At 62.9% G+C, this 57,671-nt stretch carries 49 protein-coding genes, 2 pseudogenes and 1 riboswitch; of the genes and pseudogenes, 33 read left to right on the top strand and 18 right to left on the bottom strand.

Annotated features, from left to right (window positions below):
- The first annotated feature begins 271 nt into the window (after positions 1-271).
- Positions 272-1,729 (top strand): DUF3300 domain-containing protein, encoded by a 1,458-nt coding sequence (locus tag MJ643_RS00255; protein ID WP_247726577.1) that lies wholly within the window; start codon positions 272-274, stop codon positions 1,727-1,729.
- Positions 1,726-2,619: a DUF2950 domain-containing protein gene (locus MJ643_RS00250; RefSeq protein ID WP_023660937.1), complete on the top strand. Its 894-nt coding sequence runs from the start codon at positions 1,726-1,728 to the stop codon at positions 2,617-2,619. Before MJ643_RS00255 ends, MJ643_RS00250 begins: the two co-directional genes overlap by 4 nt.
- A gap of 24 nt (positions 2,620-2,643) precedes the next feature.
- Here MJ643_RS00250 and MJ643_RS00245 read toward each other — a convergent pair whose 3' ends face one another.
- From MJ643_RS00245 to MJ643_RS00235, 3 genes are all read right to left on the bottom strand, one after another.
- The gene (locus MJ643_RS00245) at positions 2,644-3,414 is read right to left on the bottom strand and encodes a DUF6708 domain-containing protein (RefSeq protein ID WP_230397110.1); all 771 of its coding nucleotides are present in this window, start codon (positions 3,412-3,414) and stop codon (positions 2,644-2,646) included.
- Positions 3,411-6,596 (bottom strand): T6SS effector BTH_I2691 family protein, encoded by a 3,186-nt coding sequence (locus MJ643_RS00240; RefSeq protein WP_247726576.1) that lies wholly within the window; start codon positions 6,594-6,596, stop codon positions 3,411-3,413. Before MJ643_RS00240 ends, MJ643_RS00245 begins: the two co-directional genes overlap by 4 nt.
- Before the next feature lie 179 nt (positions 6,597-6,775).
- Entirely contained in the window at positions 6,776-7,630 is an 855-nt protein-coding gene (locus tag MJ643_RS00235; protein ID WP_013972498.1) for a LysR family transcriptional regulator, read from the bottom strand.
- Between the two features lie 92 nt (positions 7,631-7,722).
- Here MJ643_RS00235 and MJ643_RS00230 point away from each other — a divergent pair, with 92 nt between their 5' ends.
- Positions 7,723-8,151, top strand: a complete 429-nt coding sequence (locus tag MJ643_RS00230) for a multidrug/biocide efflux PACE transporter (protein WP_024087038.1) — start codon at positions 7,723-7,725, stop codon at positions 8,149-8,151.
- Positions 8,152-8,405: 254 nt separating this feature from the next.
- On the opposite strand, the gene MJ643_RS00225 is transcribed toward MJ643_RS00230, so the two are convergent.
- The 3 genes from MJ643_RS00225 to MJ643_RS00215 all read right to left on the bottom strand — a co-directional run bounded on the left by MJ643_RS00225 (position 8,406) and on the right by MJ643_RS00215 (position 11,824).
- Positions 8,406-9,425, bottom strand: a complete 1,020-nt coding sequence (locus tag MJ643_RS00225; protein WP_013972500.1) for a branched-chain amino acid aminotransferase — start codon at positions 9,423-9,425, stop codon at positions 8,406-8,408.
- A gap of 136 nt (positions 9,426-9,561) precedes the next feature.
- A complete protein-coding gene (locus tag MJ643_RS00220) occupies positions 9,562-11,139 on the bottom strand; it encodes an ATP-binding cassette domain-containing protein (RefSeq protein WP_038409609.1) in 1,578 nt (525 codons plus the stop codon).
- Positions 11,140-11,464: 325 nt separating this feature from the next.
- Positions 11,465-11,824, bottom strand: a complete 360-nt coding sequence (locus tag MJ643_RS00215) for a hypothetical protein (RefSeq protein WP_038410433.1) — start codon at positions 11,822-11,824, stop codon at positions 11,465-11,467.
- 98 nt (positions 11,825-11,922) lie between these two features.
- Positions 11,923-12,135, top strand: a riboswitch (cobalamin riboswitch).
- A gap of 99 nt (positions 12,136-12,234) precedes the next feature.
- On the opposite strand from MJ643_RS00215, the gene cobW reads away from it, so the two are divergent.
- The 4 genes from cobW (at position 12,235) to MJ643_RS00195 (ending at position 18,759) form a co-directional block, all read left to right on the top strand.
- Positions 12,235-13,302 (top strand): cobalamin biosynthesis protein CobW, encoded by a 1,068-nt coding sequence (cobW, locus tag MJ643_RS00210; RefSeq protein ID WP_013972502.1) that lies wholly within the window; start codon positions 12,235-12,237, stop codon positions 13,300-13,302.
- Between the two features lie 3 nt (positions 13,303-13,305).
- On the top strand, positions 13,306-17,067 hold the full coding sequence (gene cobN, locus MJ643_RS00205; protein WP_013972503.1) for a cobaltochelatase subunit CobN: 3,762 nt from the start codon (positions 13,306-13,308) through the stop codon (positions 17,065-17,067).
- Between the two features lies 1 nt (position 17,068).
- Positions 17,069-18,091 (top strand): AAA family ATPase, encoded by a 1,023-nt coding sequence (locus tag MJ643_RS00200; protein WP_015270206.1) that lies wholly within the window; start codon positions 17,069-17,071, stop codon positions 18,089-18,091.
- A 101-nt stretch (positions 18,092-18,192) separates the two neighbouring features.
- Positions 18,193-18,759: a VWA domain-containing protein gene (locus MJ643_RS00195; RefSeq protein ID WP_013972505.1), complete on the top strand. Its 567-nt coding sequence runs from the start codon at positions 18,193-18,195 to the stop codon at positions 18,757-18,759.
- Between the two features lie 108 nt (positions 18,760-18,867).
- Here MJ643_RS00195 and MJ643_RS00190 read toward each other — a convergent pair whose 3' ends face one another.
- Positions 18,868-19,134 (bottom strand): hypothetical protein, encoded by a 267-nt coding sequence (locus MJ643_RS00190; protein ID WP_013972506.1) that lies wholly within the window; start codon positions 19,132-19,134, stop codon positions 18,868-18,870.
- Between the two features lie 342 nt (positions 19,135-19,476).
- Between MJ643_RS00190 and MJ643_RS00185 the strand changes: the two genes are divergently transcribed.
- Complete coding sequence (locus MJ643_RS00185) at positions 19,477-20,802, top strand: sigma-54 dependent transcriptional regulator (protein ID WP_013972507.1); 1,326 nt, start codon at positions 19,477-19,479, stop codon at positions 20,800-20,802.
- Between the two features lie 123 nt (positions 20,803-20,925).
- Here MJ643_RS00185 and yghU read toward each other — a convergent pair whose 3' ends face one another.
- Positions 20,926-21,768, bottom strand: coding sequence for a glutathione-dependent disulfide-bond oxidoreductase (gene yghU / locus MJ643_RS00180; protein ID WP_013972508.1), 843 nt, complete (start codon positions 21,766-21,768; stop codon positions 20,926-20,928).
- 200 nt (positions 21,769-21,968) lie between these two features.
- Here yghU and MJ643_RS00175 point away from each other — a divergent pair, with 200 nt between their 5' ends.
- Positions 21,969-23,015 carry a dienelactone hydrolase gene (locus tag MJ643_RS00175; RefSeq protein ID WP_024087042.1) on the top strand — a complete coding sequence of 349 codons (1,047 nt, stop codon included), beginning with the start codon at positions 21,969-21,971 and terminating at the stop codon, positions 23,013-23,015.
- Here the strand turns inward: MJ643_RS00175 and MJ643_RS00170 are convergent.
- The 5 genes and pseudogenes from MJ643_RS00170 to MJ643_RS00150 form a co-directional block, all read right to left on the bottom strand.
- Positions 22,977-24,170, bottom strand: a complete 1,194-nt coding sequence (locus MJ643_RS00170; RefSeq protein ID WP_038409611.1) for an MFS transporter — start codon at positions 24,168-24,170, stop codon at positions 22,977-22,979. The genes MJ643_RS00175 and MJ643_RS00170 overlap by 39 nt on opposite strands.
- Positions 24,171-24,579: 409 nt before the next feature.
- A complete protein-coding gene (locus tag MJ643_RS00165; RefSeq protein ID WP_013972511.1) occupies positions 24,580-26,166 on the bottom strand; it encodes an ABC-F family ATPase in 1,587 nt (528 codons plus the stop codon).
- A gap of 20 nt (positions 26,167-26,186) precedes the next feature.
- Positions 26,187-26,493, bottom strand: a pseudogene (locus tag MJ643_RS00160) (site-specific integrase); the annotation flags it as partial.
- Between the two features lie 60 nt (positions 26,494-26,553).
- Positions 26,554-27,219 (bottom strand): SOS response-associated peptidase family protein, encoded by a 666-nt coding sequence (locus tag MJ643_RS00155; protein WP_013972513.1) that lies wholly within the window; start codon positions 27,217-27,219, stop codon positions 26,554-26,556.
- 130 nt (positions 27,220-27,349) lie between these two features.
- Positions 27,350-28,717 carry an HD domain-containing phosphohydrolase gene (locus MJ643_RS00150; RefSeq protein WP_013972514.1) on the bottom strand — a complete coding sequence of 456 codons (1,368 nt, stop codon included), beginning with the start codon at positions 28,715-28,717 and terminating at the stop codon, positions 27,350-27,352.
- A 171-nt stretch (positions 28,718-28,888) separates the two neighbouring features.
- Between MJ643_RS00150 and MJ643_RS00145 the strand changes: the two genes are divergently transcribed.
- The 6 genes and pseudogenes from MJ643_RS00145 to MJ643_RS00120 form a co-directional block, all read left to right on the top strand.
- Positions 28,889-29,815: a cytochrome c peroxidase gene (locus MJ643_RS00145; protein WP_044039983.1), complete on the top strand. Its 927-nt coding sequence runs from the start codon at positions 28,889-28,891 to the stop codon at positions 29,813-29,815.
- On the top strand, positions 29,812-31,623 hold the full coding sequence (locus MJ643_RS00140; protein WP_013972516.1) for a DAHL domain-containing protein: 1,812 nt from the start codon (positions 29,812-29,814) through the stop codon (positions 31,621-31,623). The genes MJ643_RS00145 and MJ643_RS00140 overlap by 4 nt, the downstream gene beginning before the upstream one ends.
- A 29-nt stretch (positions 31,624-31,652) precedes the next feature.
- Positions 31,653-31,802, top strand: coding sequence for a hypothetical protein (locus tag MJ643_RS00135; protein ID WP_023660898.1), 150 nt, complete (start codon positions 31,653-31,655; stop codon positions 31,800-31,802).
- Positions 31,803-32,103: 301 nt separating this feature from the next.
- Complete coding sequence (locus tag MJ643_RS00130) at positions 32,104-32,436, top strand: hypothetical protein (RefSeq protein ID WP_044039752.1); 333 nt, start codon at positions 32,104-32,106, stop codon at positions 32,434-32,436.
- Between the two features lie 128 nt (positions 32,437-32,564).
- Positions 32,565-32,876, top strand: coding sequence for a hypothetical protein (locus MJ643_RS00125; RefSeq protein WP_024087046.1), 312 nt, complete (start codon positions 32,565-32,567; stop codon positions 32,874-32,876).
- 121 nt (positions 32,877-32,997) lie between these two features.
- Positions 32,998-33,141 (top strand): annotated as a pseudogene (locus MJ643_RS00120) (hemolysin D); the annotation flags it as partial.
- 9 nt (positions 33,142-33,150) lie between these two features.
- Here MJ643_RS00120 and MJ643_RS00115 read toward each other — a convergent pair.
- Positions 33,151-34,008, bottom strand: coding sequence for a LysR family transcriptional regulator (locus tag MJ643_RS00115; protein WP_038409612.1), 858 nt, complete (start codon positions 34,006-34,008; stop codon positions 33,151-33,153).
- A gap of 90 nt (positions 34,009-34,098) precedes the next feature.
- Between MJ643_RS00115 and MJ643_RS00110 the strand changes: the two genes are divergently transcribed.
- The 3 genes from MJ643_RS00110 to MJ643_RS00100 all read left to right on the top strand — a co-directional run bounded on the left by MJ643_RS00110 (position 34,099) and on the right by MJ643_RS00100 (position 36,489).
- A complete protein-coding gene (locus tag MJ643_RS00110; protein ID WP_023660900.1) occupies positions 34,099-34,512 on the top strand; it encodes a VOC family protein in 414 nt (137 codons plus the stop codon).
- 27 nt (positions 34,513-34,539) lie between these two features.
- On the top strand, positions 34,540-35,808 hold the full coding sequence (locus MJ643_RS00105) for a cation:dicarboxylase symporter family transporter (RefSeq protein WP_023660901.1): 1,269 nt from the start codon (positions 34,540-34,542) through the stop codon (positions 35,806-35,808).
- Positions 35,809-36,066: 258 nt separating this feature from the next.
- Entirely contained in the window at positions 36,067-36,489 is a 423-nt protein-coding gene (locus MJ643_RS00100; RefSeq protein ID WP_013972524.1) for an anti-virulence regulator CigR family protein, read from the top strand.
- Positions 36,490-36,867: 378 nt separating this feature from the next.
- Here the strand turns inward: MJ643_RS00100 and MJ643_RS00095 are convergent, their stop codons facing one another.
- The gene (locus MJ643_RS00095; RefSeq protein ID WP_023660903.1) at positions 36,868-37,068 is read right to left on the bottom strand and encodes a hypothetical protein; all 201 of its coding nucleotides are present in this window, start codon (positions 37,066-37,068) and stop codon (positions 36,868-36,870) included.
- A gap of 163 nt (positions 37,069-37,231) precedes the next feature.
- Here MJ643_RS00095 and MJ643_RS00090 point away from each other — a divergent pair, with 163 nt between their 5' ends.
- The gene (locus MJ643_RS00090; RefSeq protein ID WP_038409613.1) at positions 37,232-37,561 is read left to right on the top strand and encodes a hypothetical protein; all 330 of its coding nucleotides are present in this window, start codon (positions 37,232-37,234) and stop codon (positions 37,559-37,561) included.
- Between the two features lies 1 nt (position 37,562).
- On the opposite strand, the gene osmE is transcribed toward MJ643_RS00090, so the two are convergent.
- Together osmE and MJ643_RS00080 are read right to left on the bottom strand one after the other, a co-directional pair.
- Positions 37,563-37,919 (bottom strand): osmotically-inducible lipoprotein OsmE, encoded by a 357-nt coding sequence (gene osmE / locus MJ643_RS00085; RefSeq protein ID WP_038409614.1) that lies wholly within the window; start codon positions 37,917-37,919, stop codon positions 37,563-37,565.
- A gap of 283 nt (positions 37,920-38,202) precedes the next feature.
- Positions 38,203-38,409: a hypothetical protein gene (locus MJ643_RS00080; protein WP_003258802.1), complete on the bottom strand. Its 207-nt coding sequence runs from the start codon at positions 38,407-38,409 to the stop codon at positions 38,203-38,205.
- A gap of 229 nt (positions 38,410-38,638) precedes the next feature.
- Between MJ643_RS00080 and MJ643_RS00075 the strand changes: the two genes are divergently transcribed.
- The 7 genes from MJ643_RS00075 to MJ643_RS00045 all read left to right on the top strand — a co-directional run bounded on the left by MJ643_RS00075 (position 38,639) and on the right by MJ643_RS00045 (position 45,102).
- Positions 38,639-39,619, top strand: a complete 981-nt coding sequence (locus tag MJ643_RS00075; protein ID WP_013972529.1) for a quinone oxidoreductase — start codon at positions 38,639-38,641, stop codon at positions 39,617-39,619.
- 13 nt (positions 39,620-39,632) lie between these two features.
- Positions 39,633-40,481, top strand: coding sequence for a TauD/TfdA family dioxygenase (locus MJ643_RS00070; protein WP_013972530.1), 849 nt, complete (start codon positions 39,633-39,635; stop codon positions 40,479-40,481).
- Positions 40,482-40,535: 54 nt separating this feature from the next.
- A complete protein-coding gene (locus tag MJ643_RS00065) occupies positions 40,536-41,588 on the top strand; it encodes a 3-keto-5-aminohexanoate cleavage protein (protein ID WP_024087049.1) in 1,053 nt (350 codons plus the stop codon).
- A gap of 220 nt (positions 41,589-41,808) precedes the next feature.
- On the top strand, positions 41,809-43,122 hold the full coding sequence (locus MJ643_RS00060; protein WP_024087050.1) for an MFS transporter: 1,314 nt from the start codon (positions 41,809-41,811) through the stop codon (positions 43,120-43,122).
- Complete coding sequence (locus MJ643_RS00055) at positions 43,119-43,772, top strand: DsbA family oxidoreductase (RefSeq protein WP_038409615.1); 654 nt, start codon at positions 43,119-43,121, stop codon at positions 43,770-43,772. Before MJ643_RS00060 ends, MJ643_RS00055 begins: the two co-directional genes overlap by 4 nt.
- On the top strand, positions 43,769-44,095 hold the full coding sequence (locus MJ643_RS00050) for a Rieske 2Fe-2S domain-containing protein (protein WP_023660907.1): 327 nt from the start codon (positions 43,769-43,771) through the stop codon (positions 44,093-44,095). Before MJ643_RS00055 ends, MJ643_RS00050 begins: the two co-directional genes overlap by 4 nt.
- Positions 44,092-45,102 (top strand): putative sulfate exporter family transporter, encoded by a 1,011-nt coding sequence (locus MJ643_RS00045; RefSeq protein WP_038409616.1) that lies wholly within the window; start codon positions 44,092-44,094, stop codon positions 45,100-45,102. Before MJ643_RS00050 ends, MJ643_RS00045 begins: the two co-directional genes overlap by 4 nt.
- A gap of 82 nt (positions 45,103-45,184) precedes the next feature.
- Here MJ643_RS00045 and MJ643_RS00040 read toward each other — a convergent pair whose 3' ends face one another.
- The gene (locus tag MJ643_RS00040; RefSeq protein ID WP_038409617.1) at positions 45,185-46,243 is read right to left on the bottom strand and encodes an AraC family transcriptional regulator; all 1,059 of its coding nucleotides are present in this window, start codon (positions 46,241-46,243) and stop codon (positions 45,185-45,187) included.
- 207 nt (positions 46,244-46,450) lie between these two features.
- On the opposite strand from MJ643_RS00040, the gene MJ643_RS00035 reads away from it, so the two are divergent.
- The 7 genes from MJ643_RS00035 to MJ643_RS00005 all read left to right on the top strand — a co-directional run bounded on the left by MJ643_RS00035 (position 46,451) and on the right by MJ643_RS00005 (position 57,377).
- Positions 46,451-47,029 carry an alpha/beta hydrolase gene (locus tag MJ643_RS00035; protein ID WP_013972537.1) on the top strand — a complete coding sequence of 193 codons (579 nt, stop codon included), beginning with the start codon at positions 46,451-46,453 and terminating at the stop codon, positions 47,027-47,029.
- A 74-nt stretch (positions 47,030-47,103) separates the two neighbouring features.
- A complete protein-coding gene (locus tag MJ643_RS00030) occupies positions 47,104-49,059 on the top strand; it encodes a DUF1302 domain-containing protein (protein ID WP_023663091.1) in 1,956 nt (651 codons plus the stop codon).
- Positions 49,060-49,097: 38 nt separating this feature from the next.
- On the top strand, positions 49,098-50,456 hold the full coding sequence (locus MJ643_RS00025) for a DUF1329 domain-containing protein (RefSeq protein ID WP_208209547.1): 1,359 nt from the start codon (positions 49,098-49,100) through the stop codon (positions 50,454-50,456).
- Positions 50,457-50,477: 21 nt separating this feature from the next.
- Complete coding sequence (locus tag MJ643_RS00020) at positions 50,478-51,473, top strand: YCF48-related protein (RefSeq protein WP_024087052.1); 996 nt, start codon at positions 50,478-50,480, stop codon at positions 51,471-51,473.
- A 15-nt stretch (positions 51,474-51,488) separates the two neighbouring features.
- On the top strand, positions 51,489-53,954 hold the full coding sequence (locus MJ643_RS00015; protein WP_023663321.1) for an MMPL family transporter: 2,466 nt from the start codon (positions 51,489-51,491) through the stop codon (positions 53,952-53,954).
- A complete protein-coding gene (locus MJ643_RS00010; protein WP_247726575.1) occupies positions 53,947-55,725 on the top strand; it encodes an acyl-CoA dehydrogenase C-terminal domain-containing protein in 1,779 nt (592 codons plus the stop codon). The genes MJ643_RS00015 and MJ643_RS00010 overlap by 8 nt, the downstream gene beginning before the upstream one ends.
- Positions 55,726-55,736: 11 nt before the next feature.
- On the top strand, positions 55,737-57,377 hold the full coding sequence (locus tag MJ643_RS00005; RefSeq protein ID WP_024087054.1) for a fatty acid--CoA ligase: 1,641 nt from the start codon (positions 55,737-55,739) through the stop codon (positions 57,375-57,377).
- Positions 57,378-57,671 lie beyond the last annotated feature (294 nt).

Genomic DNA, 57,671 nt, shown 5'->3' with positions numbered 1-57,671 from the left:
ACGGCCTTGTGCATGCGCCGGCCTCTTCGCGGGCACGCCCGCTCCCACAGGATCACCACAGGTTTGAACATTGTGGAGTACCTGTGGGAGCGGGCGTGCCCGCGAAAGGGCCGGTACAGTCAATTACAGATCTCAACCCAGCCCTGACATAGATTCAAAAGCAGCAACCACCCCACCCTTAGAGCGCGAAAAGTTTGCGCCCCCGTATCTGGCCAAAAGCAGCGCCATTGCTACCCTTAACCCACGCGGCCTGATCTCACGGAGAGATGCGATGCGCATGCCATTGTCAGCGGTCCTGTCGGTGATCCTGTATCTGAGTGCCACGCCCGGCCTGGTGCTGGCAGAGGATGTACCGGCCCCCGACCCGGCACCACAAACCGACACGGTCGCGGCCAAGGACCCGGTGTTCACCCAGGAGCAACTGGATCAGATGCTGGCACCCATCGCGCTGTACCCCGATGCGCTGCTGGCACAGGTATTGATGGCCTCCACTTACCCGGGGCAGGTGAGCGAAGCTGTGACCTGGTCCAAGGCCAACCCCAAGGCCACCGGCGACGATGCCGTCAAGAAGGTGGCGAACCCGCCCTGGGACCCGAGTGTACAGGCGCTGGTGGCCTTCCCGCAGGTACTGGCGACCCTGGGGCAAGACCCGGTCTGGGTGCAGCGCCTGGGTGACGCCTTCCTTGCGCAGCCCGACGATGTCATGGGCGGCGTGCAGCGCCTGCGCCACCAGGCCCAGGCCGCCGGCAACCTGCAGAGCAACCAGTACCAGAACGTGACCGTGCAGACCGCCCCGGCACCGGCCTCCAGCGGTAGCAGTACCCAGGTGGTTACGGCCAGTAGCCCGCCCACCACCATCATCATCGAGCCAGCCGACCCGCAAGTGGTGTACGTGCCCAGCTACAACCCGACCACCAGCTACGGCACCTGGGCCTACCCGGCCTCGCCGCCGGTGTATTACCCGCCACCGCCCATGTATTACCCTGGTTCTGCACTGGTGGCGGGCCTGGCCTTCGGTACCGGCGTGGCGATCGTAGCCTCGCTGTGGGGCGACTGTGACTGGGGCAACAACGACATCGACATCGACGTCAACCGCTACAACAACATCAACGCCAACAACCGCATCACCAACAACCAGAACAAATGGCAGCACAACGCCGCCAACCGCGACGGCGTGCCCTACCGCGACTCTCGCAGCCGCCAGCAGTACGGTCGCCAGCTGGACGGTGCCACCCAGCGTACTGCCTTCCGCGGTGACGACACCCAACGCGCCCAGGCGCGGGACAAGGCCCGGGCGTCGATGGACCGGGCCGGCATCGAACGTCCGGCCACCAGCAACCGCCAGGCACGCCAGCAGATGCGCGAGGCGCAGGCAGGCAATTCGGTCGGCAACCGCATGCAGCCTCGTAGCGACAACCCCAGGGCAACCGACCGTCGACAGGAAACCCGCAACACCCAGGCTCGCCAGCAGAACAGCCAGGTGAACCAGCGCAGGCAGGGCGAAGGCCAGGGGCGGCAGCTGGCACAAAATCGGCCTTCCAATACCGCTGGCCGCGCGCGTAACAATGCCTTCGACGGCGTCCGTTCACCCTCGCGCACCAGCGTGCAGGCCAGCCGTGGCCGCACCAGCCAGTCGTTCGCCCAGCGACCGAGCGCATCACGTGCCGCCGGGCACCAGATTTCCCGGCCCAGTGCGCCCGCACGCCGCGGGGGAGGTGGCCGTCGATGAACCGTCAAATGATAGCGGCACTGGTAATCGCAGCCGGTATGACATGGTCATCCCTGGCCGCTGCGCAGGAAGCCTTCCCGACACCGGAGAAGGCCGTGGAATCCTTTGTTGCGGCGCTGGGCGAGGAGAAACCTGATGAAGCCCGCCTGGCCCGGTTGCTGGGTGATGACTGGCGTGCCTACATACCGCGCGGTGGTGTGCAACGCAGTGATGTGGACACGTTCCTTGCGCAGTATCGCGCGCAGCACAGCATCAACCTGTCGGGTACAAACAAGGCCATCCTTGCGGTGGGCAGTGATCACTGGACGTTGCCTATTCCGTTGACCAAAGGCGACCAGGGTTGGCGTTTCGACCTCAAGGCCGGCAGCGCCGAAATCCGCGCCCGGCGCATTGGCCGCAACGAGCTGGGTGCCATGCAGTCGATGCTGGCCTATCACGATGCGCAAATGGAGTACGCCACCCAGGACCACAACGGCAACGGTGCGCTGGAATACGCGCAGAAGATATTCAGCGAGCCCGGCAAGCATGACGGGCTGTACTGGGACGACGATGGCGATGGCCAGGTCAGCCCGCTGGGCCCGTTGTTCGGCCAGGACCGGGTTGGCGACGACTGGTATGGCTACCACTTTCGTATCCTCGATGCACAGGGCCCATCCGCCCCTGGCGGTGCCTACAGTTACCTGATCGGCAACCAGATGAGCCGTGGCTTCGCCATGGTTGCCTGGCCGGCCAGGTACGATGACACCGGGGTGATGAGCTTCATGATCAGCCATGACGGCGAGGTGTTCGAGAAAGACCTCGGGCCGCACGGTGACAAGCTGGCCAAGGAGATGAAACGCTTCGATCCGGATGACAGTTGGAAGGTGGTGGATGTACCGACGGGGGATTGAGCCGCTCGTATCACCCACCCCCTTTCAGGGGGCTGTTCTCGATTCCAGATCCATCTCTGACGGCCAGTTTACCTTCGGTGCCAAACGCAGGGCGAACTCACACCAGAGCACATCGTTGTGGTCTTTGGGTTCGCCTGGTGGTGGCAGGGCTGAGGGGCCTTCCTGCATGTAGGTGCAGATGTAGGCCCAGGCATGTTCATTGGCGCCCATCGTGACCAGAGGAAAACGGTCGATGACATTGTTTGTGCCTGGTGCAACGATGGAGAGTGTGACACCCCATTTGAAAATTAACCCACCGTTTGGCAGTGCGCCGGTTTGGGACCAGCGCTCGGCGCGGACTTGGGACCAGTCGTAACTGACCGGCACGACCTTGCCTTTGTCGAAGGGGTTCCACCATTGATGCTTGAAGTTGTAGGCGTAGATTTTATTACGGGCCCGGTTGAATCGAATGGGCAGGTCTCGGGGCGCTGAGAGGTCTGCCCGGAACAGGACAACGGTGCACCATGCTGACAATGAGAGCATGATAATTTCCTGAAGAACACTTTCTATGTCCGTTGGGTCCGTATGCCTGATCACCCAAGGAAGGTCAACCAGGATCGAAATCAGAAAGATAAGTGCCAATATCGAAACGATCCCACGATACGCCATTGCTGAGCGACAAATCTCGAGGTAAATATCATCTTGAAAGTTCGGCGTGTGGGGAGCCAAACCAGGTTCTAGAATCGGTGCATCGAAGGGCGATGGCAAGTCTTCTTGCCAGCCAGTGCAGGGTGGGATCAGTCTTGGGCGGCTCATTGATTTTTGCTCTTGTTGGTGCGTATCTCATTCTCTATTAATACAATCTGAGCGAGTGTTGTTTTGTCGTCTTTGTCAGGCCAGAAGTTTAGGGTGAATTCTATTGCCTGGATGGTGTGGTGGTCGGACAATGGCAGCGCTCCTTGAATGGTGAGGGCTTTAGTCATTGGGTCGACCTTTGCGAGTGGCTGCATATCGGGTGGTCTGGAGAAGAGCTTATTGGTCGCTCTGTCTTGAGCTTGCAGTTTCAACGGCGAGGAACTGTCTGCGGACAGTACAGCTAATTCACTACCTCTAGGTCCGTGGTACAGGCTTAAGCTCCACTCGTAATGCGACAGGTGCTGATTGAAATTTGGAATGCGAATAAAGAAAATCAGGCCGACGCTTGCCGGGACCGCATTACCATCACTGGTAAATATCGTTGACGCATTTTCTTTGTGGATGGAGTGATTGATTTCGAATTGGATTTGAATCGAGACCTCCGCCTCCAAACCGAGGAGGGACGCATTGAGGGCGGCAATGGCCGCGTCCATATCGGCGTTGGTCATCCATTGGCGATGTGATTCCGGTAACCCCCACTTGGCATTTCTGGCCCAAATCTGCGTTGCTGATGATTCTTTGTGCTTGGCTGAAGTTGCAAGCAGATAGGCTGCTATGCCCAAGGTGATGCTTATGCCTATCGGGCCAAGTAAAGCGCTGGAGCCAAATGCGGCCCAGACGCCAAATGCTGCGGCCCCGAATGAAGTGGCACTTGCGAACCGGTAGAGGCGAGCTGCAGAGCCATCTCCCACTCTCTCGGATCTAAGGTTTGCATACCTGTACTGAACCGCATCCATGACACCAGCAAGCGCAGAAATCCCCGAGCCGAATCTGGCAATACCGGTTCCCAATGAGATTGTTGTCACCGTCCCCGGCCACGGTATCTTCGGACGCACAAGCGCAACAACCAGTCCCGCCGCTTCGACGCTGGCACCCAACAACCCAAGCGAAGAAGACCAGATCGCCGCAAGCGCCTCCGGGTTGTCCTGATGCGTCTCTTGCAACGCTCGATAGTTCTTGCCCAGGCTGTCCTGATGGAACCACATGCTGCCCAAGGCAAATAGCAGCCCGACGCTTCCGCTACTCGCTGCAGCATCCCGCAGGCTGCGCATGGCATCGCTTGCCACGCTTTGCGCGGCCGTAGAACTGATCTTCAAACCACCCGTAACCTGCGCACGCAGCGTACCCGCACCAATAGCAATATTGCGTACCAGCGCCCCGACGCCACCGGCTGCACCTTCGCGCAACTGCACCAGCCGCGCCTGTAAACTTTCAGCACTTTCCAACGTCCAGAGCATCACCTCGATCATCTGCCTACGGTTACCCGCTGCCGCAATATTGATCGCGCCACTCAACACCATGGCCCGCACCTTGCGGCCCAGTGGGTCACGGAACTGCTTGTCTACCTTCTGCAGAAACGCATCGGTCCGCGCCTCCAGGGCTTCATTGAGCAGGCTCATGTATTCGCCCACTGTCAGCGACACCCGGAGCGGCGTTACCTGCTGCCCCGCAAACAGGGCAAACGCCGAGCGATGCACATGGCCGATCAGGGTTTTGGTCCGTTCACTCAGGTGCTGGCTGAGTGCATTCCCGGCGCTGTTGGTCGCGGCCAGCAACTGGCCAACGGCATCCTGTATCGGCTTGATCATCAGCAGTTGGCCATCGGCGGTCCCGGCGATGCCCTTGATGATGTCGTACACCTTGCCGAAGTCGTCCCCGGACAGCGCGTTGGCCACCTGCTGCATCAGCTTCTGGTTCTTGGCCAGTAGTGCCTGGTAAAGCAGGCTGCGGTCGTCTTCCAGCAGCTGCTGCCAGATATGCTGGGTGATCCCGAGCGGCTGACCCTCCTGCGGCAAGGTTTCAGTGGGCCCGCCGGCCAGGCAGGCGGCCATCATCTGGATGAAGTACTCCACCGAAACGGGGGAGGTCGCGTCATAGTCGTAGTAGCCGATCTGCTGAAACGCCCGCTTGGCATAGTGCCGCGCATACAGATCGCCAACCTGGTCGATCATCGACTGCCAGTTTTTCAGTTCGCGGTCGTAATCAGCCTGGAACGCCGCGCGGGCGCTTTCGTCGTAACGCTCTTCCAGCCGCTCGCGGGCGTCCTGCTGCTTGCGCGCGGTGTTGCGTTCGGCCTGCGCGTCGATGTCCACCGGCGGCAGATACGCCTTGGCCGCGATCGGGCTGTCGTTCCACTGCTCGATCTGCCGGGCTTCCCGCTGCGCGTCCTCGGCACCCTGCACGGCCGCCATGGCCGCGTGCAATTCGCGGATGCCCAGCAGTGCTTGCGAGGTGAAGTATTCGAAGTGCCGCTGCGGCTGGGCCCGCCATTCCTGCAGGGCTTGCACCCAGCCAGTGCGTTGCGCGTTGAGCTCCATGACCATGCCGACCGGGTCGGGTAGCGTCAGCGCCAGCAGGCCATTGGGCAGTTGTTCCTGCTCGATGACATTGCGCACATGCGTGCGGGTTTCATGCCAGCGGCCCAGGCGGCTGTAAAAGCCATGAGCGCTGGTAAACCTGGCAGAGGAAAAGGTGGAAAACTCCAGGACCTGTTCCAGGCCGAAGCGGAAGCTGTCGGTCATGGCGATGCCGAGGCTGGCAGGGTCGTTGCGTGCGCTGTTCAGGTCCACTTCGACGAAGCGGGCGAGGGTGCCCGGGTCACTGTCGACGATGCCTTGCCGATAGCGGTCGAGTACCGCACGGGGCCAAGGGTCGTTGGCGAAGGCGATCCAGGCCTTGCGGTAGAGCAGGGTATCGATGTTGATGAACGAGGCAATCACATCGTGGCCTTCGGTGGCGCATACCTTGGGTAACGACCTGGGTGGCCCCAAGGGCATCTGCGACACCGGAAAGCGCTGCAAGGTACCTTCCGCCGCTACCTCGTAGGCCTGCCAGATTTCCTGGTCGAGCAGTACGTAGACATAACCCTGGCGCAGGAGGCGCAACTGGTCGGTGTGCATCGGGTGGAAGACGATTTCGCTATCGTCTGCCAGGCGATAGGGGCGCCCTGTGTCCGGGCGTGGGGCGTAGGCCTCGCGCAGCAGCAGAATCGGCAGGCCGGAGCGTTCGCAGGCATTGCAGGTGCCGTAGGTGTTGGGGATCTCTTCCTGCATGGCGATGTGGATGGCTTTGCTGATGCTCATCAAGAGTTCCTTTCCAGTGATTTGACGCAACGGCCAAAACACTAGCGAGGAACGCCTTCGCGGGGGAGCAATGGGCTTCCTAAAACGTTGTAGGATTTTTCGCTTTAGTCCCCCTATAGGAGCGGCCTTGTGTCGCGACTGCTGCGCAGGAGCCCCAGGATCTTGCCGGCAATAAAAGTCTATTGCCCCAACATCTGCCGCACTAGCCACTGCCCTGCCGGCCCGAGCGCGCGCCGGCTCGACCAGGCCACGTCCATGTCTACCCGTCGCGGATACCCGGCCACCTGCAACTCCACCAGCCCACTGCCAAACCGTGCCACCAGTGCCCTGGGCAGCTCGGCCCAGCCGAACCCGCGCACGGCGAACTCCAGCAGGGTGAGGTAGTCCGGTGCCGACCAGGCTTGGCCACGACCGTGGTGCAGGCTGGGAGCATAGGTCTTGATATACAGCTGCCGGACGTTCTCCAGGTGCTGCGTCTGCACCTGGGGCAAAGCCGCCAACGGATGCCCGCTGGCCACGTACACCCCAAACTCTGCCTGCTCGGGCAAGCGTGCCACGGCAACGTCAGCGGGGTAGCTGGGCTGGGTGGCAAGAATGCCGACGTGTGCCAGGCCCTGCTGGATCAGCTCGATCACATCGGCATCTTCCGATGGGCCGCAGCGCAGCTCGGTATGCGGGTAGTGCTGGGCGAAGCGGGCCATCACCGCGCCCTGGAAGGTCACGCTGTAGCTGTCCGACATCACCACCGAGACCAGTGCCTCGATGTTTTCCGCCAGCCGCACCGCCAGGGCATCGAGCTGGGCGCTGGCATCGAGTATCGCCTCGACATGGCTCAGCACCTGCCGCCCAGCTTCGTTCAGCGTGGGGTGGCGACCGCCACGCTCGAACAACGGGCAACCCACATCGGCCTCGAAATTGGCGATAGCAATGCTGATGGTGGACTGGCTCTTGCGCAACTTGCGCGCCGCAGCGGAAAACGAACCCAGCGATGCGGCTTCGACAAAGGCGACCAGAGCTTCGGGTGAGTAGCGCATGATATTGATAAAACCGATGGTAGCTATGTCGCGAGTATCAGTTCTATCAAAGAAAATAGGAAGCACGACTCACGTAATGGATGGAATTTGCCATGAAAAACGTTTCTTTCACCGAACGCCTGGTCCACGCCGTCGGTTATGAAGTGTTCGCCGTGCTGCTGTGTGCGCCGCTGTTGTCCTGGATCATGGGCAAGTCGCTGGCGACGGCGGGGGCGCTGGCGGTGACCCTGTCGGTGATCGCCATGCTGTGGAACATGGTCTACAACGCACTGGTCGATCGCTACGTGCGGGTCGAGCGCATCCACTGGAAGGCCAGCGCTCGCTTTGCACACGGCCTGGGCTTCGAAGCCGGGCTGGTGGTGTGGTGCCTGCCGGTGGCGGCGTGGATGCTGGAAATTTCGTTGCTGCAGGCGTTCATGGTGGAGTTGGGCTTCTTCGTGATCATCTTGCCCTACACCGTGCTGTACAACTGGGCCTTCGACAAAGCCCGGCACCTGCTGATGCAGCGTCGCCTTGCATGAAAACTACCAGCCTGCGCTGCTCCTCGATTTGTGCATTGCGCGGATATCCTGGGGCTGCTTCGCAGCCCTTTCGCGACACAAGGCCGCTCCTACAGGGATGGCGTAGGCTTCAGGCTTGCGCTGTACCTGTGGAAGCGGCTTTAGCCGCGAACACCGGCGCAGCCGGTGCCATCCTATAGTTGACCGCGTTTGCCCATAAAAAAACGGGGCATGCCATCGCTGGCATGCCCCGTTTTTCAAACCGTTAAAGCGCCTCAGGCAACCTTGACGATCCAGCCAGCCGGTGCTTCCACGTCACCGCTCTGGATACCGGTCAGCTCGTTGTAGAGCTTCTGGGTAACCGGGCCGACCTTTTCCAGGTCGTGGAACACGTGCAGCTTGCCGTTGTACTCGATGCCGCCGATCGGGGTGATCACCGCAGCGGTACCGCAGGCCCCGGCTTCGATGAAACGGTCCAGCTTGTTGATTTCCACATCGCCTTCGATCACGGTCAGGCCCAGGCGCGATTGCGCCAGTTCCATCAGCGACAGGCGGGTGATGCCTGGCAGCACCGAAGCCGATTTCGGGGTGACGAACTCGTTGTTGGCGGTGATGCCGAAGAAGTTGGCCGAACCGACTTCCTCGATCTTGGTGTGGGTCAGCGGGTCGAGGTAGATGGCGTCGGCGAAGTTGGCTTTCTTCGCTTCTGCACCCGGCTGCAGGCTGGCGGCGTAGTTGCCACCGACCTTGGCCGCGCCGGTGCCTTGCGGGGCTGCGCGGTCGAAGCTGGAGATCTGGAAGTTGTGCGGCTTCATGCCGCCCTTGAAGTACGAGCCAACCGGGATGGCGAAGATCGAGAAGATGAACTCGGGGGCGGTGCGCACGCCAATGTTGTCACCGGTGCCGATCACGAACGGGCGCAGGTAGAGGGCGCCTTTACCATGCGGTGGCACGAACTTCTCGTTGGCCTTGACCACTTGCTTGCACGCCTCGATGAACACATCGGTCGGCACCTGCGGCATCAGCAGGCGGGCGCAGCTGCGCTGCATGCGGGCGGCGTTCTGGTCCGGGCGGAACAGGTTGATCGAACCGTCCTTGCAACGGTAGGCCTTGAGGCCCTCGAAGCACTGCTGGCCGTAGTGCAGGGCAGTGGAGCCTTCACTGATGTGCAGTACGTTGTCTTCGGTCAGGGTGCCCTTGTCCCACTCGCCATTGCGCCATACGGACAGGTAGCGTTTGTCGGTCTTGATGTAGTCGAAACCCAGCTTGTCCCAATTAATGCTTTCGTTGCTCATGACACCCTCATTGTCTTGCAAGTGCCCGATTGCTCGGGCTGCTGTTATATGCGCACCACGCCACCATAATACATCCGTGGCAGATCGGGAACGGCCAGTCACGAATTGATAGCCTGCAATGCATTTATTGTGGCTTCTACAAGTGCAGGTATTCGTCCAGCGCCAGCCGGTCGAGCAGTACCTGGTCGTGGGACGCCACCACCAGCGCCCCGCGAAACTGCCCGAGCATGTGCTCCAGTGCGGCCAGCGACGGCAGGTCCAGGTGGTTGCCGGGTTCGTCCAGCAGCAACAGGTCGAGCGGCCGTTCGCGGTACAGCACGGCGGCCAGTGCTGCCTTCATTCGTTCACCGCCGCTGAGCAGGCCGCTGGGCAGTTCGATGCGGGCCGCATCCAGGCCAAGTTGTGCCAGGCGGCTGCGCAAGTCGCCCTGGGCCAATGTCGGGTTTGCCTGGTGCAGGTGGTCGAGCACGCTGGTATGGCCTGGTAGTGCGCTGCAGTGCTGGTCGAGCAGGGCGGTTTCACCACTGAGGCGCAGGCTGTCGGGCGGTGCTGGCAACTCGCCGTTCATCAGCTTGAGCAGGGTGGACTTGCCACTGCCATTGGCGCCGACCAGGCCCACCCGCTGGCCCAGGCACAAGCGCAGGTTCAATGGTTTGCGCGTGCCGCGGGGTAGGTGCAGCGCGTGCAAGGCCAGCACTTCGCGGCCCGGATGGCGCTGCGGCGTGGGTGCATGCAGGGTAATGGCGCAGTCCTGCTCGACTTCGCGAGCGGCGTCACGCACTTTGCCCTGCAGCGCCTGCCGGGCGTCGCGATGGTCGCGGCACTGCTTGCCCGCAGTGGCCTGGCTGCGTTCCTGCTGGCGGTCGACCAGGATCTTGGCCTGGTTGGCGTGCCTGGCGTTGCGCCCGGCGCGGGCTTGATGACGTTCCAGGTCTTCGCGCTGGCGCTGCAGTTCGCGCGCCTGGCGTTGCTGCTCCTGTTTCAGCCGGGCAAGTTGCTGTTGGGCCAGCGCCGTCTGGCTGGCTTTCTGGGCCGAATAAAAGCTGTAGTTGCCGCCATAGGCCTGCAAGCCCAGGCTGGACAATTCGACGATGCGCGTCATGTGCGCGAGCAGTTTGCGATCATGGCTGATCAACAGCAAGCCCCGGTCCCAGGCTTCGATCATGCTCAGCAGTTGGGCGCGGGCGTTGCTGTCCAGGTGATTGCTCGGTTCGTCGAGGATCAGGTAGTCCGCTTCGCTGAGCCAGGCGCCGACCAGCGCCACGCGCATGGCCTGGCCACCGCTCAGGCTGTGGGCGGGCTGGTGCCAGTCGAGCTGGCCCAGGCCGTGGCGTTGCAGGTGCCCCTGCAATTGCTCGCGGATATCCCAGCGTTCGCCGACGGTGTCGAAGTCACTGGGTGCGACGCTGCCTTGCTCGATGCGCTCCAGCGCAGCGAGCACCGCGCCCACCTGGGCCAGGTCGGCGACCGTGGCGCTGTGCTCGATCACCTGCTGGTCCAGAAGATGGATGCGCCCAAGGCGCCGACACTGGCCGCTGCTTGGTTCGCGCTGGCCGGCAAGTACCTGCCCGAGCAGGCTCTTGCCCACACCGTTGCGCCCGACCAGGCCGGTGCGGCGTTGGTCGAAGGTTTCGCTGAGGTTGGTAAATAACAGCCTGCCGTCAGGCAAGGCCAAGGAAACGCTGTCCAGCGTCAGGATCGACGTGTTCGTCATGCACAACTCCACAAATGCCGCGACATCTCCGGAGCGAACCGGAGGCTGAAGACTGGCCGTCGAAGGGACGGCGGCATCAATGGCGCATTGGACGAACACCTCGTGACAGGGGAATGCGTAGCCTAACGGATAGAGGCATCGTTGTCGCGGGAAAACAGATTCCGCGAGTGCGCCGCGTGCCCTGTAGGAGCGGGTTCACCCACGAAACAGGTGACGCGGTGGATGGCACGGGCTTCGCCCGTGTTCGCGGTTAAACCCGCTGCCACATGGTCGGCGTCGCCCTTAAAGCGTGCACTGGACCTGTAGGACCGCGCATGCCCCTGGTTCAGCGTCCCATCAAGCGCCTGGTCCAGTCGCCCCCGTGGCTCTGCTGGCAGGCCTCTTCACTGTCAAACCGCACATGCCAGGCCGGATGATCCAGCTGAATGCCGGCCTGCTCCAGCGCAAGGCCTGTCAGTGCCAGCATGCGCACCTTCGCGTCGCCCGCCACGGCGGCGGCCTTGTCGGCCTCTCGCTCGAACACCCAGGTAATACGCAGGCTGGCCGGAAAGTCCTCGGGCGCGAGACGATGGGTAAGCCAGCTGAAACCGACGATCTCCGCCTTGGCGGTTTCGCAGGCTTCGGTCAGGCAAACCACCAGTTCACGCTCCAGGCGTGCCATATCGCGCTTGTTCAGGGGTTTCACCGGGGGGCCTCGCTGCTCAAAGCCACCACTGTAACGCAGTTGCACCACTTGTTGTCGGCCAGCCCGACAGCAATGGTTGACCACCCGCCAGCCACTGCGTAGCCTTGCCACCTCGAGGTTCTTCGGCCAGGCCGAAGCTAAGACGGGAACGCGGTACAAGCCGCGGCTGCCCCCGCAACTGTAAGCACCGAAACGGATCGACACAGCCACTGCGCCCGCGCGCGGGAAGGCGTCATCCCGCCAGCCCGCTGCACCAGCGGGCACATGGAACGGTGCGAGCCAGGAGACCTGCCTCGTCACGTTTTCGACTTTCAACCGGGCGGGGTGATCCGGTGGCGAACAAGCCCGGCCGGCCTGGCCTGCGGCTGTCGTCCTGCATGCCCGCGCCAATCTGCCAAGGGCAATGCGACATGAAAACACTGGCCAAGCTCCCCGTCACCATCGTCACCGGCTTCCTCGGCTCGGGCAAGACTACCTTGCTGCGCCACATGCTCGACAACGCCCAGGGCCGCCGCATTGCGGTAATCGTCAACGAGTTCGGCGAGCTGGGCATCGACGGCGAAATCCTCAAGCAGTGCAGCATCGGTTGCACCGAGGAAGAAGCCACCGGCCGCGTCTACGAACTGGCCAACGGCTGCCTGTGCTGCACCGTGCAGGAAGAGTTCTTCCCGGTGATGCGCGAGTTGGTGGCACGCCGTGGCGACCTGGACCATATCCTCATCGAAACCAGCGGCCTGGCGCTGCCCAAACCGCTGGTGCAAGCCTTCCAGTGGCCAGAAATCCGCAATGCCTGCACCGTCGACGCGGTGATCACTGTGGTCGACAGCCCTGCGGTGGCCGCCGGCACCTTCGCCGCCTACCCGGACCAGGTCGATGCCCAGCGCAAGCTCGACCCCAACCTGGACCACGAGTCGCCACTGCACGAACTGTTCGCCGACCAGTTGGCCAGTGCCGACCTGGTGGTGCTGAACAAGGCCGACCTGATCGACGCCGAAGGCCTGGCCAAGGTCCGCACCGAGGTGGCCGAAGAACTGCCTCCGGCGGTCAAGGTTGTCGAGGCCAGCAGCGGCAAGCTGCCGCTGGAGGTGTTGCTGGGTGTGGGCGCCGAGTCCGAGGCGCACATCGATGGTCGCCGTACCCACCATGATTCCCACCATGACGGTGATGACCATGACGATCATGACCACGACGCCTTCGACTCCATCTCCATCGACCTGCCCGAAGCCGACGAAAGCCTGCTGCTCGATGCCCTGACCCAGCTGGTGGTGGAGTTCGGCATCCTGCGCGCCAAAGGCTTCGCTGCCATCCCGGGCAAACCGATGCGCCTGCTGGTGCAAGGCGTGGGTACCCGTTTCGACAAGCACTTCGACCGCGCCTGGCGCGCCGACGAGCCGCGCATCACACGCCTGGTGCTGATTGGCCAGGACCTTGACGCCGCCCAGCTGGAAGCGCGCCTGCGCCAGGCACTGGGCGCCTGACCCATGCACCTGCTGCGGACCCAGCCCGGCGGCTTCGTGCCGGATGACAGCATTGCCGACCTCGGCCAGACGCCCGCCGAGCTGGTGATTCTCTGCAGCGGCGATTCGCACCTGGCATTGCTCGCCGATACCGCCGAGCAATTGCCCGAGGATTACCCCAGCCTGCGCCTGGCCAACCCGATGCAGGTCCAGAACCATGCCTCGGTCGACCTGTACGTCGACCAGGTGCTGCGCCATGCCAAGGTCATCCTGGTGTCGCTGCACGGTGGCGTCGGCTACTGGCGCTATGGCGTCGAGCAGTTGGTCGAGCTGGCCGGACGTGGCGTGCAGCTGATCCTGGTGCCGGGTGACGACCGCCCGGACCCGGAGCTGACCAGCCTGGGCAGTGTCAGCGGCGAGCAGGCCGAACGCCTCTGGCACTACTTGCGCCAGGGCGGCAAGGCCAATGCCATCAACCTGTTCAACTGCCTGGCCAGCCAGTGGCTGGGCCGCGACTATGCCTGGGACGAGCCGCAGCCGCTGCCGCGCACTGCCGTGTATCACCCGGCCAAGGGCAGCGCCACGCTGGAGGATTGGTACACGCAGTGGCACCCCGAGCAGCCGGTGGCACCACTGTTGTTCTACCGCTCGCACCTGCAGGCGGCCAACACCGCGTTCATCGATGTGTTCTGCCAGCGCCTGCAGGCGGCCGGGCTCAACCCATTGCCGATCGCCGTGGCCAGCCTCAAGGAAAGCGCCTGCCTGGAACAGGTCGAAGCCTGGCTGGACGAGGTGGGGGCCGAAGTGCTGGTCAACACCACCGGCTTTGCCCTGTCCAGCCCCGAGCGCCCCAACCTGCGCCCGTTCCGTCGCGACATCCCGGTGCTGCAGGCCATCTGCGCGCAAGACAACCAGCCCGGCTGGGAAGCCAGCGAGCAGGGCCTGGGGGCGCGTGATCTGGCCATGCACATTGCCTTGCCAGAACTGGACGGGCGCATCATCACCCGCCCGGTCAGTTTCAAGGACATGGCCTGGCGCAGCGAGCGCAGCCAGTCCGACGTGGTCTGCTACCGCGCCCACCCCGAGCGCATGGACTTTGTCGCCGAACTGGCCCGCCGCTGGGTCGAACTGGCGCGCCTGCCAAATACGCAAAAGCGCGTGGCCCTGGTGCTGGCCAACTACCCGACCCGGGATGGCCGCATTGGCAACGGCGTTGGCCTGGACACGCCAGCGGCCGCGCTGAACATCCTCAAGGCCCTGCAGGCCGAAGGCTATCCGCTGGCCGACTTGCCGGGCAGCGGCACGCAGCTGATCCATCAGTTGCTCGGTGGCGTGACCAACGACCTCGACCATCTGGACCTGCGCCCCTGCGCGCAGAGCCTGAGCCTGGCCGACTACCAGGCTGCCTTCGAGCGCCTGCCAGAGGCAAACCGCCAGGCCGTGCTGGAACGCTGGGGGCCGCCGCAGCAGGACCCGATGTACCGCAGTGGCCGGCTGATGGTGGCCGGCCTGCGCTTTGGCTTGACCTTTGTCGGCATCCAGCCGGCGCGCGGTTACCAGGTGGACCCCAGCGCGGTGTACCACGACCCGGACCTGGTACCGCCGCACGGCTATCTGGCATTTCACTTCTGGCTGCGCCATGCCTTTGCCGCCGACGCGGTGATCCATGTCGGCAAGCACGGCAACCTCGAATGGCTGCCCGGCAAGGGCGTCGGGTTGTCGGCGCAGTGCTGGCCGGACGCCTTGCTCGGCCCGCTGCCGAACATCTATCCGTTCATCGTCAACGACCCGGGCGAGGGCGCCCAGGCCAAGCGCCGCACCCAGGCAGTGATCATCGACCACCTGATGCCGCCGCTGACCCGTGCCGAAACCTATGGCCCGTTGCGCCACCTGGAGCAATTGGCCGACGAGTTCTACGAAGCGCAGCTGCTCGACCCGCGGCGCGCTCGCGAGTTGCAGCGCGACATTCTCGAACTGGTCAAGGCCAACCACATCGACCGCGAACTGCAGCTGGAAGGCCAACTGGACGATGCCGCCGTGTGGCTGCCACGCCTGGATACCTACCTGTGCGACCTGAAGGAATCGCAGATTCGCGATGGCCTGCATGTGTTCGGCCAGTCCCCGGAAGGCCGGCTGCGGCTGGATACCTTGCTGGCGCTGTTACGGGTCGAGCGTGGCGACGGTCGCGGTGGCAATGCCAGCCTGTTGCGGGCCCTGGCCAAGGCGCTGGTGCCAGGCTTCGATCCGCTCGATTGCGAACTTGGCCAGCCGTGGCAAGGGCCACGCCCGGACCAACTGCAGGCCATGAGCAGCGAGCCTTGGCGCACCTGTGGCGATACCCGCGAACGCCTCGAACTGTTGGCGCTGCAGTTGATCGACCAGGCGCTGTGCGGCACCGTGCATTTACCTGCCCAGAGCGAATGGCAGCCGGTGCACGATGTGGTACGGACGCTGCGAGAATCGGTGGCACCCAGCCTGGACGCCTGCGGCAGCGCCGAAATGGATGGCCTGCTGGCGGCGCTGGCCGGGCGTTTCGTGCCCGCCGGCCCCAGTGGCGCACCCAGTCGTGGTCGCCTGGACGTGCTGCCCACCGGTCGCAACTTCTATACCGTGGACGTGCGCAACCTGCCCACCACCACCGCCTGGCGCCTGGGCTTCGCCTCCGCCAACCTAATCCTGGAGCGCCATCTGCAGGACCACGGCGATCACCTGCGCCAGCTCGGTCTTTCGGTGTGGGGCACGGCAACCATGCGTACCGGCGGTGATGACATCGCCCAGGCCATGGCGCTGATGGGCGTGCGTCCGGTGTGGGCCACGGGCAGCCAGCGGGTAGACGATTTCGAGATCCTGCCACTCAGCCTGCTCGACCGCCCGCGGGTGGATGTGACCTTGCGCGTTTCCGGCTTTTTCCGTGATGCCTTCGGCAACCTCATCCGCCTGTTCGATGCCGCAGTGCAGGCCGTGGCCGCGCTGGATGAGCCCGACGATCTCAACCCCCTGGCCGCCCGCGTGCGTAGCGAGCGTGCCGCGCTGCAGGCGCAGGGCGTGGACGCCGAGCAGGCCGCGCGCCAGGCTGGCTGGAGGGTGTTCGGTGCCAAACCAGGGGCCTACGGCGCGGGGGTGCAGAACGCCATCGACGGGCGCCTGTGGCACAGCCGCGACGACCTGGCCGAGGTCTACCTCAATCACGGCGGCTATGCCTACGGCGCCAGCGACGACGGAACCCCGGCCCGAGCCCAGTTCACCCAGCGCCTGGCCAAGGTGCAGGCGGTGCTGCAGAACCAGGACAACCACGAACACGACCTGCTCGATTCCAACGACTATTACCAGTTCCAGGGTGGCATGCTGGCGGCGTCGGAAACCTTGTCCGGTGCGGCAGTTGCCAGTTATCACGGCGACCATAGCCAGGCCGACCGGCCGCGCATCCGTACCCTCAAGGAAGAGCTGAACCGGGTCATCCGCGCCCGGGCGCTGAACCCGAAATGGATCGACGGGGCCAAGCGCCACGGCTACAAGGGCGCCTTCGAGATGGCGGCGACGGTCGACAACCTGTTCGCCTTCGACGCCACCACGGAACTGATCGACGACCATCATTACCAGGCGCTGGCCGATGCCTACGTGCTCGACCCGGCGACCCGCGACTTCATGCGCGAGCACAACCCCGAGGCCCTGCGCGACCTTACCGAGCGTTTGCTGGAGGCCCAGCAGCGCGGTCTGTGGCAGGCACCGGGTGACTACCGCGAGGCCCTCGAGGAACAACTGCTCGACGGCGAGGAACAGGCTTGAAATGAGTGAACCCGTGCAATTTCCACTGGCAGCCGTGGTCGGTGCCGATGACCTGAAACTGGCGCTGTGCCTGACCGCAATCGACCCGAAGATCGGCGGCGTGCTGATCGAGGGGCCACGTGGCATGGCCAAGAGTACTCTGGCCCGTGGCTTGGCCGACCTGCTCGGTGAGGGCCCGTTCGTGACCCTGCCACTGGGCGCCAGCGAAGAGCGGCTGGTCGGCACCCTCGACCTGGATGCCGCACTGGGGCAGGGCAAGGCGCAGTTCTCCCCAGGGGTACTGGCCCAGGCCGATGGTGGCGTGCTGTATGTCGATGAGGTCAACCTGCTGCCCGACACCCTCGTCGACCTGTTGCTCGATGTGGCGGCCAGTGGCACCAACCGTATCGAGCGCGACGGCATCTCGCACCGGCACAGTGCCCGCTTCGTACTGATCGGCACCATGAACCCGGAGGAGGGCGAACTCCGCCCGCAGTTGCTCGACCGCTTTGGCCTCAATGTGGCTCTGGAAGGCTTGCCCGAACCTGAGGCGCGCCAACAGATCATTCGCCGCCGTCTGGCCTTCGACAGCGACCCGCAGGCCTTTTGCGCGCAATGGGCCGAGGCCCAGGCGCAATTGCGCGAGCGCTGCCAGGCGGCGCGTCAGGCCCTGGCCGGCATTGCCCTGGACGACCAGGCACTGGCCTGGATCACCGAACGCTGCTATGCCGCTGGGGTCGACGGGTTGCGCGCCGATCTGGTCTGGCTGCGCGCCGCACGCGCCCACTGTGCGTGGCGTGGTGGCGAGGCCATCGAGGAGGCCGATGTCGATGCAGTGGCCGAGTTCGCCTTGCGCCATCGCCGCCGCGTTTCGCCCCAGGCCAACCCGCCTGCGGCGCCGCAGCAGCCTGAACAGCAACCCGGTCGACAAGACGCGGGCAACCCTGGCGAACAGGGCGGGCAGGGCGACTGGGGCGCAATGCCGGCGCAGCCTGTGGCCAGCGGCGCTCGCCGCGAGGTGCCGAACTGGGCAAAAAAGCCCTGAGCATCCCCCAGTCACCTGCCAAAGGGGCGGATGCCAACGCAGGCGCAGGTAAGCAATACGGTGCCAGCCGAGGCCGGGCGCGCAGTGCTGCGGCCGGGCGGGTGGCCTGGTTGCCGACCCTGCTCAAGGGGCGGCCACGCCAGCGCCAGGACCTGTGCTGGCAGCAACGCCAAGCCAGGCCCGCAGAACTGTGGCTGGTAATCGTCGATGCTTCGGCCTCGACCCGTCGCCACCAGGCGTTGGCGCAAACCAAAGGGCTGCTGGCGGCGCTATTCGACCAAGCCTACCGCCAACGTGCCCGGTTGGCCCTGCTTACCGCCAGCGGGCGCTCACCGCAGTGGCAGCGCCACGGCCTGAAGGCCTCGGCCGCCTTGCAACCGTGGCTGCAAGCCTTGGGAGCTGGTGGTGGCACGCCGTTGATCGCTGCACTGGAGCAGGCTCGGCACTGGTTGCAGGATCGGCAACGGGCCCACCCCGAAGAAGCGTTACGCTGCCTGGTGTTCACCGACGGTCGCCTGCAACACTGGAATACCGTGCAGCCGATGCCGTGCGCCACTCTGTTGGTGGACATGGAACTGGCGCCGGTGCGCCTGGGCCGTGCGCAGCGCCTGGCGCAGCAACTTCAGGCGGATTACCAGCACCTGCAACAGTTCAGGTTGGTGGATTGAAAAAGCACCGGTGCGACACTATGCCGCAATAAGAAAAAGTTGCCAGAACAGCAACCCGGAAGTTGTACAAGTGCGTGGCGACGCACGCACTTGGTTTGCCGGCCGATATTATTTCGGCATTGACCACGGCTGCAGGTCGTAACCTTTTTCGCACAGCTCGGCGCGCACTTCCTCGATCAGGCTGGCCCACTGGGCCGGGTCGGAATAGATGCGCGAAGACACTTGCTTGCTGCCGATGCGGGTGCTGGTCCGGTCGATCACTGCCAGGCTCAGTTCACCAGTACCGTTGGGTGCATCCCAGGCTACGCACTGGAAAGGTTCGAAGGCGTGGTCGGCAATCAGCAGTGCTTCGTTGACACGGAGCGGGGCATTCATGGTTCGGTCTCTCTATGGTCCCAAACATCCAGTTAAAGTCCGCGTTGCTTCGAAGTCGCCTCGGTTATCGCGAAGTGCAGCGCGGGGTTATGTGTACTGATGCTCGTTGTCCGGGGGCGAGTCACACATTGGTTGTAAAAAATTTTGCCAGGGTCGAATCCGTTCTTGCCCATGCCGCCATGTGATGTCGATAAAGTGCGAAAATTCCCGTCACGCATTGTAAAAAAATGATTCGGCAGACAGACGGTACTGGGAACCGTCAACTTAGTTGCTACTGTTAATCGGGCGCCACAACTTACTGTTTTATTTCAAAAAACTGAAAACTGGCGCCAAGGATTGGTCATGCAGCAGCCTGCCGCCCAACGCCGTTTGCTCATCGTCGACCCCTGCGATGACTGCCATCGTTTGTTACCCGGATTGCGCAGCGCAGGCTGGGATGTGCACAGCTGCATGCTCGGCGCCGCGTTGGATCACCCTTGCGATGTGGGCCTGTTGCGCTTGCAGGCGTCACACCTGAGGCGCCCGGACGGGGTCAAGGACTTGATCAAACGCAGCAACACCGAATGGATTGCCGTGCTCAGCGCCGAACAACTGCGTATGCCGGCCGTCGGCGATTTTGTTTGTGAATGGTTCTTTGACTTCCACACCTTGCCGTTCGACGTTTCCCGCGTTCAGGTCACGCTGGGTCGGGCCTTCGGAATGGCGCGCCTGCGCGGCAAAGGGATGGCGAGGGTGGATGAAGCAAGCCACGAACTGCTCGGTGATAGCCGCCCGATCCGCGAACTGCGCAAGCTGCTGGGCAAGCTGGCGCCCACTGAATCGCCGGTGCTGATCTGTGGAGAAAGCGGCACCGGCAAGGAACTGGTGGCCCGCACCCTGCATCGCCAGTCGCAACGCAGCGAGCAACCGTTCATTGCCATCAACTGCGGGGCAATCCCCGAGCACCTGATCCAGTCGGAACTGTTCGGCCATGAAAAGGGCGCTTTCACGGGTGCTCATCAGCGCAAGGCCGGGCGCATCGAAGCGGCTAATGGTGGCACGCTGTTTCTCGACGAAATTGGCGATTTGCCGCTGGAGTTGCAGGCCAACCTGCTGCGCTTTCTGCAGGAAAAGCACATCGAGCGCGTGGGGGGCAGCCAGCCGATCCCGGTGGATGTCAGGGTGCTGGCGGCTACCCACGTGGACCTGGAAAGGGCCATCGAGCAAGGGCGCTTTCGTGAAGACCTGTATTATCGCCTGAACGTGTTGCAGGTGGTGACCGCACCATTGCGAGACCGGCATGGCGACCTGTCGATGCTGGCCAGTCATTTTGCCCATTTCTACAGTCTTGAAACCGGGCGTCGACCGCGCTCGTTCAGCGAGCATGCCCTGGCGGCCATGGGCCGGCATGACTGGCCGGGCAATGTCCGCGAGTTGGCCAACCGGGTAAGGCGCGGGCTGGTGCTCGCAGAAGGCCGGCAAATCGAGGCACAGGACCTTGGGTTGCAGCCCCTGGACCAGGTACAGCAACCGCTGGGCACGCTGGAAGAGTACAAGCACCGAGCCGAGCGTCAGGCGCTGTGCGATGTACTCAGCCGGCACAGTGACAACATGAGTGTGGCGGCCAAGGTGCTAGGTATATCGCGGCCGACTTTCTATCGGTTGCTGCACAAGCACCAGATTCGCTGAGCAGCAGCCCTCGGCCGTGCCCGAGCCTTGTGGGAGCAGGCATGCCCGCGAAGCAGGCGCTGCGGTGGATGGCACCAGCTACGCCGGTATTCGCGGGTAAACCCGCTCCCACAAGAGGCCGTGTTATTCGTCCAGGTCTGCCGCTGCATGCCGCTCCGGCACCTGGCTGGCCTCATCCCCCCAGGTCCGGTTCACCCGTGTGCCACGCTGCACCGCCGGGCGCAAGGCAATCTCCTCGGCCCAGCGCTGCACATGCTTGTACTCGTCCACCGCCAGGAACTCCGCCGCGCCATACAGGTTGCCGCGCACCAGCTGGCCATACCAAGGCCACACGGCAATGTCGGCGATGCTGTATTCCTCGCCGCCCAGGTAGCGGCTTTCGGCCAGGCGCCGGTCGAGCACATCCAGCTGACGTTTGGCTTCCATGGTGAAGCGGTTGATCGCGTACTCGAACTTTTCTGGCGCATACACATAGAAGTGGCCAAAGCCCCCGCCCAGGTATGGCGCCGCGCCCATTTGCCAGAATAGCCAGTTCAGGCTTTCGGTGCGTGCAGCTGGCGCTTTCGGCAGCAAGGCACCGAACTTTTCCGCCAGGTACAGCAGGATCGAACCCGACTCGAACACCCGCACCGGCGGCTCGACGCTGCGGTCGAGCAGGGCAGGGATCTTCGAGTTGGGGTTTACCTGGACAAAGCCGCTGGAGAATTGGTCGCCCTCGCCAATGCGGATCAACCAGGCATCGTACTCGGCACCAAGGTGGCCCAGGGCAAGCAGCTCTTCGAGGGCGATGGTGACCTTCACGCCATTGGGCGTGGCCAGGGAGTACAGCTGCAGCGGGTGCTTGCCCTGCGGCAGGTCCTTGTCGTGAGTCGGGCCGGCAACCGGGCGGTTGATGCTGGCGAACTGGCCACCGGATGCGGCGTCGTTGCGCCAGACTTTGGGTGGCACGTAGGCGGGCTTGCTCATGCGTGAATCTCCTTAAATGGCGCGAAACGGTCACGTAGAGACGTGGACCTGCATCTATGCCACGGGTTCGACGAAAAGCGCAAATGCATAGGGCGCGGGCGTGAAGTGCATGACTTCGGTTTCATTCAGGTTTCATCCTGTGCAGCCCAGGCCGGTTCTATGCTGGGCTATCTCTTCGCCCTGCAAGGAACCGCCGGCCGATGACTCACTCTCGCTGCATGCTGGCACTGGCCCTGCTCGGTAGCCTTCTGGCCCATGCCGAGGCCGCACCCTGGGTTGCCGGCCTGCATCACATGACGTTGGCCGACCCGGTCGACGCCCGGCCCATGCAGGCGCTGGCGTTCTACCCGGCCATTGGCAAGACCCGCAGCAGCCGGATAGACGGCTACCCGGTCGATGTGAGTGAAGAGGGGCCGGTAGCATTGGGCCAGTTCCCGTTGCTGGTGCTGTCCCACGGCAATACCGGCAGCCCGCTGGCCTTGCACTACCTGGCGACGTCGCTGGCGCGCCAGGGTTTTATCGTGGTGGCGGTGGTGCACCCCGGCGACAACGCCCGCGACCACAGCCGCCTGGGCACCCTGAGCAACCTGTACGGCCGGCCGCTGCAAGTGAGTGCTGCAATTACGGCCGCCCGCGATGATGCCTTGCTGGGGCCTTACCTGAACGGTGGCAAGGTTGGGGTGATCGGCTACTCGGCCGGTGGTGAAACTGCCTTGATCCTCTCAGGCGCGCGCCCGGACCTGGACCGCCTGCGCAAGTACTGCCTGGAGCGCCCTGACGACGCCGACGCCTGCAAGACCCACGGTGTACTGATTGCCGACCGCAGCGAGCTGGTGCCAGAGGCCGACCAACGGGTGGGGGCCGTGATGCTGATGGCACCTCTCAGCCTGCTGTTCGGGCGCCATGCCCTGGCCGGGGTGCAGGTGCCGGCGCTGATCTACAGTGGCGACAGCGACCAGCTGGTGGCGGTGGACCGCAACGCCGAAGCCCTGGCCCGCAAATTGCCGGTCACACCGGACTATCGCCTGCTGGCCGGCGCCGGGCACTTCGTGTTCATGGCCCATTGCGATGCCGAGCAGTCCGTGCGGATGCCGGCGCTGTGCAAGGACGCCGCAGGCGTGGACCGCCGGCACATCCACCATTCCCTGCAGCAGGAAGCCGCGGTGTTCTTCAGCCAGGCGTTGGGCGCGCCGGAGCCGGCCGAGCGTTCAGCCGCGAGTGGCGCGCCGCGCCAGCAACAGCGTTAGGCCGACACCGGCCAGGGCGAGCAGGGCGGCCACACAGAAGATCGAGGCATAGCCCAGATGTGCGGCCACTGCGCCCATCACCGGCCCGGCGATGGCCAGGGCCATGTCGAAGAACACGGCGTAGGCCCCCAGCCCTGCACCACGGCTACTGCTGGGTACCTGCTTGATCGCTTCAACCCCCAGCGCCGGGTACACCAGCGATAGCCCGAAACCGGTAAGCCCGGCACCGATCAGCGCCCACGGCGGCGACGGTGCCAGCCACAGCAGGCTCAGGCCGAGCACTTCGGTGGCCATGCACGCGACCGCCACGTTGTAGCCACCAAAGCGGTTGACCGCATTGACGAACAGCAGCCGGGAAATGATGAAACACACGCCAAACGCACTCAGGCACCAGGCTGCGCCCACCCAGCCGCGCTCCAGGTAATACAGGGTGACGAAGGTGGTCAGGGTACCGTAGCCGATAGAGGCAAGGGTCAGGCCCAGACCGCACGGTGCGACCCGGCCGAAGGCCGACCAGAAGGGCAGGCGCTCGCCGCGCACCACCACCACGTCCGGCCGCTTGCGCAGTACCAGCAGGGCAGATACCGCCAGCACCAGCAATGCCGGCCCCAGCACGCTGAAGTCCAGTCCGTCGACGGCCAGTACACCCAAGGGGGCACCAATGGCGATGGCGCCATAGGAGGCGATACCGTTCCACGAAATCACCCTGGCGGTGTGTTCGGGCCCGACCTGGCTGATGCCCCAGCTCAGCGTGGCCACGCCGATCAGCCCTTGGGCGACGCCCAGCAGCAGGCGCCCGCCGAGCAACAGCGCCAGGCTAAGCAGCGGTAGCGTCAGGGTCCAGGCCGAGAGCAGGGTCAACACCCCGCAGCCGGCAATCCCCAGCAAACCGAAGCGAATGGCCTGCTTGCCCCCCAGGGTATCGGCCACGCGCCCGGCAAACGGGCGGCTGAGTAGCGTGGCCAGGTATTGCAGGCCAATGGTCAGCCCGGCGACCACCGCGCCAAACCCCAGCTGGTCGTGCACATGGCTGGGCAGCACGGCGATCGGCAGGCCGATGCAGAGGAAGGCGATGAAGGTGTAGAAAACGATCGACAGGATCTGCAGGGTGATTTGCAGCGTGTTACTGGCGGGGGCGGGTTGTTGCGCGGTCATGGGCTCGTTCGCGGGCGGGCGGTTGGGCGTGGCCCCATCATGGCCGTTGCGCGAAGGAAATGAAAGCAGGCTAACGAATTAATCGTCGGGCAGTGCCAGCCCGTGGGATCGGCGGTGAATTCTTCGCGGGCGAGCCCGCTCCTGCAGGATGTGCATAGGCCTCAAATGCTACGCAGCCCCTGTGGGAGCGGGCATGCCCGCGAAGAGGCCGGCCCAGCCATACAAGATGGCCAGGCCGCCCCATCAATCAGACCAGCACACCCTGGCTACGCAGGTAATCGTCATTCGCGGGCTCGCCCGCTCCCACAGGATTTGCATAGGCCTCAAGTGCTACGCAGCCCCTGTGGGAGCGGGTTTACCCGCGAAGAGGCCGGCCCAGCCATACAAGATGGCCAGGCCGCTCCATCAATCAGACCAGCACACCCTGGCTACGCAGGTAATCGTCGTAGGTACCGCTGAAGTCCACCACGCCATCAGCCGACAGCTCGATGATGCGCGTGGCCAGCGAAGACACGAACTCACGGTCATGGCTGACGAACAGCAGGGTGCCCGGGTAGTTCTCCAGCGCCAGGTTCAGCGCTTCGATCGATTCCATGTCCAGGTGGTTGGTCGGCTCGTCCATCACCAGCACGTTCGGCTTCTGCAGGATGAGCTTGCCGAACAGCATGCGGCCTTGCTCACCACCGGAAATCACCTTCACCGACTTGAGGATCTCGTCGTTGGAGAACAACATGCGCCCGAGGGTGCCGCGGATCACCTGCTCGCCGGAGGTCCACTGGCCCATCCAGTCGAACAGGGTCATGTCGTCTTCGAAGTCGTGGGCGTGGTCCTGGGCGTAGTAGCCCACTTCGGCGCTGTCGGTCCACTTCACTTCACCCTTGTCCGGGGTCATTTCACCGACCAGGGTGCGCAGCAGGGTGGTCTTGCCGATACCGTTGGGGCCGATGATCGCCACGCGCTCGCCAGCCTCGATGGTAAAGCCCAGGTCCTTGAACAGCACCTTGTCGTCGAAGGCCTTGGCCATTTTTTCGACGGTAACAGCCTGGCGGTGCAGTTTCTTGGTCTGCTCGAAGCGGATGAACGGGCTCACCCGGCTCGACGGCTTGACCTCGGCCAGCTGGATCTTGTCGATCTGCTTGGCCCGCGAGGTGGCCTGCTTGGCCTTGGAGGCGTTGGCCGAGAAGCGGCTGACGAAGGTCTGCAGTTCGGCGATCTGGGCTTTCTTCTTGGCGTTGTCCGACAGCAGCTGCTCGCGGGCCTGGGTGGCAGCGGTCATGTACTCGTCGTAGTTGCCCGGGAACACGCGCAGCTCGCCGTAGTCCAGGTCGGCCATGTGGGTGCAGACACTGTTGAGGAAGTGCCGGTCGTGGGAAATGATCACCATGGTGCTGTTGCGCGCGGTGAGGATGTTCTCCAGCCAGCGGATGGTGTTGATGTCCAGGTGGTTGGTCGGCTCGTCGAGCAGCAGTACGTCCGGGTCCGAGAACAGCGCCTGGGCCAGCAGGACACGCAGCTTCCAGCCCGGAGCCACCTCGCTCATCGGGCCGAAGTGCTGTTCCAGCGGAATACCCAGGCCCAGCAGCAGTTCACCGGCGCGTGATTCGGCGGTGTAGCCGTCCATCTCGGCGAATTCGGTTTCCAGTTCGGCGACGGCCATGCCGTCTTCCTCGGTCATTTCCGGCAGCGAGTAGATGCGATCGCGCTCGGCCTTGACCTTCCACAGCTGGCCGTGGCCCATGATCACCGTGTCGATCACGGTGAATTCCTCGTAGGCGAACTGGTCCTGGCGCAGCTTGCCCAGGCGCGTGTTCGGCTCGAGCATGACCTGGCCGCCGGACGGCTCCAGGTCACCGCCGAGGATCTTCATGAAGGTCGACTTGCCGCAACCGTTGGCGCCGATCAGGCCGTAGCGGTTGCCGTTGTTGAATTTGACGGAAACGTTTTCGAACAGCGGCTTGGAGCCGAACTGCATGGTGATGTTGGCGGTGGAGATCAAGAGACTTACCTATCAATAACTTACGTGACTTCTTCGCAGCGTCGGACCCATTCTGGACCAATCGGGAGCTTTTCCAGCTCCTGCCAGTCGTTGGACGAGTTAATCCAGCGCGCATGAGTCGATAAGAGCATCTGCACGCTATGCCCGAGCTGATGGGCGATGAATGCGGGGTTGAGACCAGACATTGAGCACATTGTCGCATAGGTGCGACGGCAGTTATACGGGGGCGGTATCTGATCCCCGGACCCTTGACGATCGGGCGCTATTGATGGTGCAGGTTATACGTGTTTTTCATCTTGATCCGGGCAGGAAGACGAACGGCGATTCGGCGAAAGGCCTTGCCTGCCTTCGACGCTCCGTATCCTGTTTCAAGGCTTTGCCTCCTGTTCACGGAAGCGGAGTTATCAGCTCGGCACCTTGGTTACGCACATTCCCCACGGCGATACCCACCCGGTACCACTCGAAGGCTTCGGCCGGCTCACCCAGGTTGAGCACCAGTTGTTCTGCGCGCTCGCTCGGCATTGCTGCCGCGATCCACTCGTACGCCAGTTCTGGCGACAACACGACAGGCCGGCGGTCGTGAACGTCGACCATTCCGCCCTGAGCGTCGGCGGTAATGATGACGAACCCGTCGTGCTCTGTGCCGGTGAACTGGCCGATCGAGGCGCAAAGGGCAGGGCGCCCATCCTGGCGGCGGATGTAGTACGGCTGCTTCTTCGGCCCACCTTCATCAACCCATTCGTACCAGCCGTCGATTGGGGTGATGGCCCGGTGCGGCCAGATCGCCCGGAAGAATGGGCCATGCGCCACCTTCTCGACGCGGGCGTTGATCGGCGCAGCGCGATCATTCGCCCAGTGCGGTCGCCATCCCCACCTCACCAGGTCCGCTCGTGGGCCTGCGTCATCCATCCGCAGTACTGCCACCGGCGTGGTCGGCGCGATGTTGTACCGGCCAAGCGGCTGGTCGCCGACGTTGTTCCGCCAGGCCTCTGGCAGGCTCAGGGTTTCAACGAAGTCATGTATGCCACGGTACTGGCTGAGCCTTCCGCACATACGCCCTCCTACCGAAACCTGAAGGATAGCCGTTGGCTGGTAGTAGTGCCGGCAGTCATACGGAGACGGCCAGGCACCCAGCATGCCACGATGCATGACCAACGGATTTCAGCACCTACCCGCAACGGGGTCAGCCTGCCGTTGCGGGCGATGGCTGCAGGCTGTCTGCCTGCTCGGGAACCCTGACGAACACGCTGTATCTGCCACCTTCCATTTCTTCGAAGGCAATCAGTTTTTTCACCAGCGCACCGTTTAGTACCTTGCCGGCATTCAATAGCAGCATGCCGTTGTCGGCGTTGAGGTTGCGCGCCAGTATCATGCCATCCGCCAGTTCGTGCGTGCTCAATACCTTGATCGCCGGGTCGGTCAAGGTAATGTCGCGCATGTACGCGGCACAGACATTGACGAAGTCTTCCACCAGATCTGGGTCATACAGCTTTCCAGCATGCTTGCGTATGTAGAGCAGTGCCTCATCGCTATTGAGCTGGCGATCCAGGACCAGTCCGCGCTGCAATTCGATGAAATCCACGGCCATTTTCAACCAGCGGGCGCCCAGTGGAATTGCCGCGCCCTTCAGGTGGCCCGGAAAACCGCTGCCATCCCAGCGTTCCTGGTGGTGAAGTATGAGTTGTGCAGCCTCTTTTATTGGCTCCAGGGTCATGACCAGTGCTTCGCTCTGTTTCGGGTATGACCGGTACAGTTCGCGCTCTGGTGGAGGTATGAGATCGGCGGGGCAGGTGAGCATGTTGTCGGTCCAGCTCATCTTGCCGATGTTGTAGAGGGCTGCAGCCATGGTCAGGTTGCGACAGGTACCTTCGTCCAGTCCATGGCTGGTGCAATACACCCGTATCAATTCTATGACTTGCCGGTTGGTCTGCTTGGCCTTGGGCAGACGCATGTTGCCTAACTGCGAAAAGAACTCGGTGGTGGTCACGTAACTGCGCTTGAGTTCTTCATAGGCAAGGTCAAGCATGTCGGCAGTTTGCTGCAGCTCGGCGGTGCGCGCCACTACACGCTGTTCAAGGCTTTCGTTAAGCGCCTTGAGTTGCTTGATCTGTAACTGAGTCAGTTGTTCCAGGCGCTTTCGCTCGCTTTCCGAATGCTGGTGGGCCAATGCCTGGCGCAGAGTGACCAACAGTTCTTCATCATTCCAGGGTTTGCTGATGTAACGATAGATGTGCCCATCATTGATGGCTTTTGCGATGGTGTCCGTGTCAGCGTAACCCGTAAGCAGGATGCGCAACGTATCGGGAAAGCGCTCATGTACGTGGGCCAACAGCGTTGCCCCGTCCATGTTTGGCATGCGCGCATCACTCATCACCAGATTGATCGGGCGTTGTTGGAGCAGTTGCAGGGCGTCGGCACCGCTTTCGGCAAGGAGGAGTTCGTAGGGTTGGTTGCGAAGTAGACGACGAAGGCTGCTGAGAATCGAGGGCTCGTCGTCAACCAGAAGTATCACCGGCTTGTCTGCTGCGCCATCGGTAACGGGTAGCTCCATGGGTCCCTCCCTGCTGGTCTCGGCCAGATTACTCCCAGGCGACAGCCTAGATGATATTTGCCCCTGCCGTTAGCTTTTGCCTGTTGGCCTCACTATGCTCGGAGACAGGTGCATCTTGCCAGGGAGGGTCATGCTGTGCCGATTTGTCTGCAGGTTCGCATCGTTGCCTCGATGCTTGTCGTTTTACCGGCATGGGTGCTGGCCCAGAGCATCGGTGGGCCGCTCACGCCATTGCCGGCGGTGCCTGAGCTTGACCCTGCCCGGGTGGAACTGGGGCGCAAACTGTTCAATGACTCGCGTTTGTCCCTCGATAGCAGCCAGTCCTGTGCAGATTGCCATCGCCTGGATCGTGGTGGCGCGGACGGGCAGGCGCGCTCGCTTGGTGCAGATGGCAAACCCTTGCCAGTTCACACCCCCAGCGTCTTCAACGCCAGCCTGAACTTCCTGCAGTTCTGGGATGGGCGCGCGCAATCGTTTGACGGCCTGGTGCACCTGGCAACCGGTAATACGGACGGCAAAGAAGATGGCTGGGCTACCGCGGTTCAACGAATTGCTGACGATCCGGCTTACCAGACGGGGTTCGCCGAAGCCTATGGCAAGCCGGTGACCACCATTGATGTCAAAGATGCCCTGGTTACGTACCAGCGCACCCTGCTGACACCCGATTCACGCTTCGATCGCTATCTGAAAGGAGATACCAGCAGCCTCAGCCTGGAAGAGAAGCATGGCTATCAGCGCTTCCAGGAGTACGGTTGTATAGCCTGCCACCAGGGTGTGAATATCGGCGGCAACATGCTGCAGAAGTTCGGCGTCTTCGATGATTATTTCGCCAACCGTGGCAATGTTACCGGGGCAGATCGGGGACGCTACAACGTGACAGGTGACCCGGACGACCTCCACCTGTTCAAAGTTCCAAGCCTGCGAAACGTGGAGGTGACTGCCCCTTACTTTCATGACGGTTCGGCGCCCACCTTGGAAGCAGCCGTCGATGCCATGTTTCATTATCAGTTGGGACGTACGCCGAGCGACGATGATAAAGCGCTGATCATCAAGTTTCTCCAGACCCTCACCGGCCAATGGGAGGGTAAACCGCTATGAGGTTGAACGCTCGGCGCAGTCTGCTGCTGTTGGCTGCGTGCGCCATATTGCTGGCTTCCGTGCTGGTCTACCTGTACTGGATGTCCAGGTCCGATGAGAGTGGCGACTACGCTCAGGCGCGCGATCTGATACGCCAGATCAAGCAGTACGATGCACAGTGGGAGGGTGCAGTGCTCAAGGCGCGCACCACTACCAATTACAACTACGACCCGCTGGTGTTGCCGTTGATTGAAATGAAGCGCCTATGGCGGGAATTCGGCACGCTGGAAGGGCGTCATCAAAAAACGGAACTGCTCGCTTGGCAAAAGGCTTTTCGCGACTACCAACAGGCCTTTGACGACAAGGTCCTGCTGGTCTCGCGCTTCAAGACGCACAATGCAATCCTGCGAAATTCCCTGGCTTTTCTCCCGGCTGCGGCTGATGTAATACAGGTGCACCTCCGGCAATTGGTCGATGCCGATACACTGCGTCTGCGTAGAGTCACAAGCGATACCTACGACTTGATGCTGAGCAGCCTTGAGTTTGCCCAGACCACAACCGATGAAAAAGCTGCCGAAATCCTTGTCGGACTGAACAACCTTTCTGTCAACAAGGAGCGCTTGCCCGGCGATTTTCAGGTGCCCATCGATACCATCAGCAAACACATAGAGTTGATTCTTCGTGAGCAACCCAAAGTCGATCAACTGCTTGAAGCGATCGAGGCGGTTCCGATCGCCGAGTACCTGGACGCCATTGCCCTGATGCTGGACCGCGACGAGCAAGCAGCAGTGCTGATGGCTCAGCGATACCATTTTTATATGTTGGTGTTTTCCACCCTGCTGGTTTTGCTATTGCTGTACCTGGGGATGTGGCTGATGCGTAGCTACGCCGAAATAAACCGTGTAAACCGAGCGCTGGTGAGTGCCAACGACGAATTGGAACAGCGGGTCGAACGGCGTACCCAGGCACTTACCCAAGCCAGCGCAGCACTGCAGCGCGAGGTGGATGAACGCCGATTGCTCGAGAACCAGTTGGTCCAGTCCGAAAAGCTTGCCTCGCTCGGTCAGCTGGCAGCCGGCGTAGCCCATGAAGTCAACAACCCGATTGGTTTTGTCTCTTCCAACCTCGGTGCACTGGACGATTATTTCGGCCGTTTGCAGGTAATGCTGAATGCATATGCTGACGCGGAACATACCCTGGTTCCAAACGCGCTCGGCGCTGAGCTGGCGAAGTTGCGCACGGAAATCGAGCTGGATTACTTGCTGGAGGATATTCCGGCGCTGATTCGCGAATCCAAAGACGGCATCGGCCGCGTTGCGCGGATCGTCAAAGACCTCAAGGACTTTTCGCGAGTAGAGACCAGCCATGACTGGCAAGTGGCAGACTTGCATCAAGGCATAGAGTCAACTCTGAACATTGTTGCCAGCGAACTCAGGCACAAGGCGGACCTTGTCAAGGATTACAGCCCATTGCCGCCGGTCGAATGCCTACCTTCACAGATCAATCAGGTAATCATGAATCTGCTGGTCAATGCCACCCAGGCGATGGGGGCCGAGCGTGGCAGAATTACCCTGCGAACCGGTGCCAGTGACAAGTGGGTATGGATCGAAGTCGCAGACAATGGTTGTGGCATTCCTGGCGAAAGCCTGCAAAAGATCTTCGATCCGTTCTACACGACGAAGCCCATCGGCCAGGGCACCGGGCTGGGATTGTCACTTTCGTACGGAATCATCAAGCGTCATGGTGGCGAGATCCGCGTAGACAGCGAGGTGGGAGTCGGTACGACATTCAGGGTCGAACTGCCCATCCATCAGGCTCGGTCGGCCTGAGCCCGCTCCGAGCACACCAGGGAAGTGGAATGCAAATTGCTGTGACCCCTTGGTGCATCGTTCATGCGGAGTACGCAGAAATGACTCAGAATGACCGCTACTACATGATCTTCGTTGTGGTTGCTGTGCTGGTTCTGGATCTAGCAGCGACATTTGTGTTTCTGAAGGTCATCGCCTGACCCCCGTTTGTGGGTCCGGTTGTACCCGAAATCGGGGACATCGGCAGAGTGAACCCGGCCCAGGCTGGCCTGTCTGGCACTTTTCCACTGATCCATGAACGTAGGTTATCTTCGCGAGGAAAACCCGCCCGGAAGCCGATATAGCAAACAAGCCTATTGCCCGGCTAACGTCGAGCAGTACCATGAGCGAACAAAAACCAAAAAAAGGCATGCGGCTTGGCAACACTTTCCCAAGTTACTCGATGGGGCAGCAGGAGCGTGTCGCGTGAAAAGTCCAAGATCGGTAGCAGGCGCAATACTGATGTCCACTTTCGCCACTCTGTTCATGGCAGGCTGCGCACATGAGCCCGATGTGCGTCAGGGCCATGGGTATGCGGCCGGGGCCACTGAAAGAAGTACGCCGGCGTACCTGGGGTGCGTCAAAAGCGAACTTCAAGGTAATGTGAAAACGTACCAGGTCGATGGCGATAACTCGGTCAGGCTGTTCGTTGATAGCACCGACCCCGACACGGCGGGTGGCCTGGTCGAAGTGCGGGGCACGGGGACCCAGCGCCAGTTCGCGGCCTATCAACGTGATGCCTGGTACGACCATGGCAGGCTGCTGGATGCCGCGCTGATGTGTTCGAAAGCGTGATCATCTGACCCCTTATACAAAAGGCCCGCCCTCGAGAGCGGGCTTTTTGCATTTGCCGACCCCAGCCGCAATAATCCGCTCATTTGAAGGAGAACACCAAGTTGGAAGAAAGAAGCGTTGTTGCTGAGATGTTCATTGGGATGCCGACGCATTTCTGGGTGTTGCCCGTTGCCGGCCTGATCGCCTGGTTCGGCCTGAAATGGGCCGAACAATCCGGTAGCCGCGCCAGCACATTGCGGATCGTGACCTACCTTCTGCTCATTGCGTTGGCGGTATTGCCCAATGGTTTTTATGCGCTGTTTCCCCCTTCGTCCGACATGCCCGAGCTGTTGTTGAATCGTGAGCCGCTGCCCAACTACGAGGGGCGCTTTTACCTGGATGCGTTTTACGTGTTCAGTGGGTGGGCACTGAGCAAGGTGGCCAAACTCAAGTTCAACTAGAGCGAACACGAGATTCCATTTCCGATCAAGAGATCAATTGCGACTGGCGTTTTCGCCAAAGTTGGAGCGCTCCCAAGGCATTTTGCCCCGGATGGCAGCAGCATCAGCGGTACTGCCGAGCCGAACAGGCGGCAACCGGTTCCTGCGCGGCAAGAAAGTACTGCCGATCATCCCCGGCATGGTTGCCGAGATGGATATCCTCAGCGGCAAGCGCAGCGTGCTCAATCACTTGCTGCGCCCGCTGATCAAGGCCCGTCTCTACTGAGCTGGAGCGTCAGGCCATCAGTACGGATGCCAGTAGCTTTATTGCCGACGTGCGGTGATGGCCGGCACTGTAGGCCAACACTATGTCGCGGCAGTACCTTGGTTCTTCGGCCAGAACCAGGGCGTTTGGCGATTGCTCCAGCAATGACGGCCATTGCGGGACCAAGGAAACGCCTTGCCCCAGGGACACCAGCAGGCTGATGGCCTCGAGTGCATCCAGGTCGCAAGCCACGTTGGGTGCGAGGCCCAGATCGTCCAGATAGCGCTGGGTTATCAGGCCTCCCCAGGAGTCGATGGCATACCGGATATAGGGCCCAGTGGCCAGCATTGCGTGTGCTTCAGCGCGGGAGGCTGTGGCAGGTGCCAACAAGCACAGCGGTTCGCTGCGCAACGTGAGCATTCTCAACGATTTTGCTGTCTTGAAGGGTGGCGTAACCAGAATTGCCGCATCCAGTTCCTGATTGATCAGCTTGTCATGGAGCAATTTGGAGTCACCGGGCGTGATGGTGAGCTTGAGGTTGGGCGCGGAGGATGACAAATGCTCCAGTGCTGCCGGTACAAGGCCGGTGAGTGCAGTTGATATGGCGCCAATGCGCAGTTCCCCGGTCAGCGTGTCGGCGTTCAGGTCATTCCTGAGCTGACTGGCATGTTCGACAATGCAACGTATCCGTGGCATCAATACCAGCAGCTTGTCTGTCGGCCTGATCGCATGTGCCTCTCTATTGAAGAGTGCACAGCCCAGGTGTTTCTCCATATTGCGAATACGCAAACTTATTGCAGCGGCTGAAACATTTGCTTTCTTTGCCGCACCCGCAATGGAGCCGCATTCGACAACGGATATGAGGCTTTCCAGATTTTGAATGTCCATAAGTAATGCTTATGCTCAGGCCAAGTGTCAGTTGGTGTACATGGATGCCGGGCGGTGTGAGGATAGTGGCTCTGTTCGAGGAGTACCATCATGTTGACACCCTTTCATGTTGCTTATCATGTCAGCGATCTGGACGTGGCAAGAAAATTCTATAAAGAAGTTCTTGGTTGCGTCGAGGGACGTAGCACTGAGACCTGGGTAGACTTCGAGTTTTTTGGTCACCAGATATCTCTGCATGTGGGCAAGCCCTTTGAAACCAGCCGCACTGGCAAGGTCGGCCCACACCTTGTATTGATGCCTCATATCGGAGTGATATTGCCTCTGGAGCGATGGCAGGCCTTGGCTAAGCGCCTTGAAATTCTGGGCGTGCAGTTCGAAATCCCGCCGGTTGTTCGTTTTGAGGGTGAGCCTGGCGAACAAAGGACAATGTTTTTCCTGGATCCCAGTGGTAACCCGATCGAGATCAAGGGGTTCAAAAACTTTCGTGCAATCTTTGCTTCCTAGTGTTTTATAAAAACAGAGATCAATCCCGTGAGAATAAAAATAAATCTAATCACGCAAATTGCAATTGGTCTGGCTTTCGGTATATGCGTTGGCCTGCTATTGAATCATTTTCCAGATTACAAGGGCTGGTGGATCGAGCAAGCGCTGCAACCGGCGGGTGATGCGTTCATAAAACTGATGAAAATGATCATCGTGCCGCTGGTGTTTTCCTGCATGGTGGTAGGCATAGCCGGCTCCGGCAAGCGCGCCCTGGGGCGGGTGGGAACAAAGAGCCTTGTCTATTTCTTTGCCGTGACCGGGGTCGCAATCATTTTCGGCTTGTTGGTCGGTAACGTGCTCCAGCCAGGCGCCGGTGCGGGGTTCGCCGTTACACCGGCGAGTGGGGCAGTGCCTCCTGTGCAAAATGCTTCGGCAGGGCTCGGCAAGGTACTGTTGGGCATCATTCCTGATAATGTAGTGGCGGCAATGGCGGAGGCTAAGCTGTTATCGGTACTGTTCTTCGCAATCTTGTTCGGGGTGGCACTGTCTACGCTGGATGAACCCAGGAAACAGCCGTTGGTTGCAGTGCTGCAGACGGTAGTGGATACCATGTTCAAGGTCACTCATATGGTCATGGCCTACTCACCGATCGGCATCTTTGCCCTGATAGCTGTCACGGTGTCGACCTTCGGGATTGATTCACTGCTGCCGTTGGCAAAACTGATAGCCATTACTTATGTGGCGGTACTGTTCTTTGCAATTGTCGTGCTGGGCCTTGTTGCCAGGGCTGTTGGCGAGAATATCTTCGAGATCATCAAGGCCTTCAAGGGTGAACTGATACTGGCGTTCAGCAGCGCGAGTTCTGCCACCGTCATGCCGCAATTGATGGCCAAGACCGAAGCACGGGGTGTACCGCGTACGATCACTTCGCTGGTGATCCCGTTGGGCTATTCATTCAACCTGGATGGCGCGTCGCTGTTTGCGGGCCTGGGTACGCTGTTTATCGCGCAGGCCTACAATATTGAACTGGCCTTGGCAGACCAGGTTATGTTGGTATTCATCATGGTATTGACGTCCAAAGGCGCTGCCGGAGTGCCCGGGTTCATGTTTGTCATTCTCACCGCAACCCTGACGGCGGCAGGTTTGCCTTTGGAAGGCGTGGCCTTGATTGCAGGGGTGTATCGATTGATGGACATGCCCGTTACGGCACTGAACGTACTCGGCAATGCGCTGGCGCCGATCGTGGTCGCAAAATGGGAAAGCCGCGCTGGAACATTACCGGCTGATGTCGTGGTTATGGAGCAATCATCTCGATAGCAGATGGGCAGGCTCGTTCAGCCAGGCGTTTGGAACGGGAATTGCTGCATCCCTGAAAACCTGCTCATTTGGGGATACGGCCATGTTTCCAGAAGATCTGTACTTCATGTTTCTCTACGCCGTTGCCGTGTTGGCTCTCGATGTGGCAGCCATCATGCTCTATCGGAGTGCCAAGCCCTGACCCGGGTTCGGGGACTTCCACCCTGAACCGGGTTTTGGTCTACAGTGCTGGGACGTCTTCCGTGTAAGGAAACAGCTATGGCAAAGCGTCGATGGGCAGTTATCGCTACCTCGATTGCGCTGGCAGTGGGGCCGGCGCTCACTTATGCCGACCCGGGTAATGGTAAAGGGCAGGGCCACGGCAAGGACAAGGGGCAGCATGGTCAAGGTCACGGGGGCTCGTATGGTGGGCCGTCGATAAACCGCGGCGATGTGCTTGGCATTCTTGACGGGCACCGCAGCTACTGGAGCGCAGGGCCGGCGCTGCCCCCGGGCATTCAGAAGAACCTGGCCCGTGGCAAACCACTGCCGCCGGGTATCGCCAAGAAGCTGGATGGCAGGCTGCTGGGGCAGTTGCCTCATTACGATGGCTATGAATGGATGCAGGCGGGTGCGGACCTGATCCTGGTGGCAGTTGCTACGGGGATCATCTACGAAGTGTTGAACGGCGCACTGGATTGACGTCAGGCGCAGGTGTCAGCGAGCGCCGTCAATTGCAGGAGCGGCCTTGTGTCGCGATGGGCTGCAAAGCAGCCCCCGGCAGGCGACGCGGTGGTTGGCACCGGCTGCGCCGGTGTTCGCGGGTAAACCCGCTCCCACAGGTACAGCGCATGCTTTCGGCAGGTGGGGTCCTTGTGGGAGCGGGCATGCCCGCGAAGCAGGCGACGCGGTGGTTGGCACCGGCTGCGCCGGTGTTCGCGGGCGTGCCCGCTCCCACAGGTATGGCGCATTCTTTCGGCTGATGGGGTCCCTGTGGGAGCGGGTTCACCCGCGAAGCAGGCGACGCGGTGGCTGATACCGGCTACGCCAGTGTTCTCGATAGCGCCCGTTTCTCCAAAATCAGGAGTTTTCCTGCACGTTCAGTACTGAACCCTTATCGTCCGTCGCCAGCAAGCCGCTGGAGTGGGTGCCTTCAGTTTGCAGTTCGGCGAGTGGCACATCTGTAGTACGGAAAATACTGCGACCTTGTTCACCAACCGTCAGAGAGATCAGTTTTCCATTCTGATAGAAGAATTGCGTTCTGTTGGTGTTCTTTTGCATGGTTAGTGCTCCGAAGGCTATTGGCAGATGCACTTTCCCAGCCTTCACTCACCCAGGCTACTGGCAGAAATATCAGGCGGGCCTGTGCTGCGAGACTTTGGTTGATTGGTAAGCCAATACAACCCCCGATAGAATGCAGCGTATCCTTGATGGCTAATCGCAAATGTCTATGTTTCGTATCTTTCTCTTCGCCGTGCTGGTCACCGGTGTTGCCGGCTGCGCAACCCCTGGCAAACCCACTGCCAGCAAACTGACTCACAAATCGCCCCAGCAATACGCCGCTTGCGTACTACCCAAATGGCAAGCACTGGCGCCTCAAGCCACGCAGAAATCGATCGCCCACGGCTATCGGCTAACGGCACCCAGCCCCGTGGCATCCGATGATGTGCTGGACGTAGTCGATTCCCACGAGGGCAGCCGCGCGACCTTCTACAAGGGCAGCTTCCTGTCTGGCGACAAATTGCGCCAGGCTGCCAGGGAATGCCTGGACTGACTCAGTAACCCGATCCGCTAGAGCCGCCCATGCTGGGCAGGCGGGCCCTGCGCTGAGCATTGTTCCACTCGGCGCAGGTCATGAAAGCGGTATTGTCCACTTTGCCGGTGCCGTCGAAGCTGACGCTGTAGGGTTGCCGGTTGTCGGCCTTGGTCAGCATGTAGTCGAAGCAGGTGCCGGGCACCACGGTGCGTTCGGTCTCGGCATCGGGCTTGCCGCCTACCTGCATGACCTGGTCTCTGCTCATGCCGTTGGTGACTTTCGCCACCAGCGGCTGGTCGTGGTACAGCGTGGAGTTGGACGAGCAGGCAGAAAGCGCTGCCATTGCGAGGATCAGCGCGTGAAAGGGTTTGTTCATGGCAGTGCTCCGGTAGAGGACGCCGACCGGCGATATCAATTCGCTCGGCTTTCAATCATACGCCTGCACTGCCTCACCCGCAGTAACGTGCCCCCATGTGGGAGCGGCTTTAGCCGCGAACACCGGCGCAGCCGGTGCCATGCACCGCGTTGGATTCTTCGCGGCTAAAGCCGCTCCCACAGATTACGCGGACTGCTTCCGAACTCAGTTCTCTACATGACAGCGCAACCCGAAAGGCTGTGCGATCTCCCACAGGGATCGAGCAAGGCAATTGCTTGTGCGATCAGCCTGCATCACCGCGCTTGTTCATCTGCTCACACTGCGTCTGCGCAGCCGTCCTGCTTGGATAACTGGGCTTGAGCCGCTCCTTCGCTTGGTTATCGTAGATGTCGAAACCCCCACATACGGTAGCGGCGTAATAGCGGCTACCCACGCGGAACGACTCCTTTTCGATCGGCACAGCGGGAACGATAACGAATCTTGGTTGCATTTTTCGTGCCTCCCCAGGCAGAGACTTAAGTATTAGTCTGACCATTGGCAAGCATCAAGTAGGCTCATGAATAAAACACGGTTTTCGTGATCGGCAGGTCGACGCTCGTACTGTCATCAAATGAAAACCCGCTGTCGTCCGATGCGAAGCACCCCACACACCAAGGGCATACAGTCCAATTACCCAGAACTGACGCCATGCGTCCAGATCGATGATTGGAGAGACAAGCATGTCCAAAGTCGTACGTTTCCATCAGACCGGTGGCCCCGAGGTGCTGCGCTACGAGGACGCCGAGGTCGGCGAGCCCGGCCCGGGGCAGGTGCGTTTGCGCCAGGTGGCTGTGGGCTTGAACTACGCCGATACCTATTTCCGCAACGGCACCTACCCGATCCCGCTGCCCAACGGCATCGGCGTGGAAGCGGCCGGGGTGGTCGAGGCGCTGGGTGAGGGTGTGACCCAGGTGGCGGTCGGTGACCGGGTCACCTATACCGGCTTCCTCAACACCCTGGGCGCCTACTGCACCGAGCGCCTGATCCCCGCGGCCGCGCTGATCAAGCTGCCCGATACCATCGCCTTCGAAACCGCTGCTGCCATGACCATGCGCGGACTGACCTCGGCCTATCTGCTGCGTCGGCTGCATGACTTCAAACCCGGCGACAGCGTGCTGCTGCATGCCGCTGCTGGCGGGGTCGGCCTGATCGTCGCGCAGTGGGCGCAGCTGCTGGGGCTTAACGTGATCGGCACGGTGTCCACCGAGGCCAAGGCCGAAGTGGCTCGCGCCCACGGCTGCAACCACGTCATCAACTACAGCGTCGAGGACGTTGCCACGCGCGTGCGTGAGCTGACCGACGGGGTAGGGGTGAACGTGGTGTTCGATAGCGTTGGCAAGAACACCTTCATGGGCTCGCTCGATTCGCTCAAGCGCCGCGGCCTGATGGTTTGCGTCGGCACGGCGTCAGGCACCATCCCGCCGTTCGACCCGCAGTTGCTGGCGATCAAGGGCTCGCTGCAGCTCACCCGCCCGGCACTGGCCGACTTCATCGCCGACCCGGCGGAAAAGGCCGACCTGGCCGGTGAGCTGTTCGATCACGTCGGCAGCGGGCGCATCCGTATCGAGATCAACCAGCACTACGCACTGCAGGATGCCGTCCAGGCCCACCGTGACCTGGAAGCGCGCAAGACCACCGGCTCGTCGATCTTCGTCATCTGAAGAGGGCAACAGCATGCACATCGAACAACTGACCTGCGCGATCGGTGCCGAGGTAAGTGGGGTCAACCTGGCCGACGCGATCCACGACGACGACCTGTTCGCCCAGCTTCGCGCGCAGTTGCTCCGGCACCGTGTGCTGTTCCTGCGCGACCAGCACTTCAGCCGCGCCGAACATGTAGCGTTCGCCCGCCGCTTCGGCGACCTGGAGGACCACCCGGTGGCCGGCAGCGACCCGGAGCATCCGGGCCTGGTACAGATCTACAAGCGACCGGACCAGCCCAACGACCGCTATGAAAATGCCTGGCACACCGACGCCACCTGGCGCGAGGCCCCGCCGATGGGCTGTGTGCTGCGCTGCATCGAATGCCCGCCCGTGGGCGGCGACACGATGTGGGCGAACATGGTGCTGGCCTATGAAAACCTGCCAGGCGATGTGAAGGCCAAGATCGAAGGCCTGCGCGCCCGCCACAGCATCGAGGCGAGCTTTGGCGCTGCCATGCCGCTGGAAAAGCGCCTGGCGCTGAAGGCGCAGTTCCCCGATGCCGAGCACCCGGTGGTGCGCACCCACCCGGAAACCGGCGAGCAGGTGCTGTTCGTCAACGCCTTCACCACCCATTTCAGCAACTACCACACCCCGCAGCGGGTGCGCTTCGGCCAGGACGCCAACCCCGGCGCCAGCGACCTGCTGCGCTACCTCATCAGCCAGGCCTACCTGCCGGAGTACCAGGTGCGCTGGCGCTGGAAGCCCAACAGCGTGGCGATCTGGGACAACCGCAGCACACAGCATTACGCCGTCATGGACTACCCGCCGTGCCATCGCAAGATGGAGCGCGCCGGGATCAAGGGCAGCCCCACGTTCTGAGTTCGTCGCCGTCGCTGGCGGCAACCGCACAATAACAACAGCGAGGACTACAGCATGCAATTCTTCGACGATTCGTTGCACCCGGAAAACATGGAAAAGGTGGTGATCACCGTGGCCCCCTATGGCCCGGAGTGGATGCCCGAAGACTTCCCTGAAGACATTCCCCTGACCATGGACGAGCAGGTGCAGAAGGCTGTCGACTGCTTTGATGCAGGTGCCACCGTACTGCACCTGCACGTGCGCGAACTGGACGGCAAGGGCTCCAAGCGCCTGTCCAAGTTCAACGAGCTGATCGCCGGGGTGCGCGAAGCGGTGCCGGACATGATCATCCAGGTTGGCGGATCGATTTCCTTCGCCCCGGAAAGCGAGGGCGAGGCGGCCAAGTGGCTGTCGGACGACACCCGGCACATGCTCGCCGAGCTGACGCCGCGCCCCGACCAGGTGACCGTGGCCATCAACACCACGCAGATGAACATCATGGAGTTGCTGTACCCCGAGTACCTGGAAGGCACCTCGCTGGCCAGCCCGGCGATTCATGCCGCCTACAGCGAAATGACCGTGCCGGCCGGCCCGGCCTGGGTCCGCGAGCACCTGCGCCGCCTGCAGGCCAGCAACATCCAGCCGCATTTCCAGCTGACCGGCATGCATGCCCTGGAGACGCTCGAGCGCATCGTGCGTCGCGGTGACTACATGGGCCCGCTGAACCTGACCTGGATCGGCATCGGCGGCGGTTTCGACGGCCCCAACCCGTTCAACTTCTTCAACTTCATCCACCGCGCGCCGGACGGCTGCACCCTGACCGCCGAATCGTTGCTGAAGAACGTGCTGCCGTTCAACACCATGGCCCTGGCCATGGGCTTGCACCCACGCTGCGGTAACGAAGACACCATCATCGACCAGCATGGCAAGCGCTTCACCTCGGTGCAGCAGATCCAGCAGACCGTGCGTGTGGCCCATGAGCTGGGCCGCGAGATTGCCAGCGGCAAGGAAGCACGCGCCATTTATCGCATCGGGCAGCAGTACGACAGCATCGAGCAGACCCTCGAGGCCAACGGCATGGCGCCGAATCGCCAGCCGGGTGTGAAGGGCGTGCCGCAGCGCGGCTGATACAGCAGGGTGCCACGGTCTTGATGCTTTTTGTGGGAGCGGCCTTGTGTCGCGAAAGGGCTGCGGAGCAGCCCCAGCAATTACTGCTCTGTCGCTGATTTCTGGGGCTGCTCCGCAGCCCTTTCGCGACACAAGGCCGCTCCCACAGCGACCGAACAAGGTTTTGCAGTAGTTCATAACAACAAGAACAACCTCACGCCCTACATCCCAAGGAGGCAACATGGCCACCTATCTCGCCAGTGCCGAAGATTCCGGCACCGACACCGCCCACAGCGTCCCTCGGCGCTATGCCTGGGTGGTCTTCGCCCTGACCTTTGGCCTGTTGATCTCCGACTACATGTCGCGCCAGGTGCTCAATGCGGTTTTCCCGCTGCTCAAGGGCGAATGGGCATTGAGCGACAGCCAGCTCGGCCTGCTCAGCGGTATCGTCGCGCTGATGGTCGGCCTGCTGACCTTCCCGCTGTCGCTGCTGGCCGACCGCTTCGGCCGGGTGCGCAGCCTGGTGCTGATGGCAGTACTGTGGAGCCTGGCCACCCTCGGCTGCGCCCTGGCGGAAAACTACCCGCAAATGTTCGTCGCGCGGTTTCTGGTAGGGGTGGGCGAGGCTGCCTACGGCAGTGTCGGCATCGCCGTGGTGGTCGCCGTGTTCCCCCGCGATATGCGCTCGACCCTGGCCGGCGCGTTCATGGCCGGTGGCATGTTCGGCTCGGTGCTGGGCATGGCCCTGGGCGGAGTACTGGCCCAGCACCTGGGCTGGCGCTGGGCATTTGCCGGCATGGCGCTGTTCGGCCTGGTGCTGGCGATGCTGTACCCGATTATCGTCAAGGAGGCGCGTATTGCGCCTCGATGCGCGCAGCAGTCGCAAGGCAAGGCCAGCCGCCCGCTGCGCACCCTGTACAGCAGCCGTTCGGTCATAGCGGCCTACGTCGGCAGCGGGCTGCAGCTGTTCGTCGGCGGCACCGTGATCGTGTGGATGCCAAGCTACCTGAACCGCTATTACGCCATGGGCACCGACCGCGCCGGGGCGATTGCCGCAGTCATCGTGCTGTGCAGCGGCATCGGCATGATCCTCTGCGCCATGCTCTGCGACCGCCTCGGGCGGCAGCGCCCGGACCGCAAGATCAGCCTTGCCATCGCTTACTGCCTGGGTAGTTGCGCGCTGTTGTCCATCGCCTTCGCACTGCCGGCCGGCACCGCCCAACTGGTACTCATCTGCCTGGGCATGATGATCGCCGCCGGCACCAACGGCCCGTCCAGCGCCATGGTCGCCAACCTCACCCACGCCTCGGTGCACGGCACCGCGTTTGCCACCCTGACCCTGGCCAACAACCTGTTGGGCCTGGCGACCGGGCCGCTGATCACCGGGCGCGTTTCCGACCTGATCGGCTTGCATGCCGCCTTCCAGCTGGTACCGCTGATGAGCATCGGCGCGGCGGCAGTGTTTTTCCTTGCCAAACGTCATTACCACCGCGACATGGAGCGTCTGCATGCACCGGCAGGCGACGCTGCCGCACCCCGGGAGTTGAAACCGTGAAACAGCTGTTGTCCGTCGAAGTGTTCTTCGATTTCGTCTGCCCCTGGTGCCTGATTGGCCAGCGACACCTGCAGGCCGCGCTCTTGCACTTGCAGCGTGAACAACCGCAAGTGCAGGTACAACTGCAATGGCGAGGTGTGCAGTTGTTGCCGGGCTTGCCAGCCAGTGGCGTGCCGTTCCATGCCTTCTATCTGCAACGCCTGGGCAGCGAGGAAGCGGTAAGTGAGCGCCAGGCCCAGGTGCGCGCCGCTGCCCGCGTGGTGGGCGAGGACATCGACTTCTCGCGTATTCGCCGCATGCCCAACACCGGCAATGCCCATCGGCTGCTGCAACGTGCTGCTCAGTTGCTCGAAGCAGGGCAACTGGAAGCCTTGCTGGCACAGCTGTTCATCGCCTATTTCCACCAGGGGCGCGACCTGGGGGATAGCCGCACCTTGCTCGACATCGCGCAGTGCTGCGGGCTGGAAGCCGCGCAGGTTGTCGACTGCCTGCGTGACGACGGCAGCCCGTTCCTCGATGGGGCAGGGCGCGCCGGCAGTGCAGTGCCTCGTTTTCGTTTCAATCAAGGGCCGCTCATTGCAGGTGCGCAGCCTGCCGAGGTGCTGTATGCGGCCATGACCGAAGCGCTGCAAGAGGTTGAGAGGGCATGACCCGGCGCATTGCATTGGCCCTCCATCAGGTGCCGGAGCGTGACGGCCGTGTGCTGTTAGCCTGCGAAGGGCGCAGCGTGGCGCTGTTCAACGTTGCCGACTCGCTCTATGCCATTGACGACAGCTGCCCGCACCAGGGCGCGTCGTTGTGTGGCGGCCGGCTGGAAGGCCGTGTCATCCAGTGCTGCGCGCACGGCCTGCGCTTTGACCTGGCCAGCGGCTACCTGGTCAATTCCAAGGCCTTGAAGGTTGCCAGCTACCCGGTCGAGCAGCAGGGCGGGCAGGTTTACATCGTGTTTGACTGTGAGGAAGCGGGGCAATGAATACACTGGCACTTGGCGCTACCCATCAGCGTATCCGCACCCTCGCCCCGGGGGTGGTGGTCAGCCTCATCGTCGGTGCGGCCGCCAGTTTCCTCAGTGAGCATTACGCAGCGCCGGTCATGCTGTTTGCCTTGTTATTGGGGATGGCGCTGAACTTTCTCGCGGTCGACGGCCCCTGCAAAGCCGGTATCGAGTTTACCGCCCGCACGGTACTGCGCCTGGGCGTGGCGTTGCTTGGCATGCGCATCACCCTGGACCAGATCGCCAGCCTGGGCTGGAAGCCCGTGGCCCTGGTCGTGACCCTGGTGGTGGTGACCATCCTGGTTTCGGTGGTGGTGGCCAAGGCGCTGGGGTTTTCACGGCTGTTCGGCATGCTCACCGGCGGTGCCACGGCCATTTGCGGTGCCTCGGCGGCGCTGGCGCTGGCAGCTGCCTTGCCCCAGCACCCGCGCAAGGAGCATGCAACGCTGTTCACCGTGATCGGCGTGTCGGCGCTGTCGACTTTGGCGATGATCCTCTACCCGATGATTGCCCAGTGGCTGCACCTGTCCCCAGCCCAGGCTGGGGTGTTCCTCGGTGCGACCATCCACGACGTGGCGCAGGTGGTGGGCGCGGGCTACAGCATGTCTACCGAGACCGGCGACATCGCCACCGTGGTCAAGCTGATGCGGGTGGCCATGCTGTTGCCGGTCATTGTCTGCGCGGCCATGATCACCCGGCGCCAGGGCCTCGAAGCAGGCGGGCAGCGGCCGCCCTTGTTGCCTTGGTTCGCGGTCGGCTTCCTGCTGCTGGCGTGCGTCAACAGCACAGGCTGGGTACCCGCCGCGGTGCAGGGCGGTATCAACGAGCTGTCGCGCGGCTGCCTAGTGGTGGCGATCAGTGCCCTGGGCATGAAAACCCAACTCAAGGCGCTGGCCTCGGTCGGGGTGAAACCCATTGCGCTGATGGTGGGGGAGAGCGTGTTTCTTGTGCTTTTGGTGCTGGCGTTGATGCACTGGGGCCTTTAGAAAGTGACCGTGGGTGACAACACTCCGCGGCGCCTGCTTCGCGGGCATGCCCGCTCCCACAGGGCTCGCGCATGGCTTGAGGTCAATACGGTCGAGGTGGGAGCTGGCTTGCCGGCGATGGGCTGCATGGCAGGCCCAATGGGTCAGCCCGCTGTGCCCGCCAACTGGCAGGCGGCATGCCGAACTGGGCGATAAACCAGCGGGTGAACGAGCTGGGCATCGAATAACCCAGCATGTCGGCGATACGCCCCAGCGAATAGCCGGGGTTTTCCAGGTAGCGCATCACCAGGTCACGGCGCACGCTGTTGATCAGGTCCTTGAAGGTCAACCCGCTTTCTTCCAGGCGCCGCTGCAGGGTGCGCACGTTCATGCCCTGGGTCTGTGCCACCTGTTCGATGGTGGCGCGGCCCATGGGCAGCAGCAGGTAGATGGTCTTGCGCAACTCCAGCTCCAGGGACGGCGAGCCGCCCGCCGGCAGGCTGTCCAGATAGCGCTGCGCCAGGCGCGCCATGGCCTCGTTGGCCTGCGGGCTGGCGCTGTCGAGGTCGGCGGCCGGGCAGACAATACCGTTGAACTCGCTGCCGAACACCAGCGTGCAGCCAAAAATGCGCCGGTGGGTGGCCAGGTCGGCGGGAGGCGCGTGGGTGAAGTTGGCGCTGATCGGGTGCCAATGCGCACCTAGCAGCGCCGCGCACAGGCGCATCATCACGCCGATCGCCAGCTCGGTGGCCTGGCGGCTGCAGGGCGCGCGTTCGTTGATCACCTCCTCACGGATGACCACGGTCTTGCCGGCTTCCTCGATATGAATGGCCAGGGCGTCATTGAGCAGGTGACGGTACTGCACGATCACCTGCAGTGCATCACGCAGGGTGCGTTGGTGGCTGAGCAACAGGCTTATTTCGCCGAAGTCCGACAGTTGCCGCAACTCGGCCATGCGCAGGCCGAAGCTTTCGCAGCGGGTGGCGCTGGCGGAGGCTTCCAGCAAAGCGATGACGCTGGCAACCGGAATACGCCGATTGGGGTCTTCGAGCAACGCGGCGCTGAGGCCAACCTGTGCCAACAGCGCATGGGGATTGAGGCCCAGGTGGCGGGACACCTCAAGGTAATTGGTCAAGCTGGCGGCACGGACTAGGGCAGGCATCTTTGGTTGTTTTCCATGCGGTTTTTTGTTTTTGGGTATGCCGACATGCGTTTTGTGTTTTATAGCCTGCGTGTCATGAATTGAAAAGCAAAGCCCTGTCTTGGCCATTGTCATCAAATGAAAAGCCCCTGACGCCCAATGTGAAGCACCCGGTGGGTGGGCTGTTTACTGTGAACCTCAAGAGCTACACCGCACACGAGGTTCACCGTGGAAAAACTGCAAACCACTGCCACCGTGCTGATCGTCCCCGGCCTGCGCGACCATGTTGCCGAACACTGGCAGACCCTGCTCGCAGGCCGCCTGGCCAAGGTGCGCAGCGTGCCGCCACTGCAGGTCGACGGCCTGAGCTGCACAGCCCGGGTCGAGGCGATCCAGCGCGAACTGGACCAGATCGATGGTGAGGTGATCCTGGTGGCGCACAGCGCTGGCGTACTGATGGTCGCCCACTGGGCGGCGCGCTACCGGCGGCCGATCAAGGGTGCATTGTTGGCGGCGCCGCCCGACCTGAACGCGCCATGGCCGGCCCACTACCCAAGCCCGGCCAGCCTGGCCGAGCACGGCTGGTCGCCATTGCCCCAGGCGCCGCTACCGTTCCCCAGCATTGTCGCGGCCAGCAGCAACGACCACCTGGCCAGCTTTGCCGCAGCCAGCGCCCTGGCCCATGGCTGGGGTAGCGAACTGGTCGCACTGGGGGCCGTCGGCCACCTCAACCCGGCCTCCGGCTTCGGCCCCTGGCCGCAGGCCGAGGCGTTCATCCAGCGACTGGACCAGCCCAACCTGCAATAGCGCATGGACGCCCCAGCCACGCTCGCAAAAGACGGGCGGCGAAAAAAACAATAACAATACGTGGAGCCATCGTAATGCCAGAACACCGCATTTACCGTGCTGTGAAACCACAGTGCTGCCTGCTTGCCTGCGCCATCGGCCTGCTCACGCTGCCCGCCGCCCAGGCGTTCGAAGTCGATACCGGTAATGAAAACTGGGCCGTGCGCTTCGACAACACCGTCAAGTACAACTACGGCGTGCGCACCGAAAGCGCCGACAAGCGCATGCTGGGCACGCCCAACAGCAACGACGGTGACTACAACTTCCGCAAGGCCGGCACCAACATCACCAACCGGGTCGACCTGCTGACCGAACTGGATGTGGTCTACCAGGGCAACACCGGGTTCCGCGTCAGCACCGCCAGCTGGTACGACAAGGCCTATGACAACACCGGCTCCAATAGCAACCCGTTCGTCAACGGCAACGGTGACCAGTCCGGCATCAACCCCAGCCTCAATGGCTTGCCTGGCACTGGTGTGCCGTTGGGCAGCCCGCGCCTGAGCAACTACGCCCAGCGTTACTACAGCGGCCCGTCCGGTGAAGTGCTGGATGCCTTCGTGTTCTTCAGCCGGGAAGTCGGCGAGGCCTCGCAGGTCAGCGCCAAGCTGGGCCAGCACAACCTGTTCTGGGGTGAAACCCTGCTCAACCCGGTGCACTCGTTGAGCTACGGCCAGTCGGGCCTCGACCTGGCCAAGCTGGCCGCCTCGCCGGGCACCGAGGCCAAGGAGCTGTTCGTGCCGCGCAACCAGCTGTCGACCTCGTTCCTGGTCAACTCTGAACTGACCCTGGGCGCCCAGTACTTCTTCGACTGGGACGCCGCCCGCCTGCCCGAAGCCGGTACCTATTATGGCGGCTCGGACGTGGTAGGCGAGGGCGCCCAAAGCTTCCTGCTCGGCCACACTGGTACCCCGGGGCTGATCCCGGTGCGCGGTGCGCTGACCACCATCCGCCGTGGCCATGACCTGAACCCAGGCAAGAGCGGCGACTGGGGCATCATGGCCAAGTGGTCGCCGGAGTGGCTGGGCGGCACTCTCGGTTTCTACTACCGCAAGACCTCCGAGATCCTCCCGCAGGCCTGGCTCGACGCGCGCGGCATGACCGTCGCCAACGGCCCGTTCGGCAACCCGCCGGGCAGCCGCCAAGGCGCAGTCGGCAACCTGTACAACTCGCTGCAAAGCACTACCTACCAGTTCGCCTACTCCGACGACATCGACATCTATGGCCTGAGCCTGTCCAAGGATGTGGGCGGCATCAGTGTCGGCAGCGACCTGAACATCCGCCACAACATGCCGCTGGCGAGCATCCCGGCAATCGTCAGCGCCCCCGGCCAGGGTGGCCTGGGCGGCGGCTTCGGCCTGCTGCCGGCACGCCTGCCCAGCAGCGGGGTGATCTACGACGTGCCCAAGGATGGCGACGGCCTGAGCGCCACCGGCGACACCTTGCACTGGACCTTGAACGGCCTGATGACCATTGGCGATACGCCGCTGTTCGATTCGGCAACCCTGCTTGGCGAGCTGTTCTACAGCAACCTGCTCAAGCTCGATAGCCACAACGAGGCCTTGTACAAGGGCAAGAGCAGCTACCGCGGCATCGACAAGGCCACCCGCGACAACTGGGGCATCGCGGTCAACTTCACCCCTACCTGGTACCAGGTGCTGCCGGGCATGGACCTGAGCATGCCGCTGTCGGTCAACGTCGGCCTCGACGGCGTGTCGCCGGTGCAGGGCGGTGGCGCCGAGAACACCGGCAACTATGCGGTGGGCGTGAGCGCCGCGATCTACAACCAGTACTTCATCGACCTCAAGTACGTCGACAGTTTCGGTGAGACCAAGGCCTGCAAGGACGGCCAGACCGACGGCAGCACCCCCAACGCCCTGGACGGCGAACAGGATTACACCTGCTACGGCGGCGGCTACGCCTCCTTCTCCGGCGGTGGTGCCACCACCGAGGACCGTGGCGCCCTGTACCTGACCGTCAAGACGACCTTCTGAGTCATGTTTCCTACAGCCTACACAGGAAGACAACCATCATGAATTTCGTACGTACCCTGCTGGCCTCGTGCCTGTCGCTGGCCGCCCTGAATGCTGCCCAGGCCGCCGTTTCCACTGACCAGGCCGCGCGCCTGGGCACCAGCCTGACCGCCATCGGCGCGGAAAAGGCCGGCAATGCCGATGGCTCCATCCCGGCCTACCAGGGCGGCCTGCTGACGCCGCCAGCCAGCTACCAGAGCGGCGCCAGCATGCGTCCCGACCCGTTCGCCAGCGACAAGCCGCTGCTGGTCATCGATGGCAAGAACGCCGAGCAGTACAAGGGCCAGCTGACTGCCACCACCCTGGAACTGCTCAAGCGCTACCCCAGCTACCGCGTCGATGTATACCCGACCCACCGTAGCGTGGCGCTGCCGCAAGCGGTACTGGACAACACCCGCAAGAACGCCACTGCCGCCAACAGCAAGAAGGGCGGTACGGCGGTGGACAACGTGCTGCCGGGTATCCCGTTCCCCATTCCGCAGAACGGCGCCGAGGCCATGTGGAACTTCCTGCTGCGCTATCAGGGCGTGAGCATGGCTGCCAAGTACGACTCGTGGAACGTCGACGCTGCCGGCAAGCCATCGCTGTCGACCACCGGCCAGGCCAATATCAGCTACCCGATCTACGAGGACATGACGAAGCCGATCGGTGCCAAGGACACTTACTACCAGATGAAACTGGTGTACACCGGGCCCGCACGCCGTGCAGGCGAAGCGATGATGCTGCGCGATGCCGCCAACCCGCTGGTGCAGCCACGCAGTGCCTGGCAGTACCTGCCGGGCCAGCGCCGGGTCAAGCTGGCACCGAACCTCGCCTACGACACGCCCAACCCGGGCACTTCGGGTTCGGGTACCTACGATGACGTGTTCGTCTTCAACGGTGCGCTGGACCGCTACGACTGGACCCTGGTCGGCAAGCAGGAAATGTACGTGCCGTACAACACCTACCAGCTGACCTACAACACCGACGTCAAGCAGGTGATCACCCCCAATCACCTGGCGCCACAGTTCGTGCGTTGGGAGAAGCACCGGGTGTGGGTGGTGGAAGGCAAGCTCAAGGACGGTGCGCGCCATATCTACCACAAGCGCCGCTTCTACCTCGACGAAGACAGCTGGATCGCCCTGGCCTCGGACCAGTACGACGCCCGTGGCCAGCTGTACCGCGGCTCGTTCGCCTTCCTCACCCAGAGCTATGACAAGCAGACCCCGGACGCCACGCCGTTCATGATCTACGACCTGATCGGCGGCACCTATAACCTCAATGGCGTGGTCGGTGCCTACGGCGGCATCCGCTATATCGACCCACTGTCGAAAACCCAGTGGTCGCCCGAGTCGCTGGCCGGCAACGGCATTCGCTGAACGCACGGAGCAGAGGTGGCAATGTCTGTCTTCAAACGATGCAGCGTGGTGGTTCTGGCTTTGGCCGCGCTGCAGGGCGCGGCCCAGGCTGCGCCCTTCACCGATGTGCTGGACCTGCCCGCCAGGCCCAGCGCCCTGGTCGCCAGCAGCGCCTTGCGCGATGTCACCCTGGCCGGCCAGCGCCTGGTCGCGGTGGGCCCGCGAGGGCACATCCTGTACTCCGACGATCACGGCGCGCACTGGCAGCAGGCCCAGGTGCCGGTCAGCGCCGACCTGAATGCTGTGAGCTTCGCCACGCCCGAACTGGGCTGGGCGGTTGGCCACGATGGCGTGGTGCTGCACAGCCGCGATGGCGGCGTGCACTGGCAAAAGCAGCTGGATGGCCGGGCACTGGCCGAACAACTGCCGGGCACGGGTAGCGACAATGCCTTGCTCGACGTGTGGTTCAGCGATGCCCGCAATGGCTATGCGGTCGGCGTGTTCAACCTGCTGTTGCGCACCGTTGATGGCGGCGAGCACTGGCAGCCTTGGCTCGACCACAGCGATAACCCGCAAGGCCTGCACCTGACCAGCTTGGCCGCGGTAGGTGACGAGCTGTACATCACCGGCGAGCAAGGCCTGCTGCTGAAGCAGGACGGTGAGCGCTTCAGCCGTGTCGAGACACCCTACGCCGGCACACTGTTCGGTGCTGTCGGCAAGCCTGGCGTACTGGTGGTCTACGGCCTGCGTGGGCATGCCTACCGCAGCACCGATGGCGGCCGGCAGTGGCAACCGGTCAGCACGGGTGTGAACACCAGCCTCACCGCCGCCGGTGTCGACCGTGACGGCCAGCTATGGCTGGCCAGCCAGGCCGGCGACCTGCTGCTCAGCCGGGATGATGGCGCCAGCTTCAGCCCGGTGCCGCAAAGCGCCCGTGGCCCGGTGACCGCGCTCGCCACCGATACCGGCAACGGCCTGGTACTGGTCGGCGAGCGGGGCGTGCGCAACCAGCCCGGTAACCCCACGCTGCACCCATAACAAGAGAAGACCCTGATGGCCGCTACCCGCCAAGACACCCTGCCGGTAATCCGCAACCTCGACGATTTCGACCCACGCTCGGGCAATTGCCTGGAGCGCCTGGTGTTCAACCATCGCCTGCCGTTCCTGCTGTGCATGCTATTGGCGACCCTGGTGCTGGGCTACATGGCGCTGACCCGCCTGGAGCTGCGCCCCAGTTTCGACAAGATGCTGCCGCAGAGCCACCCCTACATCCAGAACTACCTGGAAAACCGCCCATCACTGCGTGGCCTGGGCAACGCAGTGCGGGTGGTGGTGGAGAACACCCAGGGCGACATCTTCGACCCGGGCTACCTGCAGACCCTGCGCCACATCAACGACGAGCTGTTCCTCAGCCAGGGCGTGGACCGAGCCTGGGTTAAGTCGCTGTGGAGCCCGGCGGTGCGCTGGACCGAGGTGACCGAGGAGGGCTTCCAGGGTGGCCCGGTAATGCCCGACGGCTACCAGGGCGCTGCGGGTGACATCGAGCAACTGCGGCAGAACATCGAGCGCGCCAACATCGTCGGCAGCCTGGTGGCGCGCGACTTCAAGTCGAGCATGCTGGTCGTGCCGCTGCTCGACCAGGATTCGGCTACCGGCAAAGGCCTCGACTACCACGCCTTCTCGCAGAAGCTCGAACAGCTGCGCAGCCAGTACCAGGCCAGCGGCCAGTACCGCATCCATGTGATCGGCTTCGCCAAACTGATGGGCGACCTGATCGACGGGCTGATCCAGGTGATGGCGTTCTTCGCCCTGGCGGTGCTGACCAGCCTGCTGATCATCTACTGCTACACCCGTTGCGTGCGCAGCACCCTGCTGGTGGTGCTGTGTTCGCTGACCGCGGTGGTGTGGCAGCTGGGCATCGTCGCCTGGCTGGGCTACGCCATCGACCCGTATTCGATCCTGGTGCCATTCCTGATCTTTGCCATCGGCGTATCCCACGCGGCGCAGAAGATGAACGGCATCCTTCAGGACATCGGCCGTGGCACCCACCGCCAGGTGGCAGCGCGCTATACCTTCCGCCGCCTGTTCGTGGCCGGGGTGACTGCGTTGCTGGCGGATGCGGTGGGCTTTGCCGTGCTGATGCTGATCGACATCCCGGTGATCCAGGACCTGGCCATCACCGCCAGCATCGGCGTGGCGGTGCTGATCTTCACCTCGCTGCTGCTGATGCCGGTGGCGCTGTCTTATGTTGGTGTTGGCCACAAGGCTGCCGAGCGGGCCCTGCATATCGACGCCCGCGCAGCCCAGCACCGAGGTTTCGGCCGGCTGTGGGACCTGCTCGACCGCTTCACCGAACGCAAATGGGCCAGCGTCGCACTGCTGGTGGCGCTGGCCCTGGGCGCCCTTGGCATCTGGGGCAGCCTGCAACTGAAAATCGGCGACCTCGACAGCGGTGCCCCCGAACTGCGCGCCGACTCCCGCTACAACCTCGACAACGCCTACATCACCCAGCACTACGCGCTGTCCAGCGACACCTTCGCGGTCATGGTCAAGACCGCGCCGGAAGGCTGCCTGCAATACCAGACGCTGGTGCTTGCCGACCGCCTGGCCTGGGAGCTGCAGCAATTGCCGGGTGTGCAGACCACCGTGTCGCTGGCCAATGCCGTGCGCCAGATCACCGCCGGCACCTATGAAGGCAACCCGCGCCTGAACAGCCTGCAGCGCAACCAGGACGTGCTCAACTACGCCGCCCAGCAGGCCTCGGTCAACGCCCCCGAGCTGTTCAACAACGACTGCTCGCTGATGCCGGTAATCGCCTACCTCAAGGACCACCGCGCCGACACCTTGGCCCAGGTGGCCGCCGTGGCCGAGCGTTTTGCCCAGGCCAACAGCAGCGCCGAACAGCAGTTCCTGCTGGCCGCCGGCAGCGCCGGCATCGAGGCCGCCACCAACGTGGTGGTCCGCGAGGCCAACCACCGCATGCTGTTGCTGGTGTACCTGGCGGTCACGCTGTTCTGCCTGTTCACCTTCCGTAGCTGGCGCGCCACGCTGGTGGCGATCCTGCCGCTGATGCTCACCTCGGTGCTGTGCGAAGCGCTGATGGTAGCCATGGGCATTGGCGTCAAGGTCGCCACCTTGCCGGTGATCGCCCTGGGCGTAGGTATTGGCGTGGACTACGCGCTGTACCTGCTCAGCGTGCAACTGCACTACCAGCGCGCCGGGTTGAGCCTGGCCCAGGCCTACCAGAAAGCCGTGGCCTTCACCGGCCGGGTGGTCGGGCTGGTCGGCATTACCCTGGCGGCCGGTGTGGTCGGCTGGGCCTGGTCGCCGATCAAGTTCCAGGCCGACATGGGCCTGCTGCTGACCTTCATGTTCCTGTGGAACATGCTCGGTGCGCTGGTGTTGATCCCCGCCTTGTCGCATTTCCTCCTGCGTGGCCAGGCCGCCCCGGCGCCTGCCGAGGCCCCGGCCACGTCGCTTCCGCAAACCCAAGAAACCGAGTGTTCGCCTCATGTCTGATTACCTTCCGCCACTGCGCGACATGGATTTTCTGTTCAACGAAGTGTTCGACATCCCGGCCTGGTGGGCGCAAACGCCCGCGCTGGCCGAGCAGGTCGATGGCGACACAGCCCGGGCCGTGCTCGAACAGGCCGGCCGGCTGATTGCCGAGGTGGTGGCGCCGCTCAACCGCAGTGGCGACGAGCAGGGCTGCCGCTGGGAGGCCGGCCAGGTATACACCCCCGATGGCTTCGCCGACGCCTACCGGGCATTTGCCGCGGATGGCTGGGTGGGTGTGGCCGGTGCCCCGGAATATGGGGGCATGGGCATGCCGAAAGTGATCGGTGCCCAGCTCGAAGAAATGCTCAATGCCGCCAACCTGTCGTTCGGCCTGTACCCGATGCTCACGGCCGGAGCCTGCCTGGCGCTGCTCAACCATGCCAGCGAGCCGTTGAAGGCGCTGTACCTGCCGCCCATGTACCAAGGGCGCTGGACCGGTTCGATGTGCCTGACCGAGCCGCACGCTGGCACCGACCTGGGCCTGATTCGCACCCGCGCCGAGCCGGTTGCCGATGGCCGCTACCGCATCAGCGGGACCAAGATCTTCATCACTGGCGGTGAGCAGGACCTGACCGAGAACATCATCCACCTGGTGCTGGCGCGGCTGCCGGATGCGCCCGCCGGGCCCAAGGGCATATCGCTGTTCCTGGTGCCCAAGGTGCTGGTTGACGCCGACGGCGTGCTGGACGACGCCAATGCGGTGAGCTGCGGGTCGATCGAGCACAAGATGGGCATCAAGGCCTCGGCCACCTGCGTGATGAACTTCGACGGTGCAATCGGCTACCTGGTCGGCGAGCCGAACAAGGGCCTCAACGCGATGTTCACCATGATGAATTACGAGCGCCTTGGCGTAGGTATCCAGGGCCTGGCCCTGGGCGAACGCTCCTACCAGGGCGCCATTGCCTATGCCCGTGATCGCCAGCAGGGCCGTGCGCCGACGGGGGCCGAAGCGCCGGGGCAAGCCGCTGACCCGATCGTCGTCCACCCGGATGTGCGGCGCATGTTGCTGACCATGAAAGCGCTGAACGAAGGCGGGCGGGCCTTCTCTACCTATGTGGCACTGCAGCTGGACCTGGCCAAATACAGCGAGGCCCCGGTCGCACGCGCCCAGGCCGAGGCCAAGGTGGCATTGCTCACGCCAGTGGCCAAGGCCTTCCTAACCGACATGGGGCTGGAAACCACCGTGCACGGCCAGCAGGTGCTGGGCGGTCATGGCTATATCCGCGAATGGGGCCAGGAGCAGTTGATCCGCGACTGCCGCATTACCCAGATCTACGACGGCACCAATGGCATCCAGGCCCTCGACCTGGTGGGGCGTAAACTGTTTGTCGATGGCGGCCAGGCCTATCGCGGCGTGTCCGATGAAATTACTGCCTTTGTCGAGACGCTGCCCGCGGCGTGCGCCGAGTTCGGCGCGCCGCTGCTGGCTGCCGTGCGCAACCTCGACGAGCTGACCGCCTGGTTGCTCGATCGGGCCCAGGGCAACCCGCGTGAGCTGGGCGCGGCGGCGGTGGAGTACCTGCAGGTGTTTGGCTACACCTTCTACGCCTACCTGTGGGCACGCATGGCCGTGGTTTGCCAGTGTCATGCGGCTCCCGAGCCGTTCCACCTGAGCAAGCTGGGCACCGCGCGTTTCTACTTTGCCCGCCTGCTGCCACGCATTCATTCGCTGAGCGCCAGCGTCAGGGCCGGTAGCGACAGCCTGTACCTGCTCGAGGCCGGGCAACTGTGAAGGCCGCCGACATGATCACCACTCGCATCATGCCTGCGGCCGAGCAGGCCTACGCCTATCCGCTGCTGATCAAGCGCCTGCTGCTGTCGGGCGTGCGCTACCAGCCCAACCAGGAAATCGTCTACGCCGACAAGCTGCGCTACACCTACACCACGCTGCTCGAACGCATTCAGCGGCTGGCCAATGTGCTGACCGCCGCCGGGGTCAAGCCTGGCGACACCGTGGCCTTGCTCGACTGGGACAGCCATCGGGCCCTTGAATGCTTCTTCGCCGTACCGATGCTGGGTGCGGTGCTGCACACGGTAAACGTACGGCTGTCCACCGAGCAGGTGCGCTACACCATGAACCATGCCGAGGACCGCCTGGTACTGGTGCATGACGACTTCCTGCCGTTGATGGCGCAACTGCGCGATGACTTGCCGACGGTCGAGGGTTTCATTCGCCTCGGCGAAGGCGGCCCGGCAACGCAAGATGTGCCGTTGCTGGGTGAGTACGAAGCGCTGCTGGCGGCTGCCGAGCCACAGTTCGACTTCGCCGATTTCGACGAGCACTCACTGGCCACGCTGTTCTACACCAGCGGTACCACCGGCAACCCCAAGGGCGTGTACTTCAGCCACCGGCAACTGGTGCTGCATACCCTGGTCGAGCAGGGCACCCTGGCTGCCTGCGGCGAGGTGCCGCTGCTGCGCAGCGGCGACGTGTACATGCCCATTACGCCGATGTTCCATGTGCATGCCTGGGGCGTGCCCTATGTGGCCACGGCACTGGGCATCAAGCAGGTCTACCCGGGGCGCTACGAGCCCAACCGCCTGGTGCGCCTGTACCGCGACGAGGGCGTGACGTTCTCTCATTGCGTGCCCACGGTGCTGCAGATGATGCTCGACAGCGAGGAAGGGCGCCGCGCCGACCTGAGCGGTTGGAAGATGCTGCTGGGCGGCAGCGCCCTGACCCTGGGCCTGGCGCAGCGTGCCAGCGAGCGCGGCATCAGCGTGCATTGTGGCTACGGCATGTCGGAAAGCTGCCCGCTGCTCAGCATCACCCACCTGAGCGCCGAGCTGCTGGCACTGCCCATGGCGCAACAACTGCCGCTGCGTATCGATGCTGGCGTGCCGATCGCCCTGGTGGACCTGCGCATCGTCGACGCTGAAGGCATTGATGTGCCCCGCGACGGCGAGAGCCTGGGTGAAATCGTGGTGCGTGCACCGTGGCTGACCCAGGGCTATCTGCACGAACCGGAGCAGGGTGCCGCGTTGTGGCTGGGGGGCTGGATGCATACTGGCGACCTGGCCTGCATCGACCCTGCGGGTGTGGTGCGCATTCGTGACCGGATCAAGGATGTGATCAAGACCGGAGGCGAGTGGGTCAGCTCGGTGGCGCTGGAAAACCTGATCAGCCAGCACCCGGCAGTCGCTTCGGTGGCAGTGATCGGCATCCCGGACCCGCAGTGGGGTGAGCAACCCTTGGCCTTGGTGGTCCGTTGTGACGGAATGCAGTTCGACCAGGCGGCATTGGCAGGGCATCTGCAGCCGTTTGTCGACAGCGGGCACCTGAACAAATGGGCGATACCGCGGCAGTTGCGTTGCGTGGAGGAGATCCCCAAGACCAGCGTTGGCAAAATCGACAAGAAGCGGATCCGCCAGGCATTTCTCTGAATGCAGGCAGCGCCGGCTGATGGCACCGGCTACGCCGGTGTTCGCGGGCGCGCCCGCTCCTACAGGTATGGCGTATTCCTTCAGCTGATGGGGTCCCTGTGGGAGCGGGCATGCCCGCGAAGCAGGCGACGCGGTGGATGGCACCGGCTGCGCCGGTGTTCGCGGGTAAACCCGCTCCCACAGGTACAGCGTATTCCTTCAGCTGGTGGGGCCCCTGTGGGAGCGGGTTCACCCGCGAAGCAGGCGACGCGGTGGAGGGCACCGGCTACGCCGGTGTTCGCGGGCGCGCCCGCT

It is taken from the genome of Pseudomonas sp. PNPG3, from assembly GCF_023093815.1.
GTDB classification, from domain to species: Bacteria; Pseudomonadota; Gammaproteobacteria; order Pseudomonadales; family Pseudomonadaceae; genus Aquipseudomonas; species Aquipseudomonas asiatica.
Note: the sequence above shows the minus strand (reverse complement) of the source record. Positions and strands in the feature narration are given on the sequence as shown.

Coding starts and splice junctions, on each gene's coding strand:
- MJ643_RS00175 (WP_024087042.1), top strand. CDS start 21,969: ATGACTCACTCTCGCTGCATGCTGGCACTGGCCCTGCTCGGTAGCCTT.
- MJ643_RS00190 (WP_013972506.1), bottom strand. CDS start 19,134: ATGAATGCCCCGCTCCGTGTCAACGAAGCACTGCTGATTGCCGACCAC.
- cobN (WP_013972503.1), top strand. CDS start 13,306: ATGCACCTGCTGCGGACCCAGCCCGGCGGCTTCGTGCCGGATGACAGC.
- MJ643_RS00220 (WP_038409609.1), bottom strand. CDS start 11,139: ATGACGAACACGTCGATCCTGACGCTGGACAGCGTTTCCTTGGCCTTG.
- MJ643_RS00090 (WP_038409613.1), top strand. CDS start 37,232: ATGTCTATGTTTCGTATCTTTCTCTTCGCCGTGCTGGTCACCGGTGTT.
- MJ643_RS00070 (WP_013972530.1), top strand. CDS start 39,633: ATGCACATCGAACAACTGACCTGCGCGATCGGTGCCGAGGTAAGTGGG.
- MJ643_RS00025 (WP_208209547.1), top strand. CDS start 49,098: ATGAATTTCGTACGTACCCTGCTGGCCTCGTGCCTGTCGCTGGCCGCC.
- MJ643_RS00100 (WP_013972524.1), top strand. CDS start 36,067: ATGGCAAAGCGTCGATGGGCAGTTATCGCTACCTCGATTGCGCTGGCA.
- MJ643_RS00075 (WP_013972529.1), top strand. CDS start 38,639: ATGTCCAAAGTCGTACGTTTCCATCAGACCGGTGGCCCCGAGGTGCTG.
- MJ643_RS00250 (WP_023660937.1), top strand. CDS start 1,726: ATGAACCGTCAAATGATAGCGGCACTGGTAATCGCAGCCGGTATGACA.
- yghU (WP_013972508.1), bottom strand. CDS start 21,768: ATGAGCAAGCCCGCCTACGTGCCACCCAAAGTCTGGCGCAACGACGCC.
- MJ643_RS00040 (WP_038409617.1), bottom strand. CDS start 46,243: ATGCCTGCCCTAGTCCGTGCCGCCAGCTTGACCAATTACCTTGAGGTG.
- MJ643_RS00185 (WP_013972507.1), top strand. CDS start 19,477: ATGCAGCAGCCTGCCGCCCAACGCCGTTTGCTCATCGTCGACCCCTGC.
- MJ643_RS00010 (WP_247726575.1), top strand. CDS start 53,947: ATGTCTGATTACCTTCCGCCACTGCGCGACATGGATTTTCTGTTCAAC.
- MJ643_RS00135 (WP_023660898.1), top strand. CDS start 31,653: ATGCAAATTGCTGTGACCCCTTGGTGCATCGTTCATGCGGAGTACGCA.
- osmE (WP_038409614.1), bottom strand. CDS start 37,919: ATGAACAAACCCTTTCACGCGCTGATCCTCGCAATGGCAGCGCTTTCT.
- MJ643_RS00030 (WP_023663091.1), top strand. CDS start 47,104: ATGCCAGAACACCGCATTTACCGTGCTGTGAAACCACAGTGCTGCCTG.
- MJ643_RS00110 (WP_023660900.1), top strand. CDS start 34,099: ATGTTGACACCCTTTCATGTTGCTTATCATGTCAGCGATCTGGACGTG.
- cobW (WP_013972502.1), top strand. CDS start 12,235: ATGAAAACACTGGCCAAGCTCCCCGTCACCATCGTCACCGGCTTCCTC.
- MJ643_RS00200 (WP_015270206.1), top strand. CDS start 17,069: ATGAGTGAACCCGTGCAATTTCCACTGGCAGCCGTGGTCGGTGCCGAT.
- MJ643_RS00230 (WP_024087038.1), top strand. CDS start 7,723: ATGAAAAACGTTTCTTTCACCGAACGCCTGGTCCACGCCGTCGGTTAT.
- MJ643_RS00095 (WP_023660903.1), bottom strand. CDS start 37,068: ATGCAAAAGAACACCAACAGAACGCAATTCTTCTATCAGAATGGAAAA.
- MJ643_RS00115 (WP_038409612.1), bottom strand. CDS start 34,008: ATGGACATTCAAAATCTGGAAAGCCTCATATCCGTTGTCGAATGCGGC.
- MJ643_RS00150 (WP_013972514.1), bottom strand. CDS start 28,717: ATGGAGCTACCCGTTACCGATGGCGCAGCAGACAAGCCGGTGATACTT.
- MJ643_RS00045 (WP_038409616.1), top strand. CDS start 44,092: ATGAATACACTGGCACTTGGCGCTACCCATCAGCGTATCCGCACCCTC.
- MJ643_RS00145 (WP_044039983.1), top strand. CDS start 28,889: ATGCTTGTCGTTTTACCGGCATGGGTGCTGGCCCAGAGCATCGGTGGG.
- MJ643_RS00155 (WP_013972513.1), bottom strand. CDS start 27,219: ATGTGCGGAAGGCTCAGCCAGTACCGTGGCATACATGACTTCGTTGAA.
- MJ643_RS00245 (WP_230397110.1), bottom strand. CDS start 3,414: ATGAGCCGCCCAAGACTGATCCCACCCTGCACTGGCTGGCAAGAAGAC.
- MJ643_RS00170 (WP_038409611.1), bottom strand. CDS start 24,170: ATGACCGCGCAACAACCCGCCCCCGCCAGTAACACGCTGCAAATCACC.
- MJ643_RS00015 (WP_023663321.1), top strand. CDS start 51,489: ATGGCCGCTACCCGCCAAGACACCCTGCCGGTAATCCGCAACCTCGAC.
- MJ643_RS00065 (WP_024087049.1), top strand. CDS start 40,536: ATGCAATTCTTCGACGATTCGTTGCACCCGGAAAACATGGAAAAGGTG.
- MJ643_RS00005 (WP_024087054.1), top strand. CDS start 55,737: ATGATCACCACTCGCATCATGCCTGCGGCCGAGCAGGCCTACGCCTAT.
- MJ643_RS00125 (WP_024087046.1), top strand. CDS start 32,565: ATGTTCATTGGGATGCCGACGCATTTCTGGGTGTTGCCCGTTGCCGGC.
- MJ643_RS00060 (WP_024087050.1), top strand. CDS start 41,809: ATGGCCACCTATCTCGCCAGTGCCGAAGATTCCGGCACCGACACCGCC.
- MJ643_RS00050 (WP_023660907.1), top strand. CDS start 43,769: ATGACCCGGCGCATTGCATTGGCCCTCCATCAGGTGCCGGAGCGTGAC.
- MJ643_RS00240 (WP_247726576.1), bottom strand. CDS start 6,596: ATGAGCATCAGCAAAGCCATCCACATCGCCATGCAGGAAGAGATCCCC.
- MJ643_RS00080 (WP_003258802.1), bottom strand. CDS start 38,409: ATGCAACCAAGATTCGTTATCGTTCCCGCTGTGCCGATCGAAAAGGAG.
- MJ643_RS00235 (WP_013972498.1), bottom strand. CDS start 7,630: ATGCGCTACTCACCCGAAGCTCTGGTCGCCTTTGTCGAAGCCGCATCG.
- MJ643_RS00020 (WP_024087052.1), top strand. CDS start 50,478: ATGTCTGTCTTCAAACGATGCAGCGTGGTGGTTCTGGCTTTGGCCGCG.
- MJ643_RS00140 (WP_013972516.1), top strand. CDS start 29,812: ATGAGGTTGAACGCTCGGCGCAGTCTGCTGCTGTTGGCTGCGTGCGCC.
- MJ643_RS00255 (WP_247726577.1), top strand. CDS start 272: ATGCGCATGCCATTGTCAGCGGTCCTGTCGGTGATCCTGTATCTGAGT.
- MJ643_RS00225 (WP_013972500.1), bottom strand. CDS start 9,425: ATGAGCAACGAAAGCATTAATTGGGACAAGCTGGGTTTCGACTACATC.
- MJ643_RS00130 (WP_044039752.1), top strand. CDS start 32,104: ATGTCCACTTTCGCCACTCTGTTCATGGCAGGCTGCGCACATGAGCCC.